At 65.3% G+C, this 56,020-nt stretch carries 54 protein-coding genes and 1 pseudogene (1 of these 55 cut by a window edge); 37 read left to right on the top strand and 18 right to left on the bottom strand.

Features of this window, described 5'->3' with window-relative positions:
- Both ACZI8R_RS15350 and nadE read right to left on the bottom strand, forming a co-directional pair.
- Nucleotides 1-695, bottom strand: partial view of an SDR family oxidoreductase gene (locus tag ACZI8R_RS15350; RefSeq protein WP_463380509.1) — the 5' portion only. Its footprint begins 85 nt before the window's first position; only the first 695 of its 780 coding nucleotides appear in the window; the start codon lies at nucleotides 693-695; the stop codon falls past the left edge of the window.
- Nucleotides 696-700: 5 nt separating this feature from the next.
- Nucleotides 701-1,540: an NAD(+) synthase gene (gene nadE, locus ACZI8R_RS15345; protein ID WP_463380508.1), complete on the bottom strand. Its 840-nt coding sequence runs from the start codon at nucleotides 1,538-1,540 to the stop codon at nucleotides 701-703.
- A 69-nt stretch (nucleotides 1,541-1,609) separates the two neighbouring features.
- On the opposite strand from nadE, the gene ACZI8R_RS15340 reads away from it, so the two are divergent.
- Complete coding sequence (locus ACZI8R_RS15340; protein ID WP_463380507.1) at nucleotides 1,610-2,164, top strand: nucleosidase; 555 nt, start codon at nucleotides 1,610-1,612, stop codon at nucleotides 2,162-2,164.
- On the opposite strand, the gene ACZI8R_RS15335 is transcribed toward ACZI8R_RS15340, so the two are convergent.
- The gene (locus ACZI8R_RS15335; RefSeq protein ID WP_463380506.1) at nucleotides 2,151-2,918 is read right to left on the bottom strand and encodes an META domain-containing protein; all 768 of its coding nucleotides are present in this window, start codon (nucleotides 2,916-2,918) and stop codon (nucleotides 2,151-2,153) included. The genes ACZI8R_RS15340 and ACZI8R_RS15335 overlap by 14 nt on opposite strands.
- A gap of 9 nt (nucleotides 2,919-2,927) precedes the next feature.
- Nucleotides 2,928-3,527, bottom strand: coding sequence for a TetR/AcrR family transcriptional regulator (locus ACZI8R_RS15330; protein ID WP_463380505.1), 600 nt, complete (start codon nucleotides 3,525-3,527; stop codon nucleotides 2,928-2,930).
- A 97-nt stretch (nucleotides 3,528-3,624) separates the two neighbouring features.
- Between ACZI8R_RS15330 and ACZI8R_RS15325 the strand changes: the two genes are divergently transcribed.
- The gene (locus ACZI8R_RS15325) at nucleotides 3,625-4,191 is read left to right on the top strand and encodes an NAD(P)H-dependent oxidoreductase (RefSeq protein ID WP_463380504.1); all 567 of its coding nucleotides are present in this window, start codon (nucleotides 3,625-3,627) and stop codon (nucleotides 4,189-4,191) included.
- Between the two features lie 9 nt (nucleotides 4,192-4,200).
- Here ACZI8R_RS15325 and ACZI8R_RS15320 read toward each other — a convergent pair whose 3' ends face one another.
- Nucleotides 4,201-5,019 (bottom strand): siderophore-interacting protein, encoded by an 819-nt coding sequence (locus ACZI8R_RS15320; protein WP_463380503.1) that lies wholly within the window; start codon nucleotides 5,017-5,019, stop codon nucleotides 4,201-4,203.
- A 561-nt stretch (nucleotides 5,020-5,580) separates the two neighbouring features.
- On the opposite strand from ACZI8R_RS15320, the gene nrdH reads away from it, so the two are divergent.
- The 4 genes from nrdH (at nucleotide 5,581) to nrdF (ending at nucleotide 9,510) form a co-directional block, all read left to right on the top strand.
- Nucleotides 5,581-5,814: a glutaredoxin-like protein NrdH gene (gene nrdH, locus ACZI8R_RS15315; protein WP_463380502.1), complete on the top strand. Its 234-nt coding sequence runs from the start codon at nucleotides 5,581-5,583 to the stop codon at nucleotides 5,812-5,814.
- Between the two features lie 44 nt (nucleotides 5,815-5,858).
- Nucleotides 5,859-6,326, top strand: coding sequence for a class Ib ribonucleoside-diphosphate reductase assembly flavoprotein NrdI (gene nrdI, locus ACZI8R_RS15310; RefSeq protein ID WP_463380501.1), 468 nt, complete (start codon nucleotides 5,859-5,861; stop codon nucleotides 6,324-6,326).
- A complete protein-coding gene (gene nrdE / locus ACZI8R_RS15305; protein ID WP_463380500.1) occupies nucleotides 6,293-8,467 on the top strand; it encodes a class 1b ribonucleoside-diphosphate reductase subunit alpha in 2,175 nt (724 codons plus the stop codon). The genes nrdI and nrdE overlap by 34 nt, the downstream gene beginning before the upstream one ends.
- 77 nt (nucleotides 8,468-8,544) lie before the next feature.
- Nucleotides 8,545-9,510, top strand: a complete 966-nt coding sequence (gene nrdF / locus ACZI8R_RS15300; RefSeq protein WP_463380499.1) for a class 1b ribonucleoside-diphosphate reductase subunit beta — start codon at nucleotides 8,545-8,547, stop codon at nucleotides 9,508-9,510.
- Between the two features lie 71 nt (nucleotides 9,511-9,581).
- On the opposite strand, the gene ACZI8R_RS15295 is transcribed toward nrdF, so the two are convergent.
- Nucleotides 9,582-10,235, bottom strand: coding sequence for a TIGR03086 family metal-binding protein (locus ACZI8R_RS15295; protein ID WP_463380498.1), 654 nt, complete (start codon nucleotides 10,233-10,235; stop codon nucleotides 9,582-9,584).
- 51 nt (nucleotides 10,236-10,286) lie between these two features.
- Here ACZI8R_RS15295 and ACZI8R_RS15290 point away from each other — a divergent pair, with 51 nt between their 5' ends.
- Nucleotides 10,287-10,751, top strand: a complete 465-nt coding sequence (locus tag ACZI8R_RS15290) for a MarR family winged helix-turn-helix transcriptional regulator (RefSeq protein WP_463380497.1) — start codon at nucleotides 10,287-10,289, stop codon at nucleotides 10,749-10,751.
- A gap of 68 nt (nucleotides 10,752-10,819) precedes the next feature.
- Here the strand turns inward: ACZI8R_RS15290 and ACZI8R_RS15285 are convergent, their stop codons facing one another.
- Together ACZI8R_RS15285 and ACZI8R_RS15280 are read right to left on the bottom strand one after the other, a co-directional pair.
- Nucleotides 10,820-11,299: an NUDIX hydrolase gene (locus ACZI8R_RS15285; protein ID WP_463380496.1), complete on the bottom strand. Its 480-nt coding sequence runs from the start codon at nucleotides 11,297-11,299 to the stop codon at nucleotides 10,820-10,822.
- A gap of 5 nt (nucleotides 11,300-11,304) precedes the next feature.
- The gene (locus ACZI8R_RS15280) at nucleotides 11,305-12,372 is read right to left on the bottom strand and encodes an iron-siderophore ABC transporter substrate-binding protein (protein WP_463380495.1); all 1,068 of its coding nucleotides are present in this window, start codon (nucleotides 12,370-12,372) and stop codon (nucleotides 11,305-11,307) included.
- Between the two features lie 337 nt (nucleotides 12,373-12,709).
- Here ACZI8R_RS15280 and ctaD point away from each other — a divergent pair, with 337 nt between their 5' ends.
- From ctaD to yczE, 4 genes are all read left to right on the top strand, one after another.
- Nucleotides 12,710-14,500, top strand: a complete 1,791-nt coding sequence (ctaD, locus tag ACZI8R_RS15275) for an aa3-type cytochrome oxidase subunit I (protein ID WP_463380494.1) — start codon at nucleotides 12,710-12,712, stop codon at nucleotides 14,498-14,500.
- A 99-nt stretch (nucleotides 14,501-14,599) separates the two neighbouring features.
- Nucleotides 14,600-15,820 (top strand): phosphoserine phosphatase SerB, encoded by a 1,221-nt coding sequence (gene serB / locus ACZI8R_RS15270; RefSeq protein WP_463380493.1) that lies wholly within the window; start codon nucleotides 14,600-14,602, stop codon nucleotides 15,818-15,820.
- Entirely contained in the window at nucleotides 15,817-16,563 is a 747-nt protein-coding gene (locus ACZI8R_RS15265; RefSeq protein WP_463380492.1) for a peptidyl-tRNA hydrolase, read from the top strand. Before serB ends, ACZI8R_RS15265 begins: the two co-directional genes overlap by 4 nt.
- A gap of 70 nt (nucleotides 16,564-16,633) precedes the next feature.
- Nucleotides 16,634-17,326: a membrane protein YczE gene (gene yczE / locus ACZI8R_RS15260; RefSeq protein WP_463380491.1), complete on the top strand. Its 693-nt coding sequence runs from the start codon at nucleotides 16,634-16,636 to the stop codon at nucleotides 17,324-17,326.
- Here the strand turns inward: yczE and glgX are convergent.
- Nucleotides 17,284-19,323, bottom strand: a pseudogene (gene glgX, locus ACZI8R_RS15255) (glycogen debranching protein GlgX); the annotation flags it as partial. The gene yczE and the pseudogene glgX overlap by 43 nt on opposite strands.
- Nucleotides 19,324-19,373: 50 nt before the next feature.
- On the opposite strand from glgX, the gene ACZI8R_RS15250 reads away from it, so the two are divergent.
- Genes ACZI8R_RS15250 through ACZI8R_RS15230 form a run of 5 tightly spaced genes read left to right on the top strand, consistent with a single transcriptional unit; the run spans nucleotide 19,374 to nucleotide 24,080 of the window.
- A complete protein-coding gene (locus ACZI8R_RS15250; protein ID WP_463380490.1) occupies nucleotides 19,374-20,195 on the top strand; it encodes an ABC transporter ATP-binding protein in 822 nt (273 codons plus the stop codon).
- A 32-nt stretch (nucleotides 20,196-20,227) separates the two neighbouring features.
- Nucleotides 20,228-21,049, top strand: coding sequence for an NUDIX hydrolase (locus ACZI8R_RS15245; RefSeq protein ID WP_463380489.1), 822 nt, complete (start codon nucleotides 20,228-20,230; stop codon nucleotides 21,047-21,049).
- Nucleotides 21,050-21,059: 10 nt separating this feature from the next.
- Nucleotides 21,060-21,839: an enoyl-CoA hydratase/isomerase family protein gene (locus ACZI8R_RS15240; protein ID WP_463380488.1), complete on the top strand. Its 780-nt coding sequence runs from the start codon at nucleotides 21,060-21,062 to the stop codon at nucleotides 21,837-21,839.
- 58 nt (nucleotides 21,840-21,897) lie between these two features.
- Entirely contained in the window at nucleotides 21,898-22,899 is a 1,002-nt protein-coding gene (locus tag ACZI8R_RS15235) for a class I SAM-dependent methyltransferase (RefSeq protein WP_463380487.1), read from the top strand.
- 5 nt (nucleotides 22,900-22,904) lie between these two features.
- Entirely contained in the window at nucleotides 22,905-24,080 is a 1,176-nt protein-coding gene (locus ACZI8R_RS15230; protein ID WP_463380486.1) for a THUMP-like domain-containing protein, read from the top strand.
- Here ACZI8R_RS15230 and ACZI8R_RS15225 read toward each other — a convergent pair.
- Complete coding sequence (locus tag ACZI8R_RS15225; RefSeq protein ID WP_463380485.1) at nucleotides 24,052-25,359, bottom strand: outer membrane protein assembly factor BamB family protein; 1,308 nt, start codon at nucleotides 25,357-25,359, stop codon at nucleotides 24,052-24,054. The genes ACZI8R_RS15230 and ACZI8R_RS15225 overlap by 29 nt on opposite strands.
- Nucleotides 25,360-25,445: 86 nt before the next feature.
- On the opposite strand from ACZI8R_RS15225, the gene ACZI8R_RS15220 reads away from it, so the two are divergent.
- A complete protein-coding gene (locus ACZI8R_RS15220) occupies nucleotides 25,446-26,189 on the top strand; it encodes an acyltransferase (protein WP_463380484.1) in 744 nt (247 codons plus the stop codon).
- Nucleotides 26,189-27,664 (top strand): amidase, encoded by a 1,476-nt coding sequence (locus tag ACZI8R_RS15215; protein WP_463380642.1) that lies wholly within the window; start codon nucleotides 26,189-26,191, stop codon nucleotides 27,662-27,664. The genes ACZI8R_RS15220 and ACZI8R_RS15215 overlap by 1 nt, the downstream gene beginning before the upstream one ends.
- Nucleotides 27,665-27,674: 10 nt before the next feature.
- On the opposite strand, the gene ACZI8R_RS15210 is transcribed toward ACZI8R_RS15215, so the two are convergent.
- Genes ACZI8R_RS15210 through ACZI8R_RS15200 form a run of 3 tightly spaced genes read right to left on the bottom strand, consistent with a single transcriptional unit; the run spans nucleotide 27,675 to nucleotide 31,281 of the window.
- A complete protein-coding gene (locus ACZI8R_RS15210) occupies nucleotides 27,675-28,919 on the bottom strand; it encodes a glycosyltransferase family 4 protein (RefSeq protein ID WP_463380483.1) in 1,245 nt (414 codons plus the stop codon).
- Nucleotides 28,916-30,481, bottom strand: coding sequence for a 1,4-alpha-glucan branching protein domain-containing protein (locus tag ACZI8R_RS15205; protein WP_463380641.1), 1,566 nt, complete (start codon nucleotides 30,479-30,481; stop codon nucleotides 28,916-28,918). Before ACZI8R_RS15205 ends, ACZI8R_RS15210 begins: the two co-directional genes overlap by 4 nt.
- A 20-nt stretch (nucleotides 30,482-30,501) precedes the next feature.
- A complete protein-coding gene (locus ACZI8R_RS15200; RefSeq protein ID WP_463380482.1) occupies nucleotides 30,502-31,281 on the bottom strand; it encodes a class I SAM-dependent methyltransferase in 780 nt (259 codons plus the stop codon).
- Nucleotides 31,282-31,523: 242 nt separating this feature from the next.
- Here ACZI8R_RS15200 and ACZI8R_RS15195 point away from each other — a divergent pair, with 242 nt between their 5' ends.
- From ACZI8R_RS15195 to ACZI8R_RS15165, 7 genes are all read left to right on the top strand, one after another.
- A complete protein-coding gene (locus ACZI8R_RS15195; RefSeq protein ID WP_463380481.1) occupies nucleotides 31,524-32,324 on the top strand; it encodes an electron transfer flavoprotein subunit beta/FixA family protein in 801 nt (266 codons plus the stop codon).
- Between the two features lie 50 nt (nucleotides 32,325-32,374).
- Entirely contained in the window at nucleotides 32,375-33,331 is a 957-nt protein-coding gene (locus ACZI8R_RS15190; protein ID WP_463380480.1) for an electron transfer flavoprotein subunit alpha/FixB family protein, read from the top strand.
- A 143-nt stretch (nucleotides 33,332-33,474) separates the two neighbouring features.
- A complete protein-coding gene (locus ACZI8R_RS15185; RefSeq protein WP_463380479.1) occupies nucleotides 33,475-34,308 on the top strand; it encodes a GNAT family N-acetyltransferase in 834 nt (277 codons plus the stop codon).
- The gene (locus ACZI8R_RS15180) at nucleotides 34,305-35,177 is read left to right on the top strand and encodes a lysophospholipid acyltransferase family protein (protein WP_463380478.1); all 873 of its coding nucleotides are present in this window, start codon (nucleotides 34,305-34,307) and stop codon (nucleotides 35,175-35,177) included. Before ACZI8R_RS15185 ends, ACZI8R_RS15180 begins: the two co-directional genes overlap by 4 nt.
- Before the next feature lie 17 nt (nucleotides 35,178-35,194).
- Nucleotides 35,195-36,415 carry a cysteine desulfurase family protein gene (locus ACZI8R_RS15175; protein ID WP_463380477.1) on the top strand — a complete coding sequence of 407 codons (1,221 nt, stop codon included), beginning with the start codon at nucleotides 35,195-35,197 and terminating at the stop codon, nucleotides 36,413-36,415.
- The gene (gene mnmA, locus ACZI8R_RS15170; RefSeq protein ID WP_463380476.1) at nucleotides 36,415-37,509 is read left to right on the top strand and encodes a tRNA 2-thiouridine(34) synthase MnmA; all 1,095 of its coding nucleotides are present in this window, start codon (nucleotides 36,415-36,417) and stop codon (nucleotides 37,507-37,509) included. The genes ACZI8R_RS15175 and mnmA overlap by 1 nt, the downstream gene beginning before the upstream one ends.
- Nucleotides 37,506-38,531 (top strand): methionine synthase, encoded by a 1,026-nt coding sequence (locus ACZI8R_RS15165; RefSeq protein WP_463380475.1) that lies wholly within the window; start codon nucleotides 37,506-37,508, stop codon nucleotides 38,529-38,531. Before mnmA ends, ACZI8R_RS15165 begins: the two co-directional genes overlap by 4 nt.
- 3 nt (nucleotides 38,532-38,534) lie before the next feature.
- On the opposite strand, the gene ACZI8R_RS15160 is transcribed toward ACZI8R_RS15165, so the two are convergent.
- On the bottom strand, nucleotides 38,535-39,452 hold the full coding sequence (locus ACZI8R_RS15160; protein WP_463380474.1) for an NADP-dependent oxidoreductase: 918 nt from the start codon (nucleotides 39,450-39,452) through the stop codon (nucleotides 38,535-38,537).
- A 121-nt stretch (nucleotides 39,453-39,573) separates the two neighbouring features.
- Between ACZI8R_RS15160 and ACZI8R_RS15155 the strand changes: the two genes are divergently transcribed.
- From ACZI8R_RS15155 to ACZI8R_RS15135, 5 genes are read left to right on the top strand one after another with little or no spacing between them, the layout of a single operon-like run.
- Nucleotides 39,574-39,984 carry a winged helix-turn-helix transcriptional regulator gene (locus ACZI8R_RS15155; RefSeq protein ID WP_463380473.1) on the top strand — a complete coding sequence of 137 codons (411 nt, stop codon included), beginning with the start codon at nucleotides 39,574-39,576 and terminating at the stop codon, nucleotides 39,982-39,984.
- 40 nt (nucleotides 39,985-40,024) lie between these two features.
- The gene (locus ACZI8R_RS15150; protein ID WP_463380472.1) at nucleotides 40,025-41,320 is read left to right on the top strand and encodes an HNH endonuclease signature motif containing protein; all 1,296 of its coding nucleotides are present in this window, start codon (nucleotides 40,025-40,027) and stop codon (nucleotides 41,318-41,320) included.
- A gap of 2 nt (nucleotides 41,321-41,322) precedes the next feature.
- Nucleotides 41,323-41,982 (top strand): GNAT family N-acetyltransferase, encoded by a 660-nt coding sequence (locus ACZI8R_RS15145; protein WP_463380471.1) that lies wholly within the window; start codon nucleotides 41,323-41,325, stop codon nucleotides 41,980-41,982.
- 9 nt (nucleotides 41,983-41,991) lie between these two features.
- Nucleotides 41,992-44,082 (top strand): NAD-dependent DNA ligase LigA, encoded by a 2,091-nt coding sequence (gene ligA / locus ACZI8R_RS15140; protein WP_463380470.1) that lies wholly within the window; start codon nucleotides 41,992-41,994, stop codon nucleotides 44,080-44,082.
- Nucleotides 44,083-44,139: 57 nt separating this feature from the next.
- Nucleotides 44,140-44,628 carry a GNAT family N-acetyltransferase gene (locus ACZI8R_RS15135; protein WP_463380469.1) on the top strand — a complete coding sequence of 163 codons (489 nt, stop codon included), beginning with the start codon at nucleotides 44,140-44,142 and terminating at the stop codon, nucleotides 44,626-44,628.
- Here ACZI8R_RS15135 and ACZI8R_RS15130 read toward each other — a convergent pair.
- Nucleotides 44,625-45,275, bottom strand: coding sequence for an ACT domain-containing protein (locus tag ACZI8R_RS15130; RefSeq protein WP_463380468.1), 651 nt, complete (start codon nucleotides 45,273-45,275; stop codon nucleotides 44,625-44,627). The two genes, ACZI8R_RS15135 and ACZI8R_RS15130, sit on opposite strands and share 4 nt — an antisense overlap.
- A 153-nt stretch (nucleotides 45,276-45,428) precedes the next feature.
- Between ACZI8R_RS15130 and gatC the strand changes: the two genes are divergently transcribed.
- On the top strand, nucleotides 45,429-45,728 hold the full coding sequence (gatC, locus tag ACZI8R_RS15125) for an Asp-tRNA(Asn)/Glu-tRNA(Gln) amidotransferase subunit GatC (RefSeq protein WP_463380467.1): 300 nt from the start codon (nucleotides 45,429-45,431) through the stop codon (nucleotides 45,726-45,728).
- Nucleotides 45,725-47,206 (top strand): Asp-tRNA(Asn)/Glu-tRNA(Gln) amidotransferase subunit GatA, encoded by a 1,482-nt coding sequence (gene gatA, locus ACZI8R_RS15120; RefSeq protein WP_463380466.1) that lies wholly within the window; start codon nucleotides 45,725-45,727, stop codon nucleotides 47,204-47,206. The genes gatC and gatA overlap by 4 nt, the downstream gene beginning before the upstream one ends.
- Here gatA and ACZI8R_RS15115 read toward each other — a convergent pair.
- Nucleotides 47,149-48,540 (bottom strand): alpha/beta-hydrolase family protein, encoded by a 1,392-nt coding sequence (locus ACZI8R_RS15115; RefSeq protein ID WP_463380465.1) that lies wholly within the window; start codon nucleotides 48,538-48,540, stop codon nucleotides 47,149-47,151. The two genes, gatA and ACZI8R_RS15115, sit on opposite strands and share 58 nt — an antisense overlap.
- Nucleotides 48,537-49,157 carry a hypothetical protein gene (locus tag ACZI8R_RS15110; RefSeq protein WP_463380464.1) on the bottom strand — a complete coding sequence of 207 codons (621 nt, stop codon included), beginning with the start codon at nucleotides 49,155-49,157 and terminating at the stop codon, nucleotides 48,537-48,539. The genes ACZI8R_RS15115 and ACZI8R_RS15110 overlap by 4 nt, the downstream gene beginning before the upstream one ends.
- Before the next feature lie 174 nt (nucleotides 49,158-49,331).
- On the opposite strand from ACZI8R_RS15110, the gene ACZI8R_RS15105 reads away from it, so the two are divergent.
- The 4 genes from ACZI8R_RS15105 to gatB are packed head-to-tail and all read left to right on the top strand — an operon-like array spanning nucleotide 49,332 to nucleotide 53,816.
- On the top strand, nucleotides 49,332-50,513 hold the full coding sequence (locus tag ACZI8R_RS15105; RefSeq protein ID WP_463380463.1) for a sensor histidine kinase: 1,182 nt from the start codon (nucleotides 49,332-49,334) through the stop codon (nucleotides 50,511-50,513).
- Nucleotides 50,514-50,522: 9 nt separating this feature from the next.
- Nucleotides 50,523-51,185 carry a response regulator gene (locus tag ACZI8R_RS15100; RefSeq protein ID WP_463380462.1) on the top strand — a complete coding sequence of 221 codons (663 nt, stop codon included), beginning with the start codon at nucleotides 50,523-50,525 and terminating at the stop codon, nucleotides 51,183-51,185.
- A gap of 43 nt (nucleotides 51,186-51,228) precedes the next feature.
- A complete protein-coding gene (locus tag ACZI8R_RS15095; protein WP_463380461.1) occupies nucleotides 51,229-52,260 on the top strand; it encodes an ATP-dependent 6-phosphofructokinase in 1,032 nt (343 codons plus the stop codon).
- 44 nt (nucleotides 52,261-52,304) lie between these two features.
- Nucleotides 52,305-53,816, top strand: a complete 1,512-nt coding sequence (gene gatB, locus ACZI8R_RS15090) for an Asp-tRNA(Asn)/Glu-tRNA(Gln) amidotransferase subunit GatB (RefSeq protein ID WP_463380460.1) — start codon at nucleotides 52,305-52,307, stop codon at nucleotides 53,814-53,816.
- 3 nt (nucleotides 53,817-53,819) lie between these two features.
- Here gatB and ACZI8R_RS15085 read toward each other — a convergent pair whose 3' ends face one another.
- Nucleotides 53,820-54,971 (bottom strand): PQQ-dependent sugar dehydrogenase, encoded by a 1,152-nt coding sequence (locus tag ACZI8R_RS15085; protein WP_463380459.1) that lies wholly within the window; start codon nucleotides 54,969-54,971, stop codon nucleotides 53,820-53,822.
- Between the two features lie 98 nt (nucleotides 54,972-55,069).
- On the opposite strand from ACZI8R_RS15085, the gene ACZI8R_RS15080 reads away from it, so the two are divergent.
- Nucleotides 55,070-55,855, top strand: a complete 786-nt coding sequence (locus ACZI8R_RS15080; RefSeq protein ID WP_463380640.1) for a DoxX family protein — start codon at nucleotides 55,070-55,072, stop codon at nucleotides 55,853-55,855.
- Nucleotides 55,856-56,020: the final 165 nt, after the last annotated feature.

The raw sequence follows: 56,020 nt of genomic DNA, 5'->3' as shown, positions 1-56,020 counted from the left end.
AAGAACTTGCCGAGCTTGCCGGGCATCGGAATCTGCAGCACGAAGCCGCGTTTGCCAGCGGCCTTCTTCCACGCAGTCGTCAGATCCTTCGACGTCCGCACCTCGGGGCCACCAACCACGATGGGCTTGTTCGGCACGGGGCCCTGCGACAGTGCAGCGTCCACCAGGGCCCGGGCGACGTCGCGAAGGTCGATGGTCTGGAACCGGGTGCCGGACAAAGCCGGAATCAAGCCGATTCGACTCGAAGGCGCGGCGATCATCGGAACGAAGTCGTGGAACTGGGTCGCACGGACGGTGCACGTGGGCAGGGGCGAGTTGTCGTAGATCTGCTCTTGTTCGTGCTTTGCGCGGTAGTACGCATAGTCGGCGCGGTCGACGTTGACGATCGACAGCAGAACCACACGACGCACTCCGGCCTCGGCCGCCGCGGCGAGGAGGTTTCGTGCCCCGTCGGTGAAGATCGGCCGGGTGGCGCGGGTACGGCCGTCGGTGGTGTCGATGACCGAGTCCACACCACGTAGTGCGTCGGCCAGACCCTCTCCGCTGATGAGATCACCGGGGTAGTGAGCGATTTCAGTGCCCGGGGCACCGCCGTGACGAGTGAGGACGCGCACCGAGTGGCCTCGGTGCAGAAGTTCCTTCACCACCTTCGCCCCGGCCTGCCCGGTTCCGCCCGCAACCAGAATTTCCGCCATGATCTCTACCTCCACCAGGTGTCGAGAGGGGTTACCGGGACCGCACGTTTGTGCCGGGTGCCCGCGTACATCTTCTCGAGCTTGTCGCTCACCGAGGTGGGAACGTCCTTACCCTCGAGGTAGTCGTCGATCTGCGCGTACGTAAGACCGAGTGCGACCTCGTCCGGGAGTGCAGGCCGGTCGTCCTCGAGGTCTGCCGTGGGAACTTTCTGCCACGTGCTGTCCGGGGCACCCAGGTGTCGAAGCAGTGCGGCACCTTGTCGTTTGGACAAACCGGTGAGGGGCGTGATGTCGACGCCACCATCGCCGAACTTGGTGAAGAAGCCGGTGATCGCTTCGGCCGCATGATCTGTCCCGACGACCAGGAGCCCGAGCTGACCTGCGATCGCGTACTGGATCATCATGCGCTCGCGCGCCTTGATGTTTCCGCGCACGAAGTCGCGCAGCTCGCCGTCGTCACCGAGAATCTTGCGCAGCGCCGCGGAGGATTCGCCGGCCGTGGCGTCGGCACCGGGTTTGACGTCGACAGCGATCGAGCGGTCGGGCTCGATGAACGACAACGCGACCTGAGCGTCGGATTCGTCGGCTTGACTTCCGTAGGGGAGGCGCACAGCGACGAACTGGGCCTCGTGCCCCTCGTCACGCAGTTCGGTGGTCGCGAGTTGGGCCAGCCGCCCCGCCAGTGTGCTGTCCTGACCGCCACTGATCCCGAGTACGAAGCCTTTTGTCGGAGTCGAACGCAGGTAGTCCTTCAAGAACTGCACTCGAGTCCGGATCTCGGCCGCCGCGTCGATCTGGGGCCGCACCCCGAGGTCCTCGAGGATCTGCTCGCGTAGGTTCGCCATGCGAAGAACTCTAGCGACCCGGTCGTGGCCGAGCGAGGGCAGCAATCGGGCCGGGTAGCGTCCCACGTCATGAGCAGAGCGGACGTTCTCGTCGTCAGTGCCACCGCTGCGGAGGCGGCGCACGTCCCCTCGGAGTTCGAGGTGATCGTCACCGGAATCGGCAAGGTCAGTGCAGCGGTCACGGTGACAGCGGCCCTGAGCCGGTATCGCGGCGACGGGTTGCCGCAAGTGGTCAACATCGGTACCGCAGGCGCATTGCACGTCGTACACGACGGGATATTCGTGCCCTCGTCCGTCCTCAATCACGACATCAGCAGCGCAGCGATCCGCGCGGCCGGTCACGATGTGATCGACCGGATACCTCTACGTGGTGGTGACGGCTCCGTGCTGGCGACAGGAGACACCTTCGTCTCCGACACGGACGTGCGTGATCTGCTGGCCCAGCGCGCGGATCTCGTCGACATGGAGGGCTTCGCGGTGGTGCAGGCGTGTGCACACCTCGGCGCCGAATGCCGTCTCGTCAAGTGCGTGAGCGACCTCGCCGACGACTCGGCGCTGGACTGGGCGTCTCGGATCGACGCCTGTGCACAGCAATTGGCGGAGTGGCTGGTCAGCGAGCTGTGAGCTCGAGTCCGTAGCCGTCCGCCTTCGAGAGGGTCATGACCGCGGAGTCGACCGAAACCTGGACTTCTCCCTCCAGGACGTGCAACACCGCCCGCTCGACCTCGGAAATGTCTTCGGGACATGCCATGCGGGTCGTCGCGAGGGGACCGAAGGTGATCGTGTTCTCTCGCACGTCGGCGGTTCCGTTGATTCGATTACATCCCGCGCTGCCCGAGATCGAGCCGTCTTCGGCGATGGTCAGCTGCGGGGCCGACTGTTCGAGTGCGAGCGAGGTCGTCACGGCATCGGGAGAGCGCAGCGACGTGACGGTCCATGTCGTTCCGGTGACGGGCCGGTCGGGATCCATCACCTTCCGATCCGTCAGATTCACTGTGCTGTTCTCGGTCCGCAACACGAGGTCGTCACCGTCGAGCTCCCACGAGGGCGACCGGTCGAGGAACTCGGCGACCCAGGCGTCCGCGCCGGAAGAATCGCCGGGGCAGGCCATCAGGGTCATCGCGAGTGGGCCCGTCGACATCGTGCCGTCGGCGAAGTCCACGTCGGCAGTGCCGCGGTTGCAGCCGGCATGCACGGACACGCGCCCCTTGTCGGTGAAGTCGAGTGTGAGGGGGCCACCGCCGGGAATGGTCGCCCCTTCCACAGATGTGGAGACGAACGTGCGTCCGGTCGGCGGTGTGGGCGAGCCGTCGGACTCGGCGCAGCCGGCAAGGCCCGCCACTGCCACGAGGACGGCCAGCACGGCGAAGGAACGCATGCATCGAGGCTAGCTGCGGGTGATTCTCCGAACCATCTCTGCCCAGGCCTCTTCGATTCTCGCGGTGGGCATTCGCAGGTCACGGATTTGGTGGAGCAGTAGCGCGGCGTCGAGAGGGGCGGTCAGGAACGCTGCGATGAGTTCGAGATCGCCGTCGACCTTCGCCTCGCGGAGCAGTCCCGTGATGTGTGCGATCGACAGCGTGCGGGCGGGGGCGGCGAAGCGGAACGCCCTCGAGTCCTCCGCTGCGCGCTGCACGTCGCCCTGCACTTCGACGATGGCGATGCGGGCGCGGCCGAATGCCACGATTCGTTCGACCGGATCGGCACCAGGCCCCAGGGGCGGCGGGCCGAACATGAATCCGTGCTGCAGTTCTCGCTCGGAATGATCGAGCAGTGACTGCATCAGACCGGATCGGCTACCGAAACGCCGAAAGACGGTGCCCTTGCCGACGCCTGCGCGGCAGGCAACCGCATCCATCGTGACGGCATCCACTCCGCGTTCCGCGACCAGCAGTGCGGCGGCGTCCAATAGCAGGCGCCGGTTACGCGCAGCATCCTCGCGTTCCTGCGGCTCCGCGCCGAGCTGGGGGAGTAGGGGGCTGGTCACAGGGCTTATCCTACAGATCGGGAATATAAGTGGACCGTGGTCCGCTTAATTGGTATACATGTTCTTGCCCCACCGAACGCACCACGAAGGATTCGCAATGCCCAACACCAAAGTTCTCGCTCTCGTCGGCAGTCTGCGCGTGGGTTCCGTCAATCGGCGGCTCGCCGAGACCGCTGAGACGGTTGCACCCGAGAACGCAACCGTGACCGTGTTCGAGGGCCTCGGCGACCTTCCGTTCTACAACGAGGACCTCGACACGGTCGACCACTCGATCCCCGCGGTCGTCGCGCTCCGTGAAGCCGCAGGCGACGCCGACGGCTTCCTCCTCGTGACGCCCGAGTACAACGGCACCATCCCTGCCGTTCTGAAGAATGCCATCGACTGGATCTCACGGCCGTACGGCGCAGGGGCGATCAAGAACAAGCCCGTCGCCGTCGTCAGTGCATCGCCCAGCGGAAACGGTGCCCGGTGGGCACACGAAGACACCCGCAAAGCTGCTCGCATAGCGGGCGGACGGGTCCTCGAAGACGTCACCCTCGCCATCGGCGGCACCATCGACAAGTTCGGCGAGGGACACCCGCGCGACAACGCCGAGGTCTCCGGGCAGGTCACCGAGGTGGTCAAGGTGCTCGTCGAGGCGACCAAGGAACTCGTCGACGCCTGATCGTCCGCTTCACAGCCCGGCGCGCTCCATCGCCGCGTCGATCACATCTCGTACGGACTCGAGGCCGTTGCCTTCCGCCATCGCGCGGTCGGCGGCGGCCTCGATTTCCGTGCGTACCGTCTCGTAGCGAGCGGTCCACTCTTCCTTGCGATCTCGCCAGTAGCCCATGACGTGGTACTGCGAAGCGGGTCGCAGAAGGTCGTGCCGCAGCCACTTGCGCACGCCGCGTGCGACGCCCGCCTCTCCCGCGAACCACACGTAGTCGAAGTCGGGGCACTCGCGGATCGTTTCCCCCAGCATGCTCGGCCCGAGTCCGTTCCCGCTCCCGTGCAGCCATCGCGTGCTCACCGTCGCAGGAGAGATGAGCGGCTGCTCGTCTGCGGGCTCGATCACCTCGGCGATCACTCGGGCATAGGCATCGGGTGGTAGTTCTTCGAGGATTCGCCCCAGAGCGGGGAGTGCGGTCATGTCGGCGACGAGAAGCAGGCGGCGCGCATCCTGCGGAGGGGAGTACCAACCCGAAGCCTCGGACAATCCGATCGTGTCACCTGGCTTCGCCAGCTCCGCCCATCTGGCGGCGGCGCCCCCGGCATGGGTCACGAAGTCGATCACGAGCTCGCGGCGTTGTGGACTCCATCGACGCACGGTGTAGCTGCGCCGTTCGCTCCGGTCGGGCGGCAACGCGACGAGGAGTCGTTCGTCCGGCCGACCCGACGATACGAAACCCTCGAGACCGAGCCCGGTGAGGGCGATTCGTCTCATGTGAGGCGTGAGCTTCCGCGTGTTCGAAACGGTGGCGGCGTAGGGGAGGACGTCCTCGTGTTCCACGTTCGAGAACGTTACGCCGACCACACCGCTGCAGGGTTCCAGTTATCGAGGAGCAAGTAGGGGTGCGCGCCGCGGTGAATCGAAGGCCGCCGAGACCCGCGAGCGCACGCGCGTCGCCAGGAGTGAACGGCTGCAGCTCACACCGCGAGATCGCCTCGGTGGGGTGGCGCCGCTGATCTCGGATGACTTGTCATGGTGTGGTCGCGGCCCCCGCGCGGGACGCCGACGAACTCTGTCGGTGGCGTGTGGGAGCGTTCTCGGACGGGAGTTCTCGGCGAGTTGCGGTGAGATTGCCGGTGGCCGTAAATGTGACGTGCGACACGCCGGTGGGTGACGGAATTTTTGCGTTTCTACAGATGACGACCTGGGAATTTCATCGATGTGACTCACTACATCTCGGGTTTGGTGTTTATGTCGCCCACTAGGTGTAGTGTCTTGGACACCGAGAGGCCACAACGCGAGATCCACCGGACACACTTCGAGTCCGCCCCGCTCAGAGGCTTGATCGGTAGCTGAAATCACAGGCCGTCAGCGTCGTCAGGTAACGGAAAGAGGGACTACATGAGCATCACCGTCTACACCAAGCCCGCTTGCGTTCAGTGCAATGCCACTTACAAGGCTCTCGACAAGGCCGGCATCGAATATGCCGTCGTCGACATCACCGAAGATGCCGAAGCTCGGGACTATGTGATGGCGTTGGGATACCTGCAGGCGCCCGTGGTCGTGGCCGGTGACGATCACTGGTCGGGCTTCCGTCCCGACCGGATCAAGAGCATCTCGGCAAACGCCGCTTGAAGCGCAGGCGACTCGCCTGAACGTCCGATCGAAGGTGAGGGTCGATGACGTCGCTGGTGTACTTCTCCAGCGCATCGGAGAACACACACCGATTCGTTGAGAAGCTTCGGCTTCCCAGCATTCGTATTCCAATTCATGACCGCGAAGGTGCCTTCGAGGTCGACGAGCCCTATGTTCTCGTTCTTCCCACTTACGGTGGGGGTACGACGGCCACGGGCCGCGACACGAGCTACGTACCGAAGCCGGTCATTCGATTCTTGAACAACAAGCACAACCGATCATTGATTCGGGCGGTCATCGCGGCCGGCAACACAAACTTCGGCGACTCGTACTGCTTCGCCGGAGACGTCATATCTCAGAAGTGTCAGGTTCCGTACCTGTATCGCTTCGAACTCATGGGGACTTCCGAGGATGTCGAACGTGTCCGTGAGGGGTTGCAGCAATTCTGGGAACACGAGGCAGAGCGGGAGCAAGCACAGTGGCACCAACCATCACAGACACAACCGAGGTAGCGCGAGACGTGCGCGGTGGTGACTCGACGGCCGGTCTCGATTACCACGCGCTCAACGCGATGCTGAATCTCTACGGACCCAACGGCGAGATTCAGTTCGACAAGGATGTCGCGGCGGCCCGCCAGTACTTCCTGCAGCACGTCAACCAGAACACCGTGTTCTTCCACAATCTGGACGAGAAGCTCGACTACCTCGTCGAGGAGAACTACTACGAGCCCGAGGTGCTCGATCAGTACTCGCGCGCCTTCGTGAAGTCGCTCATCGATCACGCCTACTCGAAGAAGTTCCGGTTCCCCACCTTCCTCGGCGCCTTCAAGTACTACACGTCCTACACCCTCAAGACGTTCGACGGTAAGCGCTATCTCGAACGGTTCGAGGATCGCGTCTGCATGGTGGCACTCACGCTGGCCGCAGGCGACGAAGAGTTGGCGACCAAGCTGGTCGACGAGATCATCTCGGGACGCTTCCAGCCTGCGACGCCCACCTTCCTCAACTCGGGCAAGAAGCAGCGCGGCGAGCCGGTCTCGTGCTTCCTGCTGCGCATCGAGGACAACATGGAGTCGATCGGACGCTCCGTGAACTCTGCGCTGCAGCTGTCCAAGCGCGGCGGCGGAGTTGCTTTGCTGCTCACCAACATTCGCGAGCACGGCGCACCGATCAAGAAGATCGAAAACCAGAGCTCGGGCGTCATCCCCATCATGAAGCTGCTCGAGGACTCGTTCTCGTACGCGAATCAGCTCGGTGCTCGCCAGGGCGCCGGCGCGGTGTACCTGCACGCACACCACCCGGACATCTACCGCTTCCTCGACACCAAGCGTGAGAACGCCGACGAGAAGATCCGCATCAAGACCCTGTCTCTCGGCGTGGTCATCCCGGACATCACGTTCGAGCTCGCGAAGAAGAACGAGGACATGTACCTGTTCTCGCCCTACGATGTCGAGCGCATCTACGGCGTTCCGTTTGCGGACATCGACGTCTCCGAGAAGTACTACGAGATGGTCGACGACAAGCGAATTCGCAAGTCCAAGATCAAGGCTCGCGAGTTCTTCCAGACGATCGCCGAGTTGCAGTTCGAGTCGGGCTACCCGTACATCATGTTCGAGGACACCGTGAATCGGGCGAACCCGATCGACGGCAAGATCACGCACTCGAACCTGTGCTCGGAGATTCTGCAGGTGTCGACGGCATCGACGTTCAACGACGACCTCTCGTACGACACGGTCGGCAAGGACATCTCGTGCAACCTGGGCTCGCTGAACATCGCGAAGACCATGGACTCGCCGGACTTCGCACGCACCATCGAGATTGCGATCCGTGGTCTGACCGCCGTCTCCGATCAGACGCACATCTACTCCGTACCGTCGATCGAGCAGGGCAACAACGATTCTCACGCCATCGGCCTCGGCCAGATGAACCTGCACGGGTACCTGGCTCGTGAGCGGATCTACTACGGATCCGAAGAAGGTGTCGACTTCACGAACATCTACTTCTACACCGTCGTGTTCCACGCGATCCGTGCATCGAATCGCATTGCCATCGAGCGTGGTTCGTATTTCGCGGGCTTCCCCGAATCGGACTATGCGTCCGGCAAATACTTCGACAAGTACACCGATCAGGTGTGGGAGCCGGAGACGGAGCGCGTGCGCGAGCTCTTCGCGGAGTCCGGTATTCGTATTCCCACCCAGGACGACTGGCGTGAGCTGAAGGCGTCGGTCCAGAAGCACGGCATCTACAACCAGAACCTGCAGGCCGTCCCGCCGACCGGGTCGATCTCGTACATCAACTACTCCACCAGCTCCATTCACCCGGTGGCGGCGAAGATCGAGATCCGTAAGGAAGGCAAGATCGGTCGCGTCTACTACCCGGCGCCGTACCTGAACAACGACAACCTGGACTACTACCAGGATGCCTACGAGATCGGGTACGAGAAGATCGTCGACACCTATGCTGCCGCGACGCAGCACGTCGATCAGGGTCTGTCCTTGACGCTCTTCTTCAAGGACACCGCCACTACTCGTGACATCAACAAGGCGCAGATCTACGCGTGGCGCAAGGGAATCAAGACCTTGTACTACATCCGGCTGCGACAGATGGCACTCGAGGGCACCGAGGTCGAAGGCTGCGTCTCCTGCATGTTGTAGGCGGCTCCGCCGCCCGTGAGTGGTTGACGAGTCCAGAGACTCGTCAACCACTCACAGCCGAACGAAGTGAGGAATCAATGGTCAAGCTGGTCAGCCGCGTCTCGGCTATCAACTGGAATCGCGTCCAGGACGAGAAGGACGCGGAGGTGTGGGATCGCCTCGTCGGCAACTTCTGGCTCCCTGAGAAGGTGCCGGTGTCGAACGACATCCCGTCGTGGGGAACCCTCACGGAACAGGAGCAGCAGCTCACGATGCGGGTCTTCACCGGCCTGACGCTGCTCGACACGATCCAGGGCACGGTCGGCGCAGTCAGCCTGATCCCCGATGCGATCACCCCGCACGAGGAAGCGGTGTACACCAACATCGCGTTCATGGAGTCGGTGCACGCCAAGAGCTACAGCTCGATCTTCTCGACGCTGTGCTCCACCCGCGACATCGACGATGCGTTCCGCTGGTCCGAGGAGAATCGGAACCTTCAGCGCAAGGCCGAGATCGTCATGGATTACTACCAGGGCGATTCGCCGCTCAAGCGTAAGGTCGCGTCGACCCTGCTCGAGAGCTTCCTGTTCTACTCGGGCTTCTACCTGCCGATGTACTGGTCCTCGCGGGCCAAGCTGACCAACACCGCAGACCTCATTCGCCTGATCATTCGCGACGAGGCCGTGCACGGCTACTACATCGGCTACAAGTACCAGAAGGGCCTCGAGCAGCTCACTCAGGCAGAGCGCGACGATCTCAAGAACTACACGTTCGAGCTTCTGTTCGAGTTGTACGACAACGAGGTCGAGTACACCCAGGATCTCTACGACGAAGTCGGCCTGACCGAGGACGTCAAGAAGTTCCTGCGCTACAACGCGAACAAGGCGTTGATGAACCTCGGCTACGAGGGGCTCTTCCCGAAGGACGAGACGGACGTCAACCCGGCGATCCTGTCCGCGCTGTCACCGAATGCCGACGAGAACCACGACTTCTTCTCCGGCTCGGGCAGCTCGTACGTCATCGGCAAGGCCGTCAACACGGAAGACGACGACTGGGACTTCTGACGCTCTTCCACCCCTCACCCCGACCAATGTCACACCGGTTCAGTTCAGCTGAACCGGTGTGGCATTCGGCATCAAGGGGTCCACGTGGGATGGCGCCCGAGGATCGCCACGATCTCCTCGAGACGTCCGCCGGCGGACCACGAAATCTCCGGCCCGAAGGCAGCCCCCGGTGCCAGGCGCGCATTGCCTCCGTGGGCGGCCTTGGCCACGGTGAGCGCTACATCGAGCACCCTCGGCTCGAATTCCACCTCGACGTTCAATGTCTTCGCAACATCCCATGAATGCACTACGTAGTCGATGAAGTGGAAGCTGACCGCCTGTGCCGCGGAGAACTGGACGTCCGTGCTGAATTCCGGAAGTGGGAACGCCCGGTCCGTCACGCCGTCGTCGGCGAAGGCTGCGATCACGTGCTCGGCTGATGTTCGGTAATTCTCGACAGGATCGGCACCAAGAGTTCGCAGCTTCCACCGTGCCAGCTCACCCTCACCCCTGGAGGCTGCGGCAAAACCGTAGTGCTGGGTCGTCATGTGGGCCAGTAGGCCGTAAAGGGTCCAACCAACACACGGCGTAGGCCTGGACATGTCCGCGGCGACGGTCTGCTCGACCACGCCGACGCTGGCGCGGACCGCCTGCGCGTCGAGCTCGATCAGGTCGACCTCGCGGGCCAGTGCATCGAGGTCGTGCAATTCTTTCGACACGGAGTTGGATTTCCCATTGGTAGGCATATGTAGATGATCTACGGCTGCTTATTATCTGTCAACGAGTATCTTTGCTGAATGACCGATCAGGGCGGCGGACGCCGCGACCTCGCCGCGATGCTGGGCCCCGTGGTGCGCTCTCTCGTCGCTGCAGAACTGCCGATACTGGCCTCGCACAAAGTCACCATGTGGGGATATCGCGTCCTCGACGCTCTGGACTACGAGCCGATACGAACGCAGGTCGCGCTCGCCGAAGCGATCGGGGCCGACAAGACACGCATCATCAGCACACTCGACGAACTCGAACAGGTCGGGTTCATCGTCCGTGAACCCGACCCCAACGATCGTCGCGTACGACTGCTTTCGATTACCCAGAAGGGCCGCAGTGCGCGCAGATCGACCCAGGCGAGCATTCAGGCAAACGAGAATCGTCTGCTTGCCGTGCTACCCCCGGCCGACCGGCGTAGCTTTTTGCGCGCCACGCGAACCCTGTCGGCACTGTCGCCCGAAGAGTTCGCTGCGATCATGAGTCCGCCAGCCTGACCAATGTCACACCGGTTCAGTTCAGCTGAACCGGTGTGACATTGGTCAGCCGCGGGGGTGGGGCGGAGTCAGGCAGGGGAGTGGAACCACGCCTCCGGAGCGTCACGGAGGGCGTGAGCGATACGAGCCCGCGAGGTCTCGGTGAGCTCCTCCGGGAGCGCGTCCGCGGCAAACCAGTCGACATCCAGATTTTCGTCGTCCGCGACGTGCGGTGTACCCGTGACGTGGTGAGCGAGGAAACAGACGTCCAGATACTGCGCGACGTCGCCGTTGGGGTAGGTGATGGGCCCTGTCGACTCGACGCCGGTGATACGGACCAGTCGCGCGTCCACGCCCGTTTCTTCCTGTACCTCGCGCAGGGCGGCCGGACCTGGTTGCTCACCCGGCTCGAGAATGCCGGAGACGACGGCCCACAGTCCGTTGTCCTTGCGGCGGGTGAGAAGAATTCGCTCCTTGTCGTCGATCACCACGACACTGACGCCGGACAGCCACAAGGGGTCGTGTCCGACGTGTGCCCGCAGCGCGGTGACGAAGTCAGGAACGGGCACGTCGACTAGCTGACATACGCATTGAGTGACTCCCGCAGATCGCCGACCACAGCGCGGGCGGCGACCAGCCCGTTGCCCTGCCAGATGGCACCGTCCACCGCGAACACTCGGTTGTCCGTGGAGGCTTCCAGGTCTTCCCAGCCCTCGCTCTTCATCACCTCGGTGCCGTGGGCTTCGGCCTCCGGACCGTCGAAGGTGACGTAGATCAGGTCGCCTTCGGCCCGGCCGAGGTCGTCTTCGGGGATGTCTTCGGTCGTGGACCCCTCGAGGCGCTGATAGTTGGGCCGCCGAACTCCCGCATCGGTGAGGACCTGACCGGCGAACGTCGCGGGTCCGAGGATGGTCAGGTTGTCCGGGCCGAACGAGACGACGGACGCCTGAGTCTGGGTCGCGTCGAGGTCCCGACCCGCCTGGGCCGCTTCTTCCTGATACTGCTCGAGGCTCGTTGTCGCCGCTTCGGTGCGCCCGAGCGCGCCGGCAGCCACCTGGAACTGCGCCTTCCAGTACACCGGATCCGAACCGGCGAACACGGTCGGCGCGATGGCGCCCAGCTGCTCGTAGAGACCGTCGGATGCCGGGGACGAACCGAGGATGAGGTCGGGGGCCGCCTGAGCAATGAGATTCACATCGGGGGCATCCACGGGCCCGACTCCCGGGATCTCGGAGATGCCGGGCCCCAGGTACGCGGGCTGTGGGGTCTCGCCGCCTACGGTTGCGGCGCCCACCACGTTCTCCCACAGACCCAACGCGCACACGGTGTCGAGGGCCGTGGGGTCGAGGACCACGATTCGCTGTGGGTCGGCCGGAACCTGCGTCTCGCCGAGAGTGTGGGTGACGGGGTGCGTGCTGCCCGGGACCAAGCCACCGTCGAGTGGTGTCGGTGTGGCGCACGCGGTCGCGGTGTCGCGCTCGAGGCCGACCACCCCGGCGCCGGCGATGCGGGTGGTCGTCTCGACGATCGTGCTCGCGTTGTCGTCGGGTGCGCTGCTGCAGCCGGTGAAGGCGACGAGAGCCGCGGCGGCCGTCGCCAGCGTGGTGACTGTTCGGCGGGGGAGACGAGTACGAATAGGCAATTCGGCGACTTCCTGTCGGTGCGGGCGCACTCAGATTAGCTGCCGCTGTCCTGTGCGTTTTCCGGGATCCGTACCCAGCGGGGGGTAACCGCGGCTCCGACACGCCGGGAGGGCCCGCGCCGACACTCTGCTTCGGCTCGGAACTGCAGGTGGGCGGCGGTTCGGCTTGCTGTACGCCAGTCGAAGTACGACAGTGGGTAGGACCGAGTAATCGGTCCGTTCCGGCACGGTCTACGATTCGATGAGCGCAAGCCAGTAGTGCGTTCGCCTCGCCGCGCGAGTGAGGACGCCAGGAGCGGAGCCTGCGGAGCGACCAAGGGCACAATCAGGAGGATCAGTGACTGCCGTAGCGCCCCAGCCAGTCCCCGAGATAGCTGCAGCCAGGCCTTACCCGCCGCGGCAGGGACCCAAGGGCTCGTTCGTCTACAAGATGATTACGACCACCGACCCCAAGGTGCTCGGCGTCATGTACTTGGCGACGTCCATCGCCTTCTTCCTCATCGGTGGCCTCATGGCGCTGCTGATGCGAGCGGAGCTCGCCGTTCCAGGCATGCAGTTCCTCTCGAACGAGCAGTTCAACCAGCTGTTCACCATGCACGGCACCATCATGCTGTTGCTGTATGCGACCCCGGTTGTGTTCGGTTTCGCGAACTACATCCTGCCGCTGCAGATCGGCGCCCCCGACGTGGCGTTCCCGCGTTTGAACTCGTTCAGCTACTGGCTGTACCTCTTCGGCGCCATCATCACCACGGCCGGATTCATCACCCCCGGCGGTGCCGCCGACTTCGGTTGGACCGCGTACACGCCACTGACGAGTGCACTGCACTCTCCGGGTGCCGGTGCCGACCTTTGGATCATGGGCCTCGCGGTCGCCGGTCTCGGCACCATCCTCGGTGGCGTCAACATGATCACCACCGTCATCTGCCTTCGCGCTCCCGGTATGACCATGTTCCGCATGCCGATCTTCACCTGGAACATCTTCATCACCAGCATCCTGATCCTGCTGGCGTTCCCGCTGCTGACCGCGGCGTTCATGGGTCTCTTCGTCGACCGACATCTGGGTGGACACATTTTCGACCCTGCAACAGGCGGTGTGCTCTTGTGGCAGCACCTGTTCTGGTTCTTCGGTCACCCCGAGGTGTACATCATTGCGCTGCCGTTCTTCGGCATCGTCTCCGAGATCTTCCCGGTGTTCAGCCGTAAGCCCGTCTTCGGCTACAGCGGTCTGGTCTACGCAACGCTCGGTATCGCCGCACTGTCCATCGCCGTGTGGGCGCACCACATGTACGCGACCGGCGCCGTGTTGCTTCCGTACTTCTCGTTCATGACGTTCCTGATCGCCGTCCCGACCGGTGTGAAGATCTTCAACTGGATCGGCACCATGTGGAAGGGGCAGTTGACCTTCGAGTCGCCGATGCTGTTCTCGATCGGCTTCCTCGTCACCTTCCTCTTCGGTGGTCTGTCCGGCGTCATCCTCGCGAGCCCGCCGCTCGACTTCCACGTCACGGACACCTACTTCGTGGTGGCGCACTTCCACTACGTGGTGTTCGGCACCGTCGTGTTCGCCACCTACGCCGGTATCTACTTCTGGTTCCCGAAGATGACCGGTCGTCTGATGGACGAGCGTCTCGCGAAGTGGCACTTCTGGACCACGTTCATCGGCTTCCACGGCACGTTCCTGGTGCAGCACTGGCTGGGTAACGAGGGCATGCCGCGTCGCTACGCCGACTACCTGCCTTCGGATGGATTCACCAGTCTGAACACCTTCTCGACGATCTTCGCGTTCGTACTCGGTGCCTCGACGCTGCCGTTCATCTGGAACGTCTTCAAGAGTTACCGCTACGGCGAGGTGGTCACGGTGGACGACCCGTGGGGCTACGGCAACTCGCTCGAATGGGCGACCACCTGCCCGCCGCCGCGTCACAACTTCACGGAGTTGCCGCGTATTCGTTCCGAGCGTCCGGCGTTCGAACTGCATTACCCGCACATGGTCGAGCGGATGAAGGCAGAAGCGCACGTCGGCCCCGGCCACAGCGGAAAGCACGAGAGCAACGTTCTCGAGGATGTCCGTCACGCGCCGATCACCACGAAGGGTGAAGGCGAGCCCGGCACCGACTCGGGACGCTAGGACCAGCATCGGAAAGCCCCGCCCGCACATCGGGCGGGGCTTTCCGCTTCGGAAGACCAAGTTCGATCTACAGACTTGAACGACGAACGGAGTAGCGCGGTGGGTGCCAACGACACCACTGTTCTGGTGACCGTGACAGGGCCGGACCGCCCTGGAGTCACCTCGGTGCTGTTCGCGGCACTCTCACGCCATGACGTCAGCCTGCTCGATGTGGAGCAGGTCGTCATTCGGCGCCGCCTCACCCTCGGTGTGCTGGTGTCGTGCCCGAGTGACGCGGAAGCTCTGCAGGACGAACTCGAAGAAGCCATGGCCACCGTCGGGATGTCCGTCGACGTGGAGATCGGCGCCGAGCCGGCAAGACAAGCCGTCGCCACGCATGCGGTCGTCGTTCTCGGCAGCCCGGTGTCGGCCAAAGCGATGCGTACGGTTGCACGCAAACTGGCCTCGCTCGGCGCGAACATCGATTCGATTCGTGGCGTCGCCGACTATCCGGTCACCGGCTTGGAACTTCTCGTCAGCGCGCCGGGCACGGATGCGGGGGACGAGACTCTGCGTACCGCTCTCGCCGAAGTGTCGGCCGCCGAGAACGTGGACATCGCCATCGAGCGCGGCGGCCTTGCCCGCCGAGCGAAGCGCCTCATCGTGTTCGACGTGGATTCGACTCTCGTGCAGGGCGAGGTCATCGAGATGCTGGCAGCCAAGGCCGGCGTCGAGGACGAGGTGCGTGCTGTCACCGAGAGTGCCATGCGCGGCGAGATCGACTTCACCGAGTCGTTGCACCAACGGGTCGCAACACTGGCGGGTCTCGACGAGTCGGTGATCGAGGAGGTCGCGGAGAGTCTCGAGCTGACGCCGGGCGCGCGCACCACGATCCGCACCCTGCGACGTCTCGGGTTCCATTGCGGCGTCGTCTCCGGTGGATTCCGCCAGGTGATCGAAGGATTGGCACACGAACTCGAACTCGATTTCGTGCAGGCCAACACACTCGAGATCGTGGACGGCAAGCTGACCGGCCGTGTCATCGGCGACATCGTCGATCGGGCGGCGAAGGCGACGGCGTTGCGCAAGTTCGCCGATCAGGTCGGTGTGCCGATGGAACAGACCGTCGCTGTGGGTGACGGCGCCAACGACATCGACATGCTCACAGCCGCGGGACTCGGCATTGCCTTCAATGCCAAGCCTGCTCTGCGTGAGATCGCGGATACCGCGTTGTCTCATCCATTCCTCGATGCAGTCCTGTTCATCCTCGGAGTGACACGCGACGAGATCGAGGCAGCCGACGCCACCGACGGCGGAATCAGGCGCGTTCCGCTCCCATGAGTGGGTCGTTCGAAGAGCGCCACGCCAGGTTGGCCGCAGGGTACGGCGGTCGACCGGATCCGGCGGATCCCGCCGCCGTACTGGCGATGCCGATAGTCCTTCACATACCCAAAGCCGACCCGCCGGCTCGCAGCGACCTGCTGGCGGCGGCGGCAACAGCGTCCGTGGCCCTGTGCTTCGACGAACGCGTCGGCCGAACCGAAGAGGGTGAGCCGGGCGCCTGGCAACAGAACTTCACGGCGTGGATCGAGGCACGAATTCGGAAGGTGTCACGTCGGGCACGAGGTGCCGCGTGGTCCGCTGCTCAGGAAGTCGACGGGGTCACTGTGGACGTGGACGGCGCGCAGGCGCGTGCCCTGGTCCCCGGCCCGGTCGGTGAGCTGGATCCGCGAATCAAGAAGCTCCAGATCGGCGGTACCGATCTCGAGCACGACGAACCCGGACCCCCGCCCCCGGGACTTCCTGTCCTGTGGATCGATGCGCGCCTGGAGATGACGGTGGGAAAGGCCGCGGCACAGGTCGGGCATGCCACGATGCTGCTGGCGGCCGCCCTCGATGTCGGGCGAGCGCGAGCCTGGTCGGCGGACGGATTCCGCTGTGTCGTCCGCGATGCGAACGGCGAAACGTGGCGACGGCTCGTCCGGCTGGTCGACGCCGGACGAGCGGTGGCAGTCCGTGATGCCGGCTTCACAGAGGTCGCTCCCGGGTCGATGACCGTGATAGCGGTGCTACCGAACCCGTAGGGTCGGCGGCGGTCCAGTCGCTGCGAGATGGCTATTGAAGCAGGACGATCCCGACGGCACGCTGGGAGTCATGCTTGCACGTCGTCTCCTGTCACTGTTCTTCGGATTGTGGCTGTACGGGTTCTCGATGGCGCTGATGATCACCGCCGGAGTGGGGCTCGACCCCTGGGACGTGTTCCACGAGGGCATCACGATGCGGACGCCGCTGAGCTTCGGCACGGTGACGATCCTGACGGGTGTCGTCGTGCTTGCGCTGTGGATTCCGATACGGCAGCGCCCGGGGTTCGGCACCGTGGCCAACGTCGTGGTGATCGGTCTCTCCGTCGACGCGTCGTTGGCGATACTGCCCGTCTTCGACGCGATCGCCGTTCGGGCTCCGGTCATGCTGGCCGGCGTAGTTCTCAACGCACTGGCGACGGTGCTCTACATCGGTGCGGGAATGGGTGCCGGCCCACGGGACGGGCTGATGACGGGACTGGTTCGGCGCACGGGGTGGTCGGTGCGCCTCGTGCGAACCGCGATCGAGGTGACCGTGCTCGCGACCGGCTGGCTCCTCGGCGGAACGGTGGGTGTCGGAACGGTGGTCTACGCGCTCGCGATCGGCCCGTTGATTCAGCTGTTCATGCGGTTCGCGGTGTTCTACCCCACGCCGCGGAAGGCGAGCAGCGTCGGCCCGTCCACCGATACCGTCCCGTCCGGTACGACGGTCGAAGGTGCCCCGTCCGAAGCAGTGGAGTCGAATTCGGCGCGGAACGTGCCGTAGAACCATTCGGGACAGCCGAGACTCACGGCCCTCGGCCCGCCCGAGTGGAAGACGAGCAGCCAGCTGTCGTCGGTGAGTTCGTGTCCGTCCTCGGTGCGCGAGCGGACGTCGGAGCCGTCGATCCAGGCCTGAAGCGTGCGGGCGGAATCGTCTCTCCAGGACTCGTCGTTCATCTCGATTCCGTCGGCGTCGAACCACAGCAGGTCGCCATGTCCGGTGGGAGTGTCTCGGCCGTCGAAGAATTCGGCTTGGCGTAGCCCCGGCGCTGCCCGTCGAAGGGCGAGCGCGCGGCCGACGAAGTCGATCAGCTCGTGGTCGTGCCACTCGAGCGGCCAGGCGTCGACGACGGGTGTGTCTTCGGAAACGCAGTAGGCGTTGTTGTTGCCGCCCAGGCTGTGTCCGAGTTCGTCTCCCGCTGCGAACATCGGGGTTCCCGTGGAGAGGGCAACGGTGGCGAGGAGAGCCCGGACGTGCGCGGCCCGTGCGGCGAGCACGGTCTCGTCCTCGGTGTCTCCTTCGACCCCGTGATTCACGGAATGGTTGTGTGCGAAGCCGTCGCGACCGTCCTCGCCGTTCACCTCGTTGTGTCGGCCCTCATACGACACCAGGTCGGCAGCAGTGAAGCCGTCGTGGGCGGTGACGAAGTTGACCGAAGCCCACGGTCGGCGTTCGCCGAACAGGTCTTCCGACCCGGCGAATCGCGATGCGAAGTCGCGAGTGCCGGTCTCGCCGTTCCAGAATCGCCGGACCACGTCTCGGTAGGAGTCGTTCCACTCGGACCACTGCCGGTCGAACTTGCCGAGCTGATAGCCGGCCACCGTGGCGTCCCACGGTTCGGCGACGAGTTTGCACCTGGAGAGCCGGGGATCGGCAGCGATGGCCGCGAACAACGATGCGGAAGCGTCGAACTCGCCGCCGCCCCGACGGCCCGATGCAGCGGCGAGGTCGAAACGGAATCCGTCGACTCCCATGTCGCCTGCCCAGTAGCGCAGGCTGTCCAGGATCATTCGAACCGCGATGGGAGAGTGCGCGTCGACCGTGTTGCCGCATCCGGTCAGATCGATGTCGTGCCCCTCGTCGTCCAGCAGGTAGTAGCCGGGCGCGTCCAGGCCTCGCCATCCGATCGTGATGCCGTCGACTCCTTGTTCGCACGTGTGGTTGTAGACGACGTCGAGAATCACCTCGATCCCGGCTGCGTGAAGGGCGTCGACCATGGTGTGGAACTCGGTGATCTCGTGCCCGCGAACAGCGGCGTATCCGGGATGCGGTGCGAAGTAGGACGCAGGGGAGTAACCCCAGTGGTTTCGCATTCCGCGGCGCCGAACCGACTCTTCTGTCAGGAATGCATGTACGGGAAGCAGTTCCACTGCCGTCACTCCGAGTCGAAGCAGATGGCCGATCACGGCCGGTTCCGCCAGCCCCAGGTAGGTGCCGCGATACGCCGGTGGGACGTGGGGGTGATGCGCCGTGTACGAACCGACGTGCAGTTCTTGGATCACCGTTTCCTGCCAGGCCGTCTCGAGTCGCGGTCCGCTCGTTCGCATGCCGTTCGGCACCACGACGGATACCGGCACGTGCGCGAGAGAGTCGACCGACGACGGTGCGCCGAACGGATCGTCCGCGTAGGACAGCAGCGCGCGTGAGTCGCCGAGCTGTCCGGTGATGCGCTTGCCCCAGGGATCGAGAAGCAGTTTCGTGGGGTTCGTGCGCAATCCTCGACGGGGGTTCCATTCACCGCTGGCGCGGTAGCCGTATCGCTGACCGGGGGCCACCCCCTCGACCACACCGTGCCAGATTCCGTAGGTCTGGTGCGGCAGCGGAACACGTGTCTGACCACCGGATTTCGAGATCAGGCACACCTCGACTCCGTCGGCTCGAGGCGCATGAACGGCGAACTGCGTTGCCGGGGAGCCGCCGCCTTCGATTGGTGTCGCGCCCAGCGGAAACGGCGAGCCGGGTAGGCACGGCGACGCGGTGTGAACGGAATGGGACGACACGCTTTCGATCCTGCCGTGTCCGGCCGGAGAATGTGAGCGAAGATGGACAGGTGCCTGAACCTGATCCTGATCTGCTCATCGAATTCGACGACGTTCTCCTGCGACGAGACGGTTCCACCCTTGTGGGTCCCGTCACGTGGAATGTGGAGCTCGACGAACGGTGGGTGATCCTGGGTCCCAACGGCGCGGGAAAGACGTCCCTGCTGCGTATGGCTGCGGCGGAGGTCCACCCCACCAGTGGAAGCGCCTTTCTGCTCGGCGAACGCCTCGGTCGTGTCGAGGTGGGAGAGCTGCGTCAACGGATCGGTCTCTCGTCGTCCTCGCTGGCGAGCCGCGTGCCCGCCGACGAGGTGGTCGGCGATCTCGTGGTGTCCGCCGGATACGCGGTACTCGGCCGGTGGCGCGAGCAGTACGAGGACATGGACACCGACCGGGCGATCGAGATGCTGGAGGGGCTGGGTGCCGAGCATCTGCTCGAACGCACGTACGGCACTCTCTCGGAGGGGGAGCGCAAGCGCGTTCTGATTGCGCGGGCGCTGATGACCGACCCGGAGTTGCTGTTGCTCGACGAACCCGCTGCGGGTCTGGACCTCGGCGGGCGTGAGGAACTGGTTGCGCGGCTCACCGATCTGGCATCCGACCCCGACGCACCGGCGACGGTTCTCATCACCCATCACGTCGAAGAGATCCCGCCCGGGTTCACCCATGCACTGCTCCTGAAGGAGGGCGGCGTGGTCGCTCAGGGCCTGCTCGACGACGTCGTCACCGCGGAGAACCTCACCGAGGCGTTCAGTCAGCGCATCACTCTCGATCGAGTAGACGGACGATTCTTCGCGCGGCGCACCCGGGCGCTGGGCGCTCACCGGGCCTGATCGGGCACGGGCGATGGCGTAGGTTTCGATTCATGGCTCTGGAAACTCCACCTCGAGATGTCCCGCTCCGCGATGCGTCGACCGTCGTTCTCCTGCGTGATTCCCCGTCGGGGATCGAGGTCTTTCTTCAGCGCCGAGTGGCGGGTATGGCGTTCGCCGGTGGCATGACGGTCTTCCCGGGTGGCGGCGTCGACGCGTCGGATGCGGAGGCCGAGGTCGACTGGGCCGGCCCCGACGTGTCCTGGTGGGCCGAGCGATTCGGGACCGACGATGCGAAGGCTCGCGCGCTCGTGTGTGCTGCTGCGCGCGAGACGTTCGAAGAATGCGGTGTGCTTCTCGCCGGCCCCGATGCGGACACGGTCGTTGCCGATTCGAGTCGCTACTCGGCTGCCCGAGCACAACTGGAGGGTCGCGAGATCTCGTTCAGTCGGTTCCTTCGGGATTCCGCCCTGGTGTTGCGATCGGATCTGCTGCGGCCGTGGGCGAACTGGATCACCCCGGTCGGCGAGGGCACCCGGAGATACGACACCCGGTTCTTCGTCGCGGCCGCACCGGAGGGCCAGAAGGCGGACGGTGCGACTTCCGAGGCCGACGAGGTTCTGTGGCGAACGCCCGAGCAGGAACTCGACCACTGGCGTTCCGGTGGAAGCATGCTGCTGCCGCCGACGTGGAGCCAGTTGATCGCCCTGTCTGCCTACGACACCGTCGACGAGGTACTCGCACAGTCGCCGGAGATTCCCGCGATTCTGCCCACACTGGTCACCGGCGAGGAACAGTTGCGCGTCGAGTTTCCGGGTCAGGACGGGTATTACGGGGCGGGACCGCATCCGTGGGCCGCTAGGTCTGCCAAGTAGCCTGTGGGGCATGGCTGAGTTCGTCACTCTCGAAGTTTCCGAAGGTATCGGCACGATTCGTCTTGCTCGACCGCCCATGAACGCTCTGAACCGTCAGGTGCAGGACGAACTGGCGGCGGCGGCACATCAGGCGACCGTCGATCCGAACGTCAAGGCGGTCATCGTCTACGGCGGTGAAAAGGTGTTCGCCGCCGGCGCCGACGTCAAGGAGATGGCGGAGATGGACTTCGCCGCGGTCAGCAAGGTAGTCGCACAGATGCAGCGATCCATCGCTGCGGTCTCCGAAATTCCCAAGCCCACGGTTGCCGCGATCACCGGCTACGCGCTCGGTGGCGGCCTCGAGGTCGCACTGTCCGCGGACCGGCGGATCGCGGGGGACAACGTGAAGGTCGGGACGCCGGAGATTCTGCTCGGCATCATTCCCGGTGGTGGCGGGACCCAGCGCCTCGCGCGACTGATCGGGCCGTCGAAGGCCAAAGACCTCGTTTTCACCGGCCGGTTCGTGGGTGCGGACGAGGCGCGCGACATCGGACTGATCGACGAGGTAGTGGCACCGGACGACGTGTACGACGCGGCGTGGAAGTGGGCGTCTCAGTTCACCGGCGCTGCGGGGCGTGCGCTTGCGGCGGCGAAGGCAGCCATCGACGAAGGCCTCGACGCAGACCTGAACACCGGACTCAAGATCGAGCAGCACGTCTTCGCCTCGCTGTTTGCGACGAAGGACCGGACCATCGGTATGAAGTCGTTCATCGAGAACGGGCCGGGTAAGGCCGAGTTCACAGGCGAGTAGGCTCACCCCTGCCGAAACTGGAACGTGTTCCCATCTACCAGCGAGTAGGATTTCGCTCATGACTGCAAGCGCAAACGACGAGTCGACCGGCGCCACGAACGGTGGGGTCGACCCCGCACCGCGCCCCCACGCCACGGCGGAGGAGGTGGAGGCTGCCCGCAAGGACACCAAGCTCGCGCAGGTCCTCTACCACGACTGGGAAGCCGAGACCTACGACGACAAGTGGTCGATCTCGTACGACGAGCGTTGCATCGACTACGCCCGCGGACGTTTCGACGCGGTCGCCGGAGAACAGCCCCTGCCGTACGAGCGTGCACTCGAACTGGGCTGTGGAACGGGCTTCTTCCTGCTCAACCTGATGCAGGGCGGGGTCGCCAAGACCGGATCCGTCACCGATCTGTCTCCGGGCATGGTGAAGGTGGCTCTGCGTAACGCGGAAGGACTGGGTCTTCCGGTTGACGGCCGGGTCGCCGACGCCGAGACCATTCCGTACGCCGACGACACGTTCGATCTCGTGGTCGGCCACGCCGTGCTGCACCACATTCCCGACGTCGAGCAGTCGATGCGCGAGGTCCTGCGCGTCCTCAAGCCGGGTGGCCGCTTCGTCTTCGCGGGTGAGCCCACCACGGTCGGCAACTTCTACGCGCGCTGGCTCGGCCGTGCGACCTGGGAAGCCACGACCACCGTCACCAAGCTCCCGTTCCTGGCCGACTGGCGTCGCCCGCAGGAAGAGCTGGACGAGTCCTCTCGCGCCGCTGCTCTCGAAGCTGTCGTGGACATCCACACCTTCGATCCCACGGATCTCGAGGACATCGCGAAGTCTGCCGGAGCCACCGAGGTGCATGCGCAGACCGAGGAGTTCGCCGCTGCTCTCCTCGGGTGGCCCGTCCGCACCTTCGAGGCCGCAGTTCCGCCGGAGAAGCTCGGCTGGGGCTGGGCGAAGTTCGCCTTCGGTGGCTGGAAGAGCCTGAGCTGGGTGGACGAGAAGGTCCTGCGCCGGATCGTTCCGCGGGGCTTCTTCTACAACGTGATGATCACCGGTGTGAAGCCCGGTAAGTAACTCGGGTGGCGTATGCATTCACGCTCGAGGATGTCGAGTACTTGCAGAGCCGTGCCGGATCGGACGCGCTTCGTGAGGTGGCCGAACTCGAACTGACGACGCGCACGCGTCTGGCCGACATCGGCCGGGCGCGTGCGCGTTTCGATTCGCGCGCGCCGCTGTTGGTGGAATCGGTATTGCTCCGCCGCAAGGCGGCAGGCAAGCTTCCCGGCTCTGCGGACTGGTTGTTCACCGACGACGCGCTGCAGCAGGCGACCCCCCGGGCAGTGGCGCGCCGTCGCAGTGCTCGATTGGCGGGGCGCGCGGTTCACGACGTGACGTGCTCTATCGGCGCAGAACTGGACGCGCTGGTCGGCTCGGCCGACATCGTGATCGGCAGTGACATCGACCCGGTGCGATTGGCGATGGCGCAATACAACGTGCCGGGTGCGCATGTCGTTCGCGCGGACGCGCTGGCGCCCACCTCCCGAGGCACGGTCGTGATCGCGGATCCTGCGAGGCGCAGTGGCGGACGCCGGACCCACGATCCTGCGGCGTTGCAGCCGCCGCTGCCCGACCTCGTCGAGGCCTACCGCGGCCGTGATCTTGTCGTGAAGTGCGCGCCCGGTCTCGACTTCGACCGATTCGGCTGGGACGGCGAGGTGGAGATCGTGTCGCTCGACGGTGGCGTTCGCGAAGCGTGCCTGTGGTCGCCGGGGCTGGCCGGAGCCGCACGACGGGCATCGGTGCTGAGCTCGGACGGAACCGGCTGGTCGATCACCGACGAGGAAGACGACGAGATCGCCGAACGCGAGCCGGGTCGATGGATCGTCGATCCGGACGGTGCCGTGGTTCGCGCCGGCCTGGTTCGTCACTACGCGGCGCGTCACGGGTTGTGGCAGTTGGACCCGCGCATCGCTTACCTGACCGGCGACGAAGTGCCGGAAGGTGTGGCGGGCTTCGAGGTGATCGACCGCATCAAGTTCTCGGAGAAGACGCTGCGCCAGGAACTCGCGCGTCTCGACTGTGGTGTCGTGGAGATCCTGGTGCGCGGGGTCGATGTCGACCCCGCGATCCTGCGGCCCAAGCTGAAGCTGCGAGGGACACGGACGCTGTCCGTGGTGATCACCCGGATCGGGCGCGCGGGAGTCGCTTTCGTGTGCGAGCCTCGGACTACTTCAACACGAACAGCTCGCCGATGAAGGTGGGCGTGAGTACCTCGCCGCCCGGGCCGATCGACGTGCCGACCGTGAATCCCTGCGCCCCGGGAAGCGTGTCCTGATCGAGTGTCTCGCCGGTCTGCGTGTCGAAGGTGAGCATCGCGAGACCGTTCTCGCCCTCGCGTACCGCGGTGTAACCGGTGTCGCCTGCGGTCTGGGCCGGAACACCGAGTTGTAGGAGGTCCTTGCGCTCCCAGACGACCTCCGCGTGGTCTCCGAGGTCGCGGAGCGCGAGAAGGTGCCCGTCACTTCCGCCTGCCGGGATCAACAGACCATCGGCAGAGGTGGACGGACTTCCGGCCGCGTCGTAGCCGATGTCGTGGCTCCACTTGGGGTCACCCGTCTCGGCGTCGACGGCCCACATCTTGCCTTCGTTGTCGTTGGCGTAGACGACGGTGCCGTCCGCCGAGATGTCCGGGCTCGACGCACTGCCGCCGGGAAGTGCGTCGGAGGACCACTCCTGGGCGATCTGCGGGTTCTCGCCGCCCGAGTAGCGCATCGCCACGAGCTCGGCCTGGGGTGCGCCGGGCGCGTAGAACGTGAAGTAGAACTTGCCGCTCTCCAGGTCGATCGCCGGAGTGTTCGCCACCGGGCACTCGGGCCCACCGAGGAAACATGCGTCCAGACCCTTGTCGTCGGGCAGTGGGTCGACTGCGCCGCTGTTCTCGATGGACGGCGGCGGAATCAGGTTGTACGGAGCCAGCACCTGGCGGCCGGTCTGGGTGTCGAGGACGTTGATCTGTCCGAGCTGGGTGATGAAGAGGAGATTTCCGTCGCCGGTGAACTGTGCGGAGATGGGGGTGCCGACGACCGGGGTACGCCACCGCAGCTGGCCGTGCTCGGTGAACGAGTTCATCGCGCCGTTCTCACCGACGTAGACGTTCGCGACGGTGTCCACTACCGGAGTGGATGCCACGGCGCCCGGACCCAGCTCGCGGCACCAGCGCTTGCGGCCACTGTCGAGCTGGTAGGAGAAGAGGTTGCATCCCTTCTCGGTGCGGGCGGTCACGAAGGTCTGCCCGCTCGCCGCGACCGAGGCGTATGCGGCGACGGTGCCGCCGATCGGCCGAGACCACGCATTGGAGAGCTCACGCGAACCGGTGACGGCGCTGGTGTCGCTGTTGCGTGCGTCGGCGTGGATACCGGGCCAGCCGCCGCTCGAGAAGATGTCGATGACCTCCGGTTCGTTGGCGCAGCTGGTGAGCGCGACCGTGGTGACCGCGGCCACCGCCAGTACGGACGAACGTAGGACCCGCCGCATTCCATCTCCTCGTGATCGGTTGAACCCAGACGAGAGACTATCCCGCTCGTGCACCGGTGATCGGGCACACCCTAGGCTGACTGGCTATGACGAGCATGTGGGGCGCACCATTGCGTACTAGGTGGCGAGGATCCCGACGTGGGGACGGCGAGCAGGCCAGGTTCCTGACCGTCGCTTCGTTCAAATGGGTCTTGGCGAACAAGGCTTACACACCCTGGTACCTCGTGCGCTACTACCGCCTCGCGAAGTTCCGTCTGGCGAACCCGCACGTGATTCTCCGCGGAATGGTGTTCCTGGGAAAGCGCGTCGAGATTCATTCGACTCCGGAACTGTCGCGTCTCGAGATCGGGCGCTGGGTCCACATCGGCGACGGCAATGCGATCCGATGCCACGAGGGTTCGTTGCGGATCGGCGACAAGGTCGTGTTCGGCAAGGACAACGTCGTCAACACCTACCTCGACATCGAGATCGGCGCGTCCACGCTGGTGGCCGACTGGTGCTACATCACCGACTTCGATCACCGCATGGACGATGTGACGATGCCGATCAAGGACCAGGGCATCGTCAAGAGCCCGGTTCGGATCGGGCCCGACACCTGGATCGCCGCGAAGGTGTCCGTGCTCCGCAACACCCGCGTCGGTCGCGGATGCGTTCTCGGCGCCCATGCGGTGGTCCGAGGTGAAATCCCGGACTTCAGTATCGCCGTCGGCTCACCGGCGCGGGTCGTGAAGAACCGCAAGGAGGCCTGGGAGGCGGGTGCCGCCGACCGTGCGAAGTACATTGCCGCACTGGAGGACATCGCGCGGAAGAAGGCTGCGGCCGGCGAATGATGAAGTTCGAGGACTATCGCAGTCACGACGCCATCGGATTGGCGAGGCTCGTCGCGTCCGGCGAGGCGTCTGCCGGTGAACTTCTCGACTGCGCACTGTCGCGGGCGGACGCCGTGGACGGAGTCCTCAACACCATCTCACGGCCGATGCACGACGAGGCGCGGCGCCGGTCGGAGGGGCCGTTGGCCGGACCGTTCGCGGGGGTGCCGTTTCTGATCAAGGACCTCGGGCAGGACTATGCGGGTGTTCCCACAGGTAGCGGGTCACGCTCCCTGGCGTCGATACCGGCCGTGGAGAACAGCGAGGTGGTCGATCGCTGGCTGGGCGCCGGCCTCGTCGTCTTCGGAAAGACGAACACCCCGGAGTTCGGTGCGAAGGGGGTCACCGAACCCGAAGTGAACGGTGCGACCAGGAATCCGTGGGATGTCGCGCACACGCCGGGAGGTTCCTCCGGTGGTGCGGCCGCTGCCACCGCGGCGGGCATCGTGCCGATGGCAGGTGCCAGCGACGGCGGTGGGTCCATCCGCATTCCAGCAGCGTGCTGCGGGCTGTTCGGTTTGAAAGCCGGTCGGGGCGTGGTGGTGAACGGTCCGTCGGTTGCCGAATCGATCCACGGCGCCGGTACGAACGGCGTCGTCAGCCGAAGTGTCCGCGACTCGGCGGCCATGCTCGATCTGATTGCGGGGCCGGGGCGGGTTGCGCCGTACCAGACGGCCCGGCCGCAGGAGTCCTACTGCGCCTCGTCCACCCGCGATCCGGGGCGCCTGCGTATCGGCTACTCGTATGCGTCGCCGCTCGGCGAGCAGGTGCACCCCGATGCCATCGCTGCCGTCGAGGACGCCGCCCACCTCCTCGAATCGTTGGGTCATCACGTGGAGCACACGGAGACCGGGATCGACGAGCATCGACTCTCGCGTGACTTCCTCACCGTGTGGTTCTCGACGATGGCGGCAAGGCTCGAGACGATGCGCAATGAAATGGACTGTAGCGAAGACGATTTCGAGCTCGATACCAGGATCATGGGAGCCGTCGGTAGGACGCTGCCCGCATCGACGTACGTCGCCGCGTACAACAGGTGGAGCGATTACACGCGCCAACTCGTCGAGTTCCACGAGCGATACGACCTTCTCCTCACTCCTACCCTGGCCACCCCACCGGCTCGCATAGGCGAGTTGGCGACGCCGCAATGGATGCAGTGGGGTAGCAAGCTGGTGCTGGCGTCGAGGACCGGGTCGTTGCTCGCCCGAACCGGGCTGGTCGAACGAGTGGCCGACGACAACCTGAGGCGCACGCCCTACACACAATTGGCCAATATCACCGGACGTCCTGCGATGTCGGTACCGACGTATTGGACGGACGAAGGTCTGCCGTTGGGCGTCCAGTTCGTCGGACCACTCGGTAGCGAGGGGCGTCTGCTTTCGGTCGCCACTCAGCTCGAGGCCGCGCGACCGTGGTTCGATCGGGTGCCGGCCTGAACGCTCGCGCTTAGCGGCCGGGGAGGGGACGCTCGGGAATCTCGGGTCGCGCCAACGGATGACGGACCCGCCGCTTGGCGCCCGCGTACACCTGGACGGTGTCGTCGGCGACCTTGTGCCAGTCGAAGTCCGACGTCAAACGCGCCCGTGCGGCGTCGGCGCGCACCCGAGCGGCAGCCGGATCGTCCAGCACCTCCCGCACTGCGGACGTCAACCCCGCCACGTCACCCGGCTGAAACGACATACCGGTGACACCGTCGACGACGGCCTCCCCGAGGCCACCCGCCGTGGACGCCACGAGCGGGGTGCCCGCAGCGGCGGATTCGAGCGCGATGATGCCGAACGGCTCGTACCGGCTGGGGAGAACGATCGCATCGGCGCCGTGCAGCCAGCCGAGCAGTTCGAGGTGGTCGAGATTGCCCAGGAACGTCACCGACCGGGCAACCCGATGTGTTCGGGCCAGTTCCGACAGCCACTCGAACTGGGTACCTTCGCCCGCGATGGACAGCGTCGCCCCGGGATGGCTGCGCCTGATGCGGGGAAGGGCGGCGATCACGTCCTGCACGCCCTTCTCGTATTCGAGGCGTCCGACATAGAGCAGATGGGGTGGCCCGGATCGCGGAGCGAGTTCACGGTAGCTCCACGTCGTGAGATCGATGCCGTTTCGAATGACGGTGACGGCAGGCAGATTCGGGCCGTAGAGCGCAGTCACCTCGTCCTTCATCGAGACCGAACACGTGATGAGCGCGTCCGACTCGTTGGCCAGCCACCACTCGACCGAATGGACCTGGCGATTGATTCGCCCCGAGACCCAGCCGCTGTGGCGCCCGGCCTCCGTGGCGTGCAGGGTGGACACGAGCGGCACGTCGTAGAACTCCGCAAGTGCGATCGCGGGGTGCGCGACGAGCCAGTCGTGAGCATGGACGACGTCCGGTTGCCAGCCTTCACCCAATCCGGGGGTGCGGAGTGCGGTACCCGCCCGCACCATGGCGTGGCCCATGGCGAGCGTCCACGCGATCATGTCCTCGCCGAACACGAAGTGCGCGGGGTCCTCGGCGACGGCGACCACCAGGACACCGTCCTCGATGTGCGTGATGGTGGGGTGCGTCGACGCATCGGTCCCGGAAGGACGGCGCGCGAGCACCACCACCTCGTGGCCGGCAGCAGCCAGCTCGGTCGCCAGGTGGTGGACGTGACGCCCCAACCCACCCACGACGACCGGCGGGTACTCCCAGGACACGATGAGGATCTTCATGGCGTGCTCTCTGTGCTGTCGGTCGGATTCGTGCGGTCGAGCAGGTTCGGCTGTGCGTGCGCCGGAAGTCGGCGAGCATCCAGTCCCGGAAACAGTCCGTCTGCATTGTTCCAGCCCGCTGCCAACTGCTCGGCGCGGGTGTCCTTGCCCGCAGCGACTGCTTCGGCGATCTCACGTAGGGCGTGCGCGTGCTTGTGTGCACGATCGCGTGCGTATTCGGCGGCCGAATCCTTGCTGACCATGAACGCCCAGTCGCTCGACACGGTCATCAGAGCTTCGCGCAGCATCTGGTCGGCCACCCGGTTACGTAGACCCGGACGCTCGGGAACGGTTTCGCCGTTCACCTTGTCGATGGTCTCGAGAGCGGTGGCGACGACTTCGGAGTTGAGCTGTACCAGGTCGGCGACTTGATCTCCCGCCCATACGCGCCAGTCCTTCCCGGAACCCCAAGAAGAATCCTCGAGTTGGACGGGCTCACCGACGAAACCTTGCTCCAACGCATCTGCGAGCGTTCCGACTCGGATTCCGGCTTCGGGCAGCGCGCGCAACAACTTCTCGAGCCATTGCGGACCCTCGTGCCACCAATGCCCGAAGAGTTCGGTGTCGAAGGCGGCGACGACGAGAGCGTCGCGGCCGATCCGGCCGGACTCTTCGCGCAGCCGTGCGCGAATGGTTTCGACGAAGTCGGCGACGTGGCGGTCGACGGCGGCTGCGGCCAGTTCCGGGTCGTACGGCGCTTTGTCCGCGGAGTCGACGGTGCGTCCGGTCACGCGCGCGGGCTTGAGGCCGGTCTCGTGGTCGTAGGTGTGGAAGTCGCGGTACGCGGAGTGGCCCGGGTAACCCGATTTCGGGGACCACACCCGGTAGCTGACCTGCAGATCTCTACCGAACGCGACGACGTCCGATTCCCGAACCGGGCGGCCGAGGGAGGTGTCGCCCCGTAGCGCGGGGCCGTCCACCATGAAGTGAGTGACGCCCGCGTCCTGGTAGCCGGCCTCCATTCCAGGTGTGTAGCCACACTCCGGACCCCAGATTCCGGTGGGGGTGTGACGCCACCGTGCGTGTGCGTCCGCCAGGCCTTCGCTGAGCGAGTAGGCGCGGAGACGGGGGTCGAGGAGTGGCTGAAACGGGTGGGCGAGGGGGCCGCCCAACAGTTCGATGGCCTGTCTGTCGATCAGGTCCCGCAGTACGGGGGACCCGCCGTGCCGCCAGCGAGTCTCGAAATCCTCGATCGCAGCCGACGCGGCGCGATGCTCACGGGCGCCGAGGTCGCGGTGCGCGGCATCGGGCATCCCGGCTGCTTCGTGCGCTCGGATCTGCCAGTTTCCCAGCCAGTGGTGCATACCGGACAAGCAATGTGGGTCGTCCAGCTGTGCGGCGAGCACCGGCGTGACGCCAAGGGTGAGCATGTTCGAGCGGCCCTCGTCCGAGAGTCGGCGCAGGGCGGCGGTCAAGGGTAGGTACGTCGCCGCCCACGACTGGTAGAGCCATTCCTCGCCGACGGGCCACCGGCCGTGGTTGGCCAACCACGGCAGATGCGAGTGCAGGACCAGGGCGAACATGCCCGGTTCGGTGTGCTCGGTCACGAAACAGGGTCCTTCACCGCGATCGCCACGAGGTCGAGGCTGTCGTCGATGTCGGGAACGCGCAGGGTGAAGTCGTCTGCCGTGATGCCTTCCACGTCGCGGGTGAGGTCGGCGGGCCACGGCTCGCCGGCGAGTGCGCGGTCGATCTGGGCGTTGATGAACGATCCGCCGTGCTTCGAATCCAGTTCTCGAAGACGTTCGCCGTGGTGGACACCGGTCATCTCGGAGACGGTGAAGCCGGCCTCGACCAGTAGTTCGGTCAACTCGGCGGCGTTGAGCTCGCGCGTGTGGAAGGGATTGAGCGGGGTGTCACGGCCGGGGGAGAAGGTGATCCGGTTGGGCGTACTCACCAGCAGCTCGCCACCGGGCTTCAGAACCCGGAAGCATTCGCGCAGGAACTGGGCTTGATCCCACAGGTGCTCGATCACCTGGAAATTGACCACGATGTCGACCGACGCATCCTCGAGGGGCAAAGCGGCGAGGTTGCCGTGCACCATCTCGATACGCGGGTAGCGCGAGCGGACGTGCTCGACAGCGGACACGTCGTAGTCGAGGCCTGTCACCTTGGTGGCTACGTCGGCGATCATGTTGGCGCCGTAGCCTTCTCCGGAGCCGGCTTCGAGGACGGTCCGGCCCGCGCAGCGTGACAGGAGATCGCGGTAGACGACTTCGTGTCGCCGGAACCAGTAGTTCTCTTCGGGAATTCCGGGCACCGTTCGCTCCCCGGTCAGGGGCAGCGGTGCGCCGTCACGGTCGCCGACAATTGATTCGCTCACCACTGCGAGGTTAGTGCCCTCGGGGTTGGAGCCTGTCGTCGTGGTCCACATCACAGCAGTAAATCGCCCTTTCGGCCGTTATGGTGAACGAGGTTTGCACTCAAGTTACCGCCGGGTAACTTGGCGTGAGGTAATCTAACGCACAGCCGACGTGCGACGAACGACCGAAATACGAGAGCTCGGCCTGCGCCAAGCAGCTCACGACAACCAGGTAAATACACACAGGAGGTCGACGAAGACCCATGACGAACATCGTTGTTTTGATCAAGCAGGTCCCCGACACGTGGTCCGAGCGCAAGCTCACCGACGGCGACTTCACACTCGACCGTGAGGCTGCCGACGCGGTGCTCGACGAGATCAACGAGCGCGCCGTCGAGGAAGCACTCCTGATCAAGGAAGCGCAGGGCGGCGAGGTCACCCTCCTGGCAGCCGGTCCCGACCGCGCCACGGATGCCATCCGCAAGGCACTCTCCATGGGCGCCGACAAGGCCGTGCACATCAACGATCCCGCTCTGCACGGCTCCGATGCCGTTCAGACCGCATGGACGCTCGCGGCTGCGCTCGGTCAGATCACGTTCGAGAACGGTGAAGCTGCCGACATCATCATCGCCGGCAACGAGGCGACCGACGGTCGCGTCGGCGCTGTCCCGGCGATCATCGCCGAGTACCTGGGCATCCCGCAGCTCACCCAGCTCCGCAAGCTGACCGTTGCCGACGGCACCGTCACCGGCGAGCGTGAGACCGACGAGGGTGTCTTCGGCCTCGAGTCCGGGCTGCCCGCGATCGTCTCGGTCAACGAGAAGATCAACGAGCCGCGCTTCCCCTCCTTCAAGGGCATCATGGCCGCGAAGAAGAAGGAAGTTCTCGTCTACACCCTGGCCGACCTTGGCGTCGATCCCGACACCGTCGGTGTCTCCAACGCGGCCACCACAGTCACCGCCTCCACCCCCAAGCCCCCCCGTACCGCTGGTGAGCGCATCGCCGACGAGGGCGACGGCGGCAGCAAGATCGCCGCATACCTCGTGGCTCAGAAGATCATCTGATCGCGCCCCTCTCGGACAAACCAGCAGACATACACAGGGAGTAGTTAGTCATGGCAGAAGTACTTGTGCTCGTCGAGCACGCAGAGGGTGCACTCAAGAAGGTCAGCACCGAGCTCCTCACCGCTGCACGCCAGCTGGGTGAGCCGTCCGCCGTCGTCACCGGCCCCGCCGGCACTGCCGACAAGCTCGCGGACGCACTCGCCGCTGCCGGTGCAGAGAAGATCTATGTCGCCGAGTCGGGCGACATCGACGGCTTCCTCGTCACCCCGAAGGTCGATGTGCTCGCCGGAATCGTCGAGTCCGCATCGCCCGCCGCGGTGATCACCGCCGCCAGCATCGAGGGCAAGGAGGTGTCCGGCCGTCTCGCCGCACGCCTGGGCTCCGGCCTCCTCGTCGACGTCGTCGAGGTCAAGAGCGACGCCAGCGTCGTTCACTCGATCTTCGGTGGCGCGTTCACCGTCGACGCCAAGGCAAACGGCGACGTCCCGGTCATCTCGGTTCGCCCGGGTGCCGTCGAGGCGCAGCCGCAGGCCGGTGCCGGCGAGAAGGTTTCCGTCGAGGTTCCCGCTCAGGAAGACGGCGCAGTCAAGATCACCTCGATCGATCCGATCGTCGGTGGCGACCGCCCCGAGCTCACCGAGGCGACCGTGGTCGTGTCCGGTGGCCGTGGTGTCGGCAGCGCGGACAAGTTCTCCGTCGTCGAGGAGCTCGCCGACTCGCTCGGCGCCGCAGTCGGTGCCTCGCGTGCCGCAGTCGACTCGGGCTACTACCCGGGCCAGTTCCAGGTCGGTCAGACCGGCAAGACGGTCTCGCCGCAGCTGTACATCGCGCTCGGCATCTCCGGCGCCATCCAGCACCGTGCCGGTATGCAGACCTCGAAGACCATCGTCGCTGTGAACAAGGACGAAGAGGCTCCGATCTTCGAGATCGCGGACTACGGCATCGTCGGCGACCTGTTCAACGTCGCCCCGCAGCTCACCGACGCCGTCAAGAGCCACAAGGGCTAGACAGACCGGTTCTCGGACCGCAGCGCCCCCGTTTCCTCAGGGAAACGGGGGCGCTGCGCTTTCTCGGCATCGTTCACCCGTCCTGCATCGACATGACACCTCGCCGATGCCGCAGGTCTGCACTGGCTCGGTAAACCTGCGCCATGACAACTTCGTCAGTTCTGAGTACGCCCCGCAGCTCCGTCGATTCCGTTGTTTCCTCGCCCAAGTATTCGCTGGTCGTCTCTTCCGATCGGGAACATCGGGTCATCGCCCAGCGCCTCCGATATCAGGTGTTCGCCTCCGAGCCCGGATTCGCGATACCGGAGAACGTCGATGGTCTCGATGCGGATCGTTTCGACGACTTCTGCGATCACCTCTTGGTCCGGCACGACGCGACGGGAGAGATCGTCGGCTGCTACCGGATGCTTCCGCCCGACGCTGCCCGTGCGGCGGGTGGCTACTACACCGCCACCGAGTTCGAGATCTCCGGCCTCGCACCCGAAGAGAACCGCTTCGTCGAGATGGGCCGCGCCTGTGTTTCTCCGGACCACCGGTCCGGATCGGTTCTCAGCCTCATGTGGTCCGGAATCCTGCACTACCTCGAGCTCACCGGATACGAGTGGGTCATGGGCTGCGTGTCGGTTCCGATGCAGGAAACACCCGGTGCCCCGGCAGGTTCCAACGTGCGCGGCGTGCGGGATCAGTTGCTGCGCAAGCACGGCAACGAACCGGATCGCCGCGTGACGCCGTACCGCCCGGTGGTCGTCGACGGCAAGGGTCTCGACGAGCTCGAGCCACCGGAGAAGGTGTCCGTACCGCCTTTGCTGCGCGGATACCTTCGTCTGGGCGCCAAGATCTGTGGCGAGCCCGCGCACGACCCCGACTTCGGAGTCGCGGATTTCGTTGCCGTCCTCGGACTCCACGAGACCAATCAGCGCTACCTCGACCGACTCCGATCCGCCTCGGCGAATCTCGAATCCGGCGCACTCGGATGAGCACCGCTGCGCAGCACGCCTGGATGCCGGCCAGTCCGTGCGGCGACGGCTGCCTCCCGGCCGATCAGGATCGGGTGTCGCGGCTTACCGTGATCGCCCGTTGGATCCTGGTCGTGTCGGCGCTGGCCACCGCGCCGGTGTTGAGCGCCGGATGGCTGCTTCCGCGAAATCTGCGGTCCGCCCTGCAACGTGGCTACGCACGGATGCTGCTGCGCTGTGTGGGCATGCGTTTGCGAGTGGCCGACGAACGGGGGAAGCGTCGACCCGAGGGCGGGGTCATGATGGTCGCCGGCCACGTGTCCTGGACCGATGTCCTCGTCTTGAGTGCTATTGCCCCCGCCAACTTCGTTGCCCGTGGCGACCTGCTGGACTGGCCGGTTCTCGGCTCCCTCGCACGGCGGATGCGGGTCATTCCCATCGCGCGTCACGACCTCCGTTCGCTGCCCGCCACGATCGAGGTGGCGGCCGAGCGGCTGCGGTCGGGCGAGCGGGTCGTCGTGTTCCCGGAAGGCACCACCTGGTGCGGACGGGCGTACGGCGGGTTCCGCCCCGCGATGTTCCAAGCCGCAATCGACGCGGAGTGCCCCGTACAACCGATCGCTCTTCGGTACTCGTGCAGTGACGGTGCTCTCACCACCGGACCGTGCTTCGTGGGTGAGGAGACGATCGGGCAGTCCATCGGCCGCATCATCCGGCAGAAGAACGTCACAGCTCAGGTCCGGCTCACGCCCATCGAATATCCGGGAGAATCCCGCCACGACCTCGCTGCACGCGCCGAGCGGGCGGTGCGAGGAGCCGAGCGTATCGACCTGGCAGCCCACAACATCCTCGATCCGAGCGTCGAGGCGCAGGAGAGCCTGGTCGCCTAGGTTATCCTGGTCGGGTCATGACGTCTGCTCGCACCGCCGCTTCCCCGGTCTACCTGGACCATGCCGCCACCACCCCGATGGTGTCGGAGTCTGTTCGGGCCATGACCGACATCTTCGCAACCGTCGGCAACGCGTCGTCGCTGCACGGTTCGGGCCGCGCGGCGCGTAGACGGGTCGAGGAGTCACGCGAATCCATCGCCGCGAACCTGGGGGCCCGACCTTCCGAGGTCATCTTCACTGCCGGCGGCACGGAGAGCGACAACCTCGCCGTGAAGGGCATCTACTGGGCGCGACGAGATGCCGAATCCGTGCGCAACCGCATTGTCGCCAGCCCGGTCGAGCATCATGCGGTTCTCGACGCGGTGGAGTGGCTCGAGAAGCACGAAGGCGCAGTGGTCACGTGGTTGCCCGTGGACGAGGTGGGCCGGGTCGACCCCGAAGCGCTTCGACACGAACTCGAACTCCACGCGGACGACACGGCTCTCGTGACGATCATGTGGGCCAACAACGAGATCGGCACGGTGATGCCGATCGCGGAGCTTTCGGCGGTCGCATCCGAGTTCTCGATTCCCATGCACAGCGATGCGATTCAGGCGGTCGCTCACCTTCCTGTCGACTTCCATGCGAGTGGCCTTTCCGCGATGAGCGTCGCTGCGCACAAGTTCGGGGGACCGCAGGGCGTGGGAGCGCTGTTGCTCGGACGTCAGGTCCCGTGCGTTCCGCTCTTCCACGGGGGAGGGCACGAGCGTGAACTTCGATCCGGAACGCCGGACACCGCAGGTGTGGTCGGTATGGCAGCCGCACTTCAAGAGGCCACCGACGCGATGACGACCCGCACGAGGCATCTCGCGCAACTGCGAGACCGACTCGTGGCCGAGGTGCAGCGAGTGGCACCCGAAGCTGTTCTCAACGGCCCGACCGGTGACGCCAGATTGGTGAGCAATGCACACTTCACGTTCCCTGGGTGCGAAGGTGACTCACTCCTGATGTTGCTGGATGCGGCAGGAATCGAGTGTTCGACCGGATCTGCGTGCACGGCCGGGGTCGCACGGGCGAGTCACGTACTCGTCGCAATCGGAACCGATCCGGTCACGGCCCGTGGGTCGTTGCGGTTCTCGCTCGGCCACACATCGACAAACGACGACGTGGACGCGCTGATCTCGGCGCTGCCACAGGTAGTGGAGCGCGCCCGCGCAGCCGGTTTGGCCGGCGTCGGATCGCGCGGAGGAGGTAACTGATGCGCATTCTCGCAGCCATGAGTGGTGGAGTGGACTCGGCGGTCGCTGCGGCCCGTGCGGTCGACGCAGGTCACGACGTCGTGGGAGTCCACCTCGCCTTGTCCACGGCGCCTGGGGCGCTGCGCACAGGGTCTCGCGGATGCTGCTCGAAAGAGGACGCCGGCGACGCCCGCCGTGCCGCCGACGTTCTCGGAATCCCCTTCTACGTCTGGGACTTCGCGGAACGCTTCAAAGAAGACGTCATCGACGACTTCGTCGCGTCCTACGCGGCCGGCGAGACCCCGAACCCGTGCCTGCGCTGCAACGAGAAGATCAAGTTCTCGGCGTTGGCCGAGCGGGCATCTGCGCTCGGCTTCGATGCTGTGGCAACGGGTCACTACGCCCGCCTCGACGAGGGTGTGCTCCGACGCGCGGTCGACGGTGACAAGGATCAGTCCTATGTGCTGGGTGTTCTCACCTCGAATCAGCTGTCGCGCGCGATGTTCCCGATCGGCGATACGCCGAAGGATCGCATTCGCGAAGAGGCCGCAGAACGTGGCCTGGCCGTCGCGAACAAACCGGACAGCCACGACATCTGCTTCATTCCGTCCGGTGACACCCGGGCGTTCCTGGGGGCTCACATCGGTGTTCGACCCGGCAGCGTGGTCGACGCGGATTCGGGCGAGGTTCTTGCCGAACACGAAGGTGTGCACGGATTCACGATCGGCCAGCGCAAGGGACTCGGTGTGCAGGGACCGGCCGCGGACGGGCGTCCGCGGTACGTGACCGCCATCGAACCCGAGACCGGCACGGTGCGGGTCGGTTCGGCAGCGAATCTCGACGTGTGGTCGATCTCGGCGGAGCGTGCGGTGTGGACTGCGGGGCAAGCCCCGGTCGGCCCCGTCGAGTGCACCGTGCAGGTCCGTGCTCACGGCGGTCTCGCACAGGCCGTCGCCGAGGCAGTCGACGGTGGTATCGAGATCACCCTTCGTGAAGCTCTGATGGGTGTGGCGAAGGGACAGGCAGTGGTGCTGTATCGCCCCGACTCCGACGGTGATGTCGTTCTGGGAAGTGGCACCATCGCAGGTGCCGGCGGGGCACCGAATCCGCTGTGACACAAGACGATCTTTCGGGAATCGCAGGTCTGGTCACGGGTGTCGGCTCGTGGCCGGGAACCGATCCGCTCGAGTCTGCGCGAGTGATCCTCGGGGAGCTGGGGGAGTTGCCTCACCTGGTCGAGTTGCCCGGGCGTGGACTCGGGTCGGACATGGTCGGTCGGGCTGCGGCGCTGCTCGTCGACATTCCGCTCGACGTGTCGACCACCGGATATCGCATCACGGTTCGACGAGGATCGATGGCGAAGCGGGCCGCGGACTTTCTCGCGCAGGATCTCGACGCTTTGGAAGAGGCATGGGAGACAGCTGGATCGACCGGTGGCGGCGTACTCAAGGTCCAGTCGGTCGGACCGCTGACCCTTGCCGCACACATCGAATTCTCCACCGGTAAGCGTATTCTCACCGACCGCGGCGCCGTGCGCGACTTCGCGGAGTCGTTGGGTGAAGGCTTGTCACGGCATGCTGCGGAGGTCACGCGGCGCACCGGTGCGCAGGTGATCGTGCAGTTCGACGAGCCGTCGCTGCCCGCGGTGTTGGCCGGCTCCCTGGCGGGCCGAACCCGCCTCGAAACCGTTGCTGCGGTGCCCGAACCGGAGGCGCTCGCAACTTTGGACAGCGCGATCGAGCTCTGTGGCCGACCTGTCCTCGTCCACTGCTGTGGCGATGATCTACCCACGGATCTCTTGCGCCGGTCCCGCGCATTCGGCGTCGGATTCGACGTGAACCGACTGAAGTCGTCGTCCCTCGACGGTGTCGGCGAACTGATCGACGCCGGAAAGCAACTGGCGTTCGGACTGGTGCCCACGGAGGCCCCTGCCGTCACGCCCGGCTGGCGGGAGCTCGCGACACCGGCCGTCACCTTGATCGATCGGCTCGGATTCACCCGTACCACTCTGCGCACGCAGGTGGCGGTCACACCGACGTGTGGCCTCGCGGGGGCGAGTGATGCCTGGAGCCGCGAGGCCCTCCGTCTGACCAGGGAAGTCGGTAGCGCTCTCAGCGAGGATCCCGAGTCGCTCTGACCGTCATGGCGTGATCACGTAGCGGCCACGAATTCCGCCTTTTGCAACTGCCTTGTGTGCATCGGCCACTCGGTCCAACGGCACGACCGAGTAGACCCGTGCTGGTAGTTCGCCCGATTGGGTGCGGGCGAGCAACTCTGCCAGTTGCGCACCGTCGGTGTGTGCCATGACGGACTCGATGCGGATCCCTCTTTCCGGGGACGGGGCGTCGTACGGTAGAACTCCGACGTACCTACCGCCGTCGCGGATCAGTTCGAGCGCCGCCTCTTGAAGTGTGGCTGTGTCGGCGACTGCATCCCAGCCCGGTGTCGTGACGGTGGAAAAGTCGGCACCGAGCCCGCGAACGAACTTCTCGTCCTCGGCGCGGGCGAGGCCGGTCACACGCCAGCCACGATCTTGGGCGAGCGCCACGACGTAGGTACCGACTGCACCTGCAGCACCCGTCACCAGCAGACCGTTCTCGCCGGCCGGAGCATCGCCGAGGAGTTCGACGATCTGGGCTGCAGTTTGTGCGTTGAGCGGGACGGTGGCCGCCGAGATCAGATCGAGGTCGTCGGGGACCACTGCGATATCGGTTGCCGGTACGACGAGTTGCTCTGCGTAGGTGCCGAAGTCGCGGTCCACTCCTGCGACAAGGCCGGCGACACGGGTGCCGAGGGCAAGGTCGACTCCGGTGCCTACCGCGACGATTGTTCCTGCGAAGTCCCAGCCCAGTCCGGTGTGCTCGGTCTGCTGGACCGCGCCGATGGCGTGGAAGACACCGTTCGTTATCGCAAGGTCGACGGGGTTCACGGTGGCGCCTGCGACCGTCACACGCACCTGACCAGGTCCCGGCTCGGTGACGGGTACCTCGATGATGTCGATCGAGTCCGGGCCGTTCGGAGTTCGGACCACTGCTGTGCGGAAGGTGGAGTTGGACATGGTTTCCTCCTGAAGGGTTGTGTTCGATGTCGTCATTGCTCCACTATGGGTAGGTAACTCTCCAATGGGAAGTACGCACCTTCGGGTGCGTTGGTCACCTCGAAGTAGGAAGGTGTGGGCGATGACGGCGGCTCAGCGGCGAGCACATGCGAAGGCGGAGTACGACGCATTCTTGGCGGGCTGTCCGAGCCGGAAGCTACTCGATCGAATTTCCGACAAGTGGGTCGCATTGGTTCTCGCTGCGCTCGGCAGTGAGGGGCCCCACGTCATGCGCTACTCCGAGCTGTCCCGAAGGCTTGCGGGAGTCAGTCAGAAGATGCTCACCCAGACCTTGCGATCGCTCGAGCGTGACGGATTGCTCACCAGGACTGTCACTCCCACCGTTCCCGTCACCGTCCACTACGAACTCACCGAACTGGGGCTTTCGCTCCATCACGTGATTCGCGGAATCAAGGCGTGGGCGGAACTGCACATGGACGAAGTGCTCGCCAGTCGTGAGGCGTACGACGAAGACGTGGCAGTCGCACGTTGAGCTCTGTTCAAGGCACCTCCGGTCATGTAATGTAGAACACATGTTCGAATCGGGGGGTTCTGAAGCAGTACACAGGGTGGGTGCACTCTTGACGGCGGTTCGGCAGCTGAGTCGTGATGTCGGCGACGATGTTCGCATCGATCTGCTGAGAGTGCTCGAGGAATTGAAGTCTGCTTGCGCAGGTGCGCAGGCGAAGTTCGCCGCCGACCTCGATGCGTCGGTGCGTGCGCAGCGTAGGTTCGACGGAGTGGCCGAATCGCAGTGCGGTACGGGGGTGGCGGCGCAAATCGCTCTGGCCAGAATGGACTCACCGCATCGCGGTGGTCGGCACCTCGGACTGGCGACTGCGCTGGTGCGCGAGATGCCTCACGCATTGGCGATGCTCGAGCGGGGAACGCTCAGCGAATGGCGCGCCACGATCTTGGTTCGCGAGACTTCCTGTCTGACAAAGGAAGACAGGTCGGCAATCGATCGACGTCTGTGTTCCGATCCCGACGTGCTCGCTTCGCTGGGAGATCGCGCGATCGCTGCGAAGGCGCGGGCATGCGCGGCAGAACTCGATGCCGCCTCGGTAGCGCGTAGGGCAGCGAAGGCAGTCGGTGAGCGACGAGTCACTGCGCGTCCGGCGCCCGACACCATGGTTCATCTGAGCGCGCTTCTTCCCGTCGCGCAGGGTGTCGCCGTGCATGCCGCCCTCGGAAGGAGTGCCGATTCCATTTTGGCAGCAGGGGATTCGCGTAGCCGCTCGCAGATCATGGCTGATCTTCTCGTCGAACGCGTAATTGGAACGGATGTCGTATCCCCGGTGTCGGTAACGGTGAATCTTGTTGTGTCCGACAGAACATTGCTCGCAGGCGGGCAGGAGCCCGCGCACCTGGAGGGCTTCGGCCCCGTCCCCGGAAGCATGGCTCGCGCTTGGGTGCGTGATGCCTGTCGCGCCGGCAAGGCGGCGCTGCGGAGGGTGTATGCGAGGCCGGAAACGGGGGCACTCACTGCAGTCGAATCCCGTTCTCGGTTGTTTCCGAAAGAGCTGGCCCATCTCATCGACGTGCGCGATCGACAATGTCGAACGCCTTGGTGTGATGCACCGATTCGTCACCACGATCACATTCATGGTTACGCGGCCGGTGGTGCGACCGAGGTGTCGAACGGTGCCGGGCTGTGCGCTGCGTGCAACTACGCAAAGCAGGGTGTGGGCTGGTCCGCTCGGGGCGTTCCTGGCGCGCCCGGGCATCGGCACGTGCTGGAAGTCCGCACACCGACCGGTCATCGGTACAGATCGACTGCCCCTCCCTTGCCGAGAACCAATTCGGTTGTGCCCGAAAGTATTGTGTGAGCATGACCATTTCTCGATTCGAGCCGCGGCAGGATTCTCGACCACACGATCGGCCGTGGCCCGAGATGATGTGGCCGATTCCTGTGGATGCCGAGCTGAGGGGCTCCACGGTGACGTTGACGCGACTCGACCCCGCCAAGGATGCCGAGGAACTGTTCCATGCCCTCGACCGCGACGAGGTGTGGTCGCACGTTCCCGAGCGGCCGAGCAATCCGGAACATCTCGCGGAGATCCTGTCCGCGCGGATTGCCCGCACAGACTGGGTGGCGTGGGCGGTACGCACGCGCGACGGTGTCGTAGGAACGTCGTCCTATCTGGATGTGAACCAGCACGACGCGCGTCTCGAAATCGGATATACGCTCTACTCCTCCGATGTGTGGGGGAGTGCCGTGAACCCCGAGACCAAGCTGCTGTTGCTCGGCTATGCGTTCGACACGCTGGACGCGGGTCGCGTTCAATTGAAAACGGACGTGCGCAACGTGCGCTCCCAGCAGGCGATCGCCCGTCTCGGAGCGAGGTACGAGGGGACGTTGCGGAGGCACTTTCGGCGGGCTGACGGCACAGTTCGAGACACGGTCATGTTCTCGGTGGTGGCGGAAGAATGGCCCACCGTGCGCGACGGACTGCGAGAACGGGTCGGGCTCGTCGGTGGCAACGGATAATCTTTGTGTGTGAGTGAATCGACCGATGCCCCCGCCGCCGCGCCCAGTGAGGTTCGGGAACGATGGAACGAGCTGGCAGAGGATGTCCGTCAGCACCAGTTCCGCTATTACGTGCGTGACTCTCCGGTCATCTCGGACGGCGAATTCGACACCCTGCTCGGTGAGCTGAACTCCCTGGAAGAGCAGTATCCCGATCTGCGCACGCCCGATTCGCCGACGCAGTTGGTGGGCGGCGGCTTCGCCACCGATTTCACCTCGGTGGATCACCTCGAGAGGATGCTCAGCCTCGACAACGTGTTCGACGCAGACGAACTGCGCGCGTGGATCGCACGAGTCGAACAGGAGACGGGGCCGAAGCTGCACTATCTGTGCGAGGTGAAGATCGACGGTGTCGCACTCAACCTCGTGTACGAGAACGGCACTCTCGTCCGGGGTGCGACTCGAGGTGACGGGCGCACCGGCGAGGACGTCACGCTGAACGCCCGAACGATCGACGAGATACCTCAGAAGCTCACGGGTACCGACGAATATCCCGTGCCGTCTGTGCTCGAGGTGCGTGGAGAGGTGTTCTTCCGGTTGGAGGACTTCGCCGCCCTCAACGCCTCGCTCGTGGAGGAGGGTAAGGCGCCGTTCGCGAACCCGCGCAACTCGGCGGCCGGATCACTGCGGCAGAAGAATCCGGCGGTCACCGCACGCCGGCGACTCGGGATGATCTGCCACGGACTGGGGCGAATCGAGGGATTCCAACCCGCATCGCAGTACGACGCGTACACCGCGCTGGCGGCGTGGGGGCTGCCGGTCTCGTCGCACACCTCTCGGGTCGTGGGCGCCGACGCCGTGGTCGAGAAGATGCAGTACTGGGGTGAGCATCGCCACGACGTGGAGCACGAGATCGACGGGCTCGTCGTCAAGGTCGACGAAATGTCGCTGCACCGGCGCCTGGGTTCCACTTCGCGTGCGCCGCGCTGGGCCATCGCATTCAAGTACCCGCCGGAAGAGGCGACCACCAAGCTGCTCGACATCCGCGTCAGTGTGGGCCGGACCGGTCGGGTAACCCCGTTCGCGTACATGGAACCGGTCACGGTTGCCGGTTCCACCGTGTCGTTGGCGACTCTGCACAACGGTTCCGAGGTGCAGCGCAAGGGGGTTCTGATCGGCGACACCGTGGTTCTCCGGAAGGCGGGAGACGTGATCCCCGAGGTGCTCGGGCCGGTAGTGGACGTCCGCACCGGGGACGAGTACGCCTTCGAGATGCCTACCCACTGCCCGGAATGCGGCACTCTGCTCGCGCCGGCGAAGGAGGGGGACGCCGACATTCGGTGCCCCAATCAGCAGCATTGCCCGGCGCAGTTGCGTGAGCGGGTGTTCCACGTTGCCGGTCGTGGCGCGTTCGACATCGAGGTGCTCGGTTACGAAGCTGCCACCGCGCTGCTCGAGTCGAACGTGATCGGTGACGAGGGCGATCTGTTCTCGCTCACCGAGGAATCCCTGCTCGAGACGTCCATCTTCCGCACCAAGGCCGGCGCTCTGTCCGCCAACGGGCGGCGCCTCATCGCGAATCTCGATTCCGCGAAGGACAAGCCGTTGTGGCGCGTGTTGGTGGCGTTGTCGATCCGGCACGTCGGTCCGACTGCTGCTCGTGCCCTGGCCGGTGAGTTCGGCTCCCTCGAACGCATCCGAACCGCTTCGCTCGAAGAGCTGGCGGCAGTCGACGGTGTGGGAGGCACGATCGCCACTGCAGTTGTCGAATGGTTCGGAGTCGAGTGGCACCGGCAGATCGTCGACAAATGGGCTGCCGCCGGTGTGCGGATGGAAGACGAGCGAGACGAATCGATTCCACGCAACCTCGAGGGGCTTTCGATCGTGGTCACCGGATCCCTCGAGACGTTCTCGAGGGATCAGGCGAAGGAAGCGATTCTCGTTCGCGGTGGAAAAGCCGCCGGCTCGGTGTCGAAGAAGACGGCATTCGTGGTCGTGGGTGAAGCGCCCGGATCGAAACACGACAAAGCCGTCGAACTGGGCGTTCCGGTATTGGACGAGGAAGGCTTCCGCACACTTCTGACCGAAGGGCCGGACGCGGCAACCGAACAGGCAGTGTGATTGTTCCCTCACGCGAACATTTTGTGAGCTGTGAGTTCTTGCTGTCATCATTCGTGAATGATCGAGATACGCGAGGTCACGCCTGACGAGTACGAGGCGGTCGCCGACCTCACCCTGATCGCCTACGTCGGTGGCGGGCACGTCGATGCGCACGGGCCCTATACGACGACCATCAAGGACACCGCTGGTCGAGCCGAGGATGCCACGGTTCTGGTCGCGGTGAAGGACGGCACGCTTCTCGGGTCCGTCACCATCGCGGAACCGGGGTCGCCGTACGCGGACGTGGCGGGGCCGCGTGAACTGGAATTCAGGCTGCTCGCAGTCTCCACCGATGCCCGTAAGCAGGGTGTCGGCTCCGCTCTCGTCAGGCACGTCGTGGACGTCGCCTACGAACGTGGGGATCAGGCTGTCGTCATATCCACTCAGCCGGACATGGAAGAGGCGCGGCGCATCTACGACCGGAACGGCTTCGTGGCCGATCCCGAGCGGAACTGGGAACCGGTTCCCGGCCTGGAACTCACGGTGCTGGTCCGAGAACTCGTCTAACTCAGAACTGTTGCAATGATTCCGGCCAGATAGCCGAGACGCGCGATTTCCGAGGGCCGAAACTCCGGGCCGCCCGGCCGTCCGAGCATCAGTACCGGGCCGGAGTCGCCCAGCGGCGCTGCCGCCAGTGTGGTGTTCATCTCCCGCCACACCGGTGGCACCCACGAGTCGTCCCCATCGAGTGCAGCGGCCTTGTCGAGTGGCATCCAGGGCAGTTCGGCGGCGTGGGTCTCCGGGGCTCCGGAACTTCCCACGACCCGATGGGCGCCGTGGGGCCCCATCGCGACAACGGTGGCCCACCCGACCCGCAAGACCCTCGGTGCGCCGTCCACGAGTACTTGGAGTCGATCGTCGGGCGCGGTGGCCACCTGGTCGATGAGTTCGAGCTCGCGATGAGTATCGAGAATGCCCGCATAGGGGCGAATGGAGTCGACCCGTACTTCCGGGAGCCGCTCCGCGGCGGTGATGAGTGTGTCGGGAAGTGCGCCCGGCTCGACGTCGACGACGAGGTCGTCGACGGCGTAATCGGCCTCTCGCTCCACGACGTCGAGCGAGAGAATGTCGGCGCCCACCGAACCGAGCGCCACGGCGAGTGCGCCGAGGCTACCGGGGCGGTCGGGGAGCCGGACACGGAGGAGATACGACACGTGCGTCCCTTTCACCATGAGATGTTGCAGATCATCCTTGCACTTTCGTCGCCGACTATCGCTTCGACGTAGGACCGGCTGGCTGCACAGCCCGTCGCAGCACGCTCTAGGCTGGGACGGAACACCCTCGCCCGATCCGAAAGGGGTACCGCGGTGCCTGCCATCTCTCGTGACGAGGTCGCGCACCTCGCGCGGCTGTCCAGACTTGCGCTGTCCGAATCCGAGCTCGACGAGTTCTCGGGTCAGTTGGATTCGATTCTCAGCCACGTCAAAGCGGTCACGGAGGTCGGTGCCGACGACGTACCGCCGATGGCCAACCCCAATGCGGTTACCAACGTGACGCGTCCCGATCGAATCGTCCCGGGTCTCACTCCGGAGCAGGCGTTGTCGGGTGCACCCGCAGTCGAACAAGGCCGCTTCGCGGTTCCGCAGATTCTTGGAGAGGGCGAATGAGCGCCGATCTGACCGGTCTCGATGCTTCCGCACTCGCGGAGAAGATTCACAGTCGTGAGGTGTCCTCGGTCGAGGTGACCCGCGCGCACCTCGACCGGATCGAAGCAGTCGACGGCGAACTGAACGCCTTCCTGCATGTGGCCGGCGAACAGGCATTGGTGTCCGCCAAGGCAGTGGACGAGTCGATCGGTGCCGGCGAAGCGCCGTCGTCGCCGCTCGCCGGCGTTCCCCTGGCGTTGAAGGACATCTTCACCACGACCGACATGCCGACGACGTGTGCGTCGAAGATGCTCGACGGTTGGGTTGCGCCCTACGACGCGACGTTGACGACCAAGTTGCGCGAGGCGGGTATCCCGATTCTCGGCAAGACCAACATGGACGAGTTCGCGATGGGTTCGTCCACCGAGAACTCGGCGTACGGCCCGACCCACAACCCGTGGGACAAGGAGCGGATCCCCGGTGGATCGGGCGGTGGCAGCGCCGCAGCACTGGCGTCTCGGCAGGCCCCGCTCGCGATCGGTACCGACACGGGTGGATCCATTCGGCAGCCGGCCGCCGTCACCGCAACGGTGGGCACCAAGCCCACGTACGGCACGGTGTCGCGCTTCGGTCTCGTTGCGTGCGCTTCCTCGCTCGATCAGGGCGGCCCGTGTGGACGTACGGTTCTCGACACCGCGCTTTTGCACGAGGTGATCGCCGGTCACGATCCGCGTGACTCGACATCCATCGACGCACCCGTTCGGCCTGTCGTGGCCGCGGCGCGCGAAGGCGCGAAGGGTGATCTCACCGGCGTCAAAGTCGGTGTGGTCAAAGAACTTCACTCCGACAGCTACCAGCCTGGCGTCCTGTCCTCGTTCGACGCCGCCGTTGCGCAGCTGACGGAACTCGGTGCCGAGGTCGTCGAGGTGTCGTGCCCCAACTTCGAGTACGCGCTCGCCGCGTACTACTTGATCCTGCCGAGCGAGGTGTCGTCCAACCTCGCACGCTTCGATGCCATGCGTTACGGACTGCGGGTCGACGAGGGCGACATGAGCGCCGATCAGGTGATGGCCGCGACGCGCGCCGCCGGGTTCGGTCCGGAGGTCAAGCGCCGCATCATGATCGGCACCTTTGCGCTGTCGTCCGGCTACTACGACGCCTACTACGGTCAGGCGCTCAAGGTGCGCACGCTCATCTCGCGTGACTTCGACAAGGCCTACGAGAAGGTCGACGTCCTGGTGTCGCCGACGAGTCCGTTCACCCCGTGGAAGCTGGGGGAGAAGGTGGACGACCCGCTCGCGATGTACCTGTCGGACCTGTGCACCCTGCCCACCAACCTCGCCGGCCACTGCGCGATGTCGGTGCCGTCGGGGTTGTCCGAGGACGACGGTCTTCCGGTCGGTCTGCAGATCATGGCTCCCGCACTGGCCGACGAGCGCCTCTACCGAGTCGGCGCGGCATACGAGGCGGCCCGCGGCCCCATCGCGTTGCCCGCCTGATCTCCGCACTCCGGTAGGGCGGTGCCCTGCTCGGTTCCGTATCGGTGTCCGTGGCCGGGCGGGACCGAGAGTGCCGTGAGTAGGTCGACGCTCGTTTGCACGAAACTGATTCCCGGTAGCCAGGTGGGCATCGGTGCATCTCGTTCGGCGAGGTCGAGATTCGGCTTGTTGGTGATCAGATTCGGTGACCACCACACGACCGGGTCCGAGGTGTTCGCGAGAACAGTTGCGCCGTCGGTGTTCACGGAGCCTGCCGGCGGCCCCGCCCACAGCGCGCCGCACACCGTCCTGGAATCACGCAGGGCAGCACTTCCGCCGACGGAGCCGAGACTCTGCCCGTAGACGTAGATGTCGGGCCGTTGCGCGGCGGGCATCGCGGACACGTGATCTTCGACGGCGGTGAGGAGTGCACCGGCACTGTCGTTCGCGGCGTCGCGTCCGAACAGGAAGGTCACCCAACTCGGCGCGAACGAGTACTGCATACCGACGATCGCCACATCTCCCTGAAATCGTTCCTCGATCCCGTCGGCCGCGTGCGAGTCGATCCAGCCCGACCCGGTGGGGACGGCGACCACCACGGTGGATCGTTCGAATCCCCTTGCTCGGTCGAGTTCGGTGACGGCCAGTGCGGCACGGGTGTCGGTATCGGTGGCCGAGTTCAGTCCGACATAAGTGCGGATACCGGGCGCGTTCTCGCCCCCGGCGACGAACCTTCTGCCTTCGCGTCCCAAGGTTTCCCAGCCGATGGCGGATTCGGGGCTCCCGGCAAGTGTTCCCGACATCGGACGATCCACCGAGACGTCGATCGTTGCGTTGGATTCGCTGTACGAATTCGACAGCGCGTTCCACGCTGCTGGACCGACCACCACCTGTACGCCCACCACGGCGATCACGGCCGCCGTGACGGTGCCGAGGCGTCCTACTCGGCGGGCCAGATGCCCGAGGCCGGTGCCCGTTCCGACGAGAACGGCGAAGGTGAGGATCGCCGCCGCCAGAACTGTTGCCCAATGTGCCGGTCCGACGACCGCCATACCCATTGCTCTTCGCAGGCCGTCCTGCCAATGGTCGGCGTAGATCACCGACCAACTCACGGCGATCGCTCCGACGAGTAGCGACAGCACCTGAACGGACTCCCTCGGCATTCGAGTGGTGTCGCCCCGAACGAGTCGCGCGACACGATGCACCAGTGCGGCGATCGCGAACGCCAGCGCGGCAAGGAGTCCCGTCACGATTCCCTGCATGATCGGTGGACGTGGAAGCAGCGAAGGTGCGAGTGAGACGAGGATTCCGACCGTGATGATCAACGAATGACGGGTCTGGGGTAGGTATTTCATGCGAGGGCTCCTCTGCTGCGCCGGACAGCGGCAGCGGCTCCTGCGATCAGGACGATGCCGAAAGCGCAGAGTGCGTAGGGGAGTAGCGATTCCTTCGTCGGAGTCACGAACCCCTGCCGCCACGAATTTCCGGTGACCGCCACGGCGGCGACGTCGGCCATGACGTGGCACGACGTTCGGTCGAGGCCCGAGTCGCGCGAATCGCATGCACCGTGCATGTCGGTGGCGAGCTGTGCGTCGAGATCCTTTCGTGCCCAAGTACCCAACTCCTCGCCGTTGGCCGTGGCGTAACGCAAGAGGTCGTAGCCGAGGTCGTGGGCCTTGCAGGCGTCGTCGAACTCGGCGGGAAGTGGCACGGGAGAGGAGCAATCGCCGGCGGGATTCACGAGACGGCCGTCGAGGACGGCGGGGCGATAGCCCATCACGGTGTCGAAGTCGGCGGGCACATTCGCTGGGCCGGCTGCATAGGAGGTCGAGCTCAGCGAGTGCACCGTGTGAGCGGCTGCGACATTCTCGCGCGCCGGTGTGGTGGCGTCCGCCATTCCGGTCGCCGTGACCGTGGCAGTCGCTGCCAGCACTACTGCGAGTACTGCTGTTCTTCTCCCCGTGTTTCCCATGAGATCGACGCTATGAAGCCGCTGTACGCAGGGACATCACTCGTGAGAGCGGTTGTGGTGTCGTCCGGTGGGTGAGTTGCCACCTCGTACCGATACCCAGGGGTGGGGGGAACATCCCTCCTGGGTATGAGGACTTACGGCCTCGTTGTTCGTAATGTCGACAGTGTGAAAACGATGGTGCCACTGTCCTCCGCGAGCCGACGATCGATACGGTCGACGGGCCGCCGGCTGTCCTGGGGTCAGTGGTTGAACGTCGTGATCGTTCTGGTCACGGCGATTCTGTATGCCGTCGCGTGGCCCACATTGCAGCTGACCCACCAGGTAGCGCCGCCGATTCAACCGATAGTGGCCGCGCTGGCCGCTTTCCCATTCGTCCTCATCCGATTCAACCCCGCGCTGGGCTGGGCGGTGTCTGCCGTATCGGCACTGGTGATTCCACGAGTGTTCGACCTTCAAGAGGGGTACGACTACCCGTGGCAGGTCGTGCACATTCTGGTGATCCTGGCGTTGCTGGCGACGGTGAGTATGCGTGCGGCGCTGCCCGTCGTGGGAGTCGCCTGGATCGCCACGGTGCTGTTGTTCCTTGCCGACACCCCCGGTACCAACGGCCGCGGTTGGGCGGTCGGGCTGACCGCGATCGTCACCTTCGGCCTACTCGTTCGGTGGCTCGTGCTCTCGCGTCGACAGTTGGCGCAACAGGAAGAGCTGAGCGAGCTCGAGCGCACCCGCCGGACGATTCTCGAGGAGAAGGCCCACATCGCCCGAGACCTCCACGACATCGTCGCGCACCACATGTCGATGGTGGTCGTACAGGCGCAGAGCGCTCCGTACCGGCTCGACGATGTGTCTCCGGAGGTGAAGGCGGAGTTCGATTCGATCGGCGCGGCGGCCCGGTCGGCGCTGAACGAGACTCGCGGATTGCTGAATGTGTTGCGCAGCGACGGCCAGCTGGCCGAGGATGCGCCGCAGCCGGGGGGCGCGGAGATCGAGAACTTGCTGATGGGGAGCCGCCGCGCCGGAATCCCGGTGTCGTGGAACGTGGTCGGCGATCTCGGTTCGTTGTCGCCGGCCTCGGGTCTCGTGGCGTATCGGGTGCTCCAGGAATCACTTGCGAACGCGGCACGACATGCCCCAGGGGCCGCGGTTCAGGTGCAGATCAGCTGCCGCGAACACGATGCCGTCGTGAGCGTGTCGAGCGGACCGGCTACGTCACCGGTCAGGTCGGAGTCGGGTGGCGGCAACGGGCTGATCGGTATGCGCGAACGTGCCCGTGCCGTCGGGGGATCGGTCACGACGGGCGCGCGCGCCGACGGTGGATTCGAAGTCCACGCACAGATCCCGCGTGGATCCGCCTAGGCTGGCCGGGTGGCAATCACCGTATTCATAGCCGACGATCAGGCGATGGTCCGCCAGGGCTTCGGCGCTCTCCTCGGAGCGCAGCCGGACATCAGTGTGATCGGCGACGCCTCCGACGGCCGTGCCGCGGTGTCCGAGGTCAAGCGCCTACGGCCCGACGTGGTGCTGATGGACGTGCGTATGCCGGAGATGAACGGGCTCGATGCGGCTCGCAGCATCCTCACTGCGGGTCTCGAACCGCAGGTTCGCGTGCTGATGCTCACGACCTTCGACATCGACGACTACGTGTACGAGGCGCTCACGCTGGGCGCCAGCGGTTTCATGCTCAAAGACGCCCCCGCGGAGGAGCTGGTTCGCGCCGTTCGAGTCGTGGCGGACGGGGAAGCGCTGCTCGCTCCCACCGTCACTCGCAGACTCATCGCAGACGTGACGAGTCGTCGGTCGAACGGCAAGCGCAAGCCCGCCGCTCTGGGATCGCTGACCCCGCGTGAGCGAGAGGTTCTGGAGCTGATCGCACGTGGCCTGTCGAACACGGAGATCGCACAGCAGCTGTTCGTGGCCGAACAAACCGTGAAGACGCACGTGGGCAAGGTGTTGGCGAAGTTGAACCTGCGTGATCGCGCGCAGGCGGTGGTCCTTGCCTACGAGAGCGGCCTGGTGACCCCCGGCTGACGTTCGGGATGCCTGAGCTCATGATGAGCGGCAAGATGGAGCCATGCGGATCGGAATTCTGACGGGCGGCGGCGACTGCCCAGGTTTGAACGCTGTGATCAGGGCTGTCGTGCGCACCGCCGATGCGCGATACGGCAGTACCGTCGTCGGTTTCCAGGACGGGTGGCGGGGCCTGCTCGAGGACCGCAAGTCGAAGTTGGCCAACGACGACGGAATCGACCGCATCCTCACCCGCGGCGGAACCATCCTCGGGACCGCACGGGTCAACCCGGACATACTGCGAGCCGGCCTGGATCGGGTGAAGCAGACGCTCGACGACAACGGAATCGACGTTCTCATCCCGATCGGCGGCGAGGGAACCCTGACCGCTGCGAGCTGGTTGTCCGACAGTGGTGTGCCCGTCATCGGCGTCCCGAAGACGATCGACAACGACATCGACTGCACCGACGTGACGTTCGGGTTCGACACCGCGCTGAGCGTGGCCACCGAGGCGATCGATCGTTTGCACACCACAGCGGAATCGCACCAACGGGTGATGCTCGTGGAAGTGATGGGCAGGCACGCGGGGTGGATCGCACTCCACGCCGGCCTTGCCAGCGGCGCACACCTGACTCTGGTCCCCGAGGTGCCGTTCGACGTGGCCGAGGTGTGCTCGATGGTGAAGAAGCGGTTCCAACGCGGTGACAGCCATTTCATCTGCGTCGTGGCGGAAGGCGCTGCACCGAAACCGGATTCGATGAGTCTGCGGGAAGGCGGCATCGACGAGTTCGGGCACAAGCGCTTCACCGGTGTGGCCCAGCAACTCGGTGACGAGATCGAACGGCGCATCGGCAAGGAGGTGCGCACGACGGTGCTCGGACACGTCCAGCGCGGTGGCACGCCCACCCCTTACGACCGCGTGCTGGCCACCCGTTTCGGCGTGCACGCCACCGACGCGGCGCACCGAGGCGACTTCGGCCGGATGGTGGCGCTGCACGGCACGACGATCGACCTCGTACCGCTCGCGGACGCGACGCGTCGCCTCAAGACCGTCCCGGCGGACAGATACGACGAAGCCGCAGCGTTCTTCGGCTGACCTCGGCTCCCGAGGTCGGGCCGTCACCGCATAAACTCGGGGGCATGACTGCTCTCGACGCGCCGGACATCCTCGACTACGACGAAGTGCTCGCCACGTACGAGCCGGTACTCGGTATGGAGGTACACGTCGAGCTGGGCACGAACACCAAGATGTTCTGCCCCTGCCCGACGGTGTTCGGCGGCGAACCCAACACTCAGGTGTGCCCGGTGTGTCTCGGAATGCCCGGAGCGTTGCCGGTGGTGAACGAGGCGGCCGTCGAGTCCGCCATCCGTATCGGGTTGGCCTTGAACTGCTCGGTCACTCCGTGGGGCCGCTTCGCCCGGAAGAACTACTTCTACCCGGACCAGCCGAAGAACTACCAGATCAGTCAGTACGACGAGCCCATCGTCCACGACGGCTACCTCGACGTGGTGCTCGACGACGGAAGCACCTTCCGCGTCGAGATCGAGCGCGCACACATGGAAGAAGACACGGGAAAGTCGCTGCACATCGGCGGCGCGACCGGACGTATCCACGGCGCAAGCCACTCGCTTCTCGACTACAACAGGGCCGGCGTGCCGTTGGTCGAGATCGTCACCAAGCCGATCGAGGGTGCCGGTGAGCGTGCGCCCGAGGTGGCGCGTGCCTACGTGTCGGCGCTGCGCGATCTTCTGAAGGCACTCGACGTCTCGGACGTCCGAATGGACCAGGGTTCGCTGCGCTGTGACGCCAATGTCTCGCTGATGCCGATCGGCGCAAAGGAGTTCGGCACTCGAACGGAGACGAAGAACGTCAACTCGCTCAAGAGCGTAGAGGTGGCAGTCCGTTTCGAGATGCGCCGTCAGGCCGCGGTGTTGAAGTCGGGCGGCGAGGTGACCTTGGAGACTCGGCACTTCCAGGAAGGTGATGGAACGACGTCCTCGGGGCGCCCGAAGGAATCGGCCGAGGACTACCGCTATTTCCCGGAACCCGACCTCGAGCCCGTCGCTCCGAGCGAGGAACTGGTCGAGCGCCTTCGTGGCACCATTCCCGAGTTGCCGTGGCTGCGCCGCGCCCGCATCCAGGCGGACTGGGGTGTTTCCGACGAGGTGATGCGCGACCTGGTCAATGCGGGCGCTCTCGACCTGGTCATCGCTACTGCCGATGCCGGCGCGTCACCGGAGGCAGCCCGTTCGTGGTGGGTCTCGTACCTGTCCCAGGCAGCCAACACTCGCGGTGTCGAGCTCGAGGAGCTGCCGATCACGCCGGCTCAGGTCGCGCAGGTGGTCGCTCTGATCGACAGCGGCAAGCTGAACAACAAAGTGGCCCGTCAGGTGGTCGACCACGTTCTCGCTGGCGAGGGCGATCCGGAGCAGGTCGTTGCGGATCATCCGGAGCTGGTCGTGGAGCGCGACGACAGCAAGCTTCAGGCCGCTGTCGACGAGGCACTGGCGGCCAACCCCGACATCGCGGACAAGATTCGTAGCGGCAAGGTCGCGGCCGCCGGCAAGATCGTCGGCGACGTCATGAAGGCCACCCGCGGGCAGGCAGACCCGGCACGAGTCAAAGAACTCGTGCTCGCGGCCTGCGCCTGACCGTCAGTCGAATCCGCCGCCGCCGGAGGGCAGTGGCATTTTCACGACGCGATCGTCGTTGGGTCCGGGTTCGCCGCCGTCCTTGTTGACGGTGCCGACCCAGATCTGGCCGTCGTCGCCGAGGGCTGCGCCGTTCAGGCGTCCGTAGCGATCCTTGGCGACGACGGACGGTGCAGCGGTCACTGCTCCGCTCGGGTCGGCGGCGAGTGCCGAGAGCGCCTTGCCCTCGTCGAGTGACACGGCGACGACACCCTCTGCTGCGACGCAACCGCCGACGCCTGGGTGCTCGGGCCAGGTCCATACCGGTGACGTCACCGAACCGTCTGCGCCAATCCGCTGCAGTCGGTCTTCGAGCGCGGTCCGGTCGGTCACCCAGGTCGCGATACCGGGCTCCACGCACACTCCACCTGCGGTTCCGATGCCCGACAACACGACCTGAGGTGGAGGTTGTGCGCCTGCCGGTGCGGGCGACAGTGCGGTGACCTTCAAGAGTTTGCCGGCCAGGGACGCCGGATCGGTGGCTGCTGCGGGATCTCCCGCATCGCCGGTGAGGACCATCAGGTCGGTGGGGCCGGCGAACTCGAGCGAACCGCTGTTGCCGCTGGCGCCGCGCGGGATACCGCTCAGAATTTCCTTGGCAGAGTCACCGGGCGCGATCCGGACCACCCGGTTGTCGCTGCCGGAGGTGGCGTAGGCGTAGATCAGATTGTCCTCGGCGAACGTGGGCGACAACGCGATGTCGAGGAGGCCGCCGTCGGAGCTGCCATCCACGTCGACATGTGCGATCTCGCGTGGCTTCTGGCCCTGCGCCACCTCGAGAATGCGGCCGGTGCGCCGCTCGGCGACGATCGCCGTGGTTCCACCGGGCAGCGTGATGATTCCGCCCGTCGAATCGAGGCAGGTGGCGATCACGGCGGGGTCCGGGTCCTCGCACGGACCGAGAGGGCCGCGTGGTGCCTCGGGGGATGTCGTTTCCGGCGCCTCGCTTTCGGGGCGGACGTCGACGGGAGCTTCGGACGGTTCGGGGGTGAACGGCGACGATGCCGACTCGTCGAAACGGGCACACCCGCTCGCGAACGCGATGGTGACTCCGAATACCGCCAGGCCGACCATCGATTTGTTGCGCACCGTCGCGCGCCACCCACCCAGACTCATGGGTCAGACGTTACGGAAGACTGCGGCCCTGCCGCCACGCCGGTTCGGCTTACCGCCTGCAGCGCCGGTCCAGACTTACCCTGGTCCACGTGACCGACATGCCGAAAGACCCCAGCAAGTCGTCCCGATCGGATGGGCTGCCCCACTCCGACGACGAACTCGACTTCGGCGACACCGCAGGCGGTGGACTGCCGACCGAGCAGATTCCGGCGTACTCGGGGATGTCCGAGCGCTCGGAACAGTACGTGCCAGAACAGCCCACCGAGATCATGTCTGCGCCGGCACCCGCCTCGTCTGCGTCGGACTCCGATTTCGCGGCGAGCCCGGTTTCGAGTCGATCGGACGACGACGATTCCGATCGAAAGTCCGGCCGAGGCACCCTCGACCTCGGACTGCTGTGCCTTCGTGTCGCAGTGGGCGCGATCGCGCTGGTCCACGGCCTTCAGAAGCTCGTCGGTCTGTGGAACGGCCCGGGGCTCGACGGCTTCGAGAACACGTTGGCGGAAGCCGGCTTCGACCACGCGAAACCTCTTGCCATTCTCGGTGCAGTGGGCGAGGTCGCCGGTGGTGCACTGTTGATCCTCGGACTGCTGACACCGTTCGCGGCCGCATCCGTCCTGGCGGTGATGATCAACGCGTGGGCCTTCCGGCAGATTACCGAGCCGGGCCTCGAGTTCTTCGCCCCGTCCGGCACCGAATACGAAACGCTCCTCGGCGTGTGTGCCGGAGTGATCATCCTGACCGGCCCAGGCCGTATCTCGTTCGACGGGAGACGAGGTTGGGCCACCCGGCCGTTCGTCGGTTCGTTCGTCGTATTGCTACTGGGCATCGCTGCGGGCGTGTGCGTCTGGATCTTCCTCAACGGCGCCAACCCCCTGATCTGACCCACTCCCTTCCCTGACCAATGTCACACCGGTTCAGCTCAGGCGGGGTCAACCGGTCGATGCACCACGGCTCCTGATCAGGTGTGGGTGATGTGCGATGACGGGATGTGCGTCGAAGCTGGACGAGGCGCGCGATAGTTTCTTCGCCATGGTCGATTCCGGTGT

The sequence above is a fragment of the Rhodococcus huquni genome, assembly GCF_055231055.1.
Note: the sequence above shows the minus strand (reverse complement) of the source record. Positions and strands in the feature narration are given on the sequence as shown.

Coding starts and splice junctions, on each gene's coding strand:
- ACZI8R_RS15145 (WP_463380471.1), top strand. CDS start 41,323: ATGACCATTTCTCGATTCGAGCCGCGGCAGGATTCTCGACCACACGAT.
- nrdF (WP_463380499.1), top strand. CDS start 8,545: ATGGTCAAGCTGGTCAGCCGCGTCTCGGCTATCAACTGGAATCGCGTC.
- ACZI8R_RS15265 (WP_463380492.1), top strand. CDS start 15,817: ATGAGTGGGTCGTTCGAAGAGCGCCACGCCAGGTTGGCCGCAGGGTAC.
- ACZI8R_RS15095 (WP_463380461.1), top strand. CDS start 51,229: ATGCGGATCGGAATTCTGACGGGCGGCGGCGACTGCCCAGGTTTGAAC.
- ACZI8R_RS15160 (WP_463380474.1), bottom strand. CDS start 39,452: ATGTCCAACTCCACCTTCCGCACAGCAGTGGTCCGAACTCCGAACGGC.
- ACZI8R_RS15135 (WP_463380469.1), top strand. CDS start 44,140: ATGATCGAGATACGCGAGGTCACGCCTGACGAGTACGAGGCGGTCGCC.
- ACZI8R_RS15235 (WP_463380487.1), top strand. CDS start 21,898: ATGACTGCAAGCGCAAACGACGAGTCGACCGGCGCCACGAACGGTGGG.
- ACZI8R_RS15155 (WP_463380473.1), top strand. CDS start 39,574: ATGACGGCGGCTCAGCGGCGAGCACATGCGAAGGCGGAGTACGACGCA.
- nrdI (WP_463380501.1), top strand. CDS start 5,859: ATGACGTCGCTGGTGTACTTCTCCAGCGCATCGGAGAACACACACCGA.
- mnmA (WP_463380476.1), top strand. CDS start 36,415: ATGCGCATTCTCGCAGCCATGAGTGGTGGAGTGGACTCGGCGGTCGCT.
- ACZI8R_RS15325 (WP_463380504.1), top strand. CDS start 3,625: ATGCCCAACACCAAAGTTCTCGCTCTCGTCGGCAGTCTGCGCGTGGGT.
- ACZI8R_RS15225 (WP_463380485.1), bottom strand. CDS start 25,359: ATGCGGCGGGTCCTACGTTCGTCCGTACTGGCGGTGGCCGCGGTCACC.
- ACZI8R_RS15295 (WP_463380498.1), bottom strand. CDS start 10,235: ATGCCTACCAATGGGAAATCCAACTCCGTGTCGAAAGAATTGCACGAC.
- ACZI8R_RS15115 (WP_463380465.1), bottom strand. CDS start 48,540: ATGAAATACCTACCCCAGACCCGTCATTCGTTGATCATCACGGTCGGA.
- ACZI8R_RS15220 (WP_463380484.1), top strand. CDS start 25,446: ATGACGAGCATGTGGGGCGCACCATTGCGTACTAGGTGGCGAGGATCC.
- ACZI8R_RS15340 (WP_463380507.1), top strand. CDS start 1,610: ATGAGCAGAGCGGACGTTCTCGTCGTCAGTGCCACCGCTGCGGAGGCG.
- gatA (WP_463380466.1), top strand. CDS start 45,725: ATGAGCGCCGATCTGACCGGTCTCGATGCTTCCGCACTCGCGGAGAAG.
- ACZI8R_RS15240 (WP_463380488.1), top strand. CDS start 21,060: ATGGCTGAGTTCGTCACTCTCGAAGTTTCCGAAGGTATCGGCACGATT.
- gatB (WP_463380460.1), top strand. CDS start 52,305: ATGACTGCTCTCGACGCGCCGGACATCCTCGACTACGACGAAGTGCTC.
- nadE (WP_463380508.1), bottom strand. CDS start 1,540: ATGGCGAACCTACGCGAGCAGATCCTCGAGGACCTCGGGGTGCGGCCC.
- ACZI8R_RS15335 (WP_463380506.1), bottom strand. CDS start 2,918: ATGCGTTCCTTCGCCGTGCTGGCCGTCCTCGTGGCAGTGGCGGGCCTT.
- ACZI8R_RS15190 (WP_463380480.1), top strand. CDS start 32,375: ATGGCAGAAGTACTTGTGCTCGTCGAGCACGCAGAGGGTGCACTCAAG.
- ACZI8R_RS15245 (WP_463380489.1), top strand. CDS start 20,228: ATGGCTCTGGAAACTCCACCTCGAGATGTCCCGCTCCGCGATGCGTCG.
- ACZI8R_RS15085 (WP_463380459.1), bottom strand. CDS start 54,971: ATGAGTCTGGGTGGGTGGCGCGCGACGGTGCGCAACAAATCGATGGTC.
- ACZI8R_RS15080 (WP_463380640.1), top strand. CDS start 55,070: ATGCCGAAAGACCCCAGCAAGTCGTCCCGATCGGATGGGCTGCCCCAC.
- yczE (WP_463380491.1), top strand. CDS start 16,634: ATGCTTGCACGTCGTCTCCTGTCACTGTTCTTCGGATTGTGGCTGTAC.
- ACZI8R_RS15185 (WP_463380479.1), top strand. CDS start 33,475: ATGACAACTTCGTCAGTTCTGAGTACGCCCCGCAGCTCCGTCGATTCC.
- ACZI8R_RS15150 (WP_463380472.1), top strand. CDS start 40,025: ATGTTCGAATCGGGGGGTTCTGAAGCAGTACACAGGGTGGGTGCACTC.
- ACZI8R_RS15210 (WP_463380483.1), bottom strand. CDS start 28,919: ATGAAGATCCTCATCGTGTCCTGGGAGTACCCGCCGGTCGTCGTGGGT.
- ACZI8R_RS15290 (WP_463380497.1), top strand. CDS start 10,287: ATGACCGATCAGGGCGGCGGACGCCGCGACCTCGCCGCGATGCTGGGC.
- nrdH (WP_463380502.1), top strand. CDS start 5,581: ATGAGCATCACCGTCTACACCAAGCCCGCTTGCGTTCAGTGCAATGCC.
- ACZI8R_RS15105 (WP_463380463.1), top strand. CDS start 49,332: ATGGTGCCACTGTCCTCCGCGAGCCGACGATCGATACGGTCGACGGGC.
- ACZI8R_RS15195 (WP_463380481.1), top strand. CDS start 31,524: ATGACGAACATCGTTGTTTTGATCAAGCAGGTCCCCGACACGTGGTCC.
- ACZI8R_RS15180 (WP_463380478.1), top strand. CDS start 34,305: ATGAGCACCGCTGCGCAGCACGCCTGGATGCCGGCCAGTCCGTGCGGC.
- ACZI8R_RS15215 (WP_463380642.1), top strand. CDS start 26,189: ATGAAGTTCGAGGACTATCGCAGTCACGACGCCATCGGATTGGCGAGG.
- ACZI8R_RS15110 (WP_463380464.1), bottom strand. CDS start 49,157: ATGGGAAACACGGGGAGAAGAACAGCAGTACTCGCAGTAGTGCTGGCA.
- ACZI8R_RS15205 (WP_463380641.1), bottom strand. CDS start 30,481: ATGTTCGCCCTGGTCCTGCACTCGCATCTGCCGTGGTTGGCCAACCAC.
- ACZI8R_RS15175 (WP_463380477.1), top strand. CDS start 35,195: ATGACGTCTGCTCGCACCGCCGCTTCCCCGGTCTACCTGGACCATGCC.